This is a genomic window from Haladaptatus sp. QDMS2 (assembly GCF_029338295.1).
Lineage (GTDB): Archaea > Halobacteriota > Halobacteria > Halobacteriales > Halococcaceae > QDMS2.
In genome coordinates, this window is record NZ_CP119791.1 from 57,672 (window position 1) to 113,572 (window position 55,901).

Annotated in this window: 57 protein-coding genes and 1 pseudogene (2 of these 58 cut by a window edge); 40 read left to right on the top strand and 18 right to left on the bottom strand. The window is 62.0% G+C overall.

Features of this window, described 5'->3' with window-relative positions:
- Positions 1–599: the 3' portion of a hypothetical protein gene (locus P1M51_RS00320; RefSeq protein WP_276274727.1), read on the top strand. Its footprint begins 76 nt before the window's first position; only the last 599 of its 675 coding nucleotides appear in the window; its start codon lies off the left edge, out of view; it ends in the stop codon at positions 597–599.
- A 94-nt stretch (positions 600–693) separates the two neighbouring features.
- Entirely contained in the window at positions 694–1,674 is a 981-nt protein-coding gene (locus P1M51_RS00325; RefSeq protein WP_276274728.1) for a mannose-1-phosphate guanylyltransferase, read from the top strand.
- Position 1,675: 1 nt separating this feature from the next.
- Here the strand turns inward: P1M51_RS00325 and P1M51_RS00330 are convergent, their stop codons facing one another.
- The 3 genes from P1M51_RS00330 to P1M51_RS00340 are packed head-to-tail and all read right to left on the bottom strand — an operon-like array spanning position 1,676 to position 3,446.
- A complete protein-coding gene (locus P1M51_RS00330; protein WP_276246193.1) occupies positions 1,676–2,461 on the bottom strand; it encodes an SDR family oxidoreductase in 786 nt (261 codons plus the stop codon).
- A 41-nt stretch (positions 2,462–2,502) separates the two neighbouring features.
- On the bottom strand, positions 2,503–2,970 hold the full coding sequence (locus P1M51_RS00335; RefSeq protein ID WP_276246194.1) for a Tfx family DNA-binding protein: 468 nt from the start codon (positions 2,968–2,970) through the stop codon (positions 2,503–2,505).
- 23 nt (positions 2,971–2,993) lie between these two features.
- A complete protein-coding gene (locus P1M51_RS00340; RefSeq protein ID WP_276246195.1) occupies positions 2,994–3,446 on the bottom strand; it encodes a TRAM domain-containing protein in 453 nt (150 codons plus the stop codon).
- 148 nt (positions 3,447–3,594) lie between these two features.
- Between P1M51_RS00340 and P1M51_RS00345 the strand changes: the two genes are divergently transcribed.
- From P1M51_RS00345 to P1M51_RS00355, 3 genes are all read left to right on the top strand, one after another.
- The gene (locus P1M51_RS00345) at positions 3,595–3,798 is read left to right on the top strand and encodes a hypothetical protein (RefSeq protein ID WP_276246196.1); all 204 of its coding nucleotides are present in this window, start codon (positions 3,595–3,597) and stop codon (positions 3,796–3,798) included.
- Positions 3,799–3,985: 187 nt separating this feature from the next.
- Positions 3,986–5,236 (top strand): transposase, encoded by a 1,251-nt coding sequence (locus P1M51_RS00350; RefSeq protein ID WP_276274987.1) that lies wholly within the window; start codon positions 3,986–3,988, stop codon positions 5,234–5,236.
- Between the two features lie 182 nt (positions 5,237–5,418).
- Positions 5,419–6,348, top strand: coding sequence for a PQQ-binding-like beta-propeller repeat protein (locus tag P1M51_RS00355; protein ID WP_276274729.1), 930 nt, complete (start codon positions 5,419–5,421; stop codon positions 6,346–6,348).
- Positions 6,349–6,487: 139 nt separating this feature from the next.
- Here the strand turns inward: P1M51_RS00355 and P1M51_RS00360 are convergent, their stop codons facing one another.
- Positions 6,488–7,480: a radical SAM protein gene (locus P1M51_RS00360; RefSeq protein ID WP_276246199.1), complete on the bottom strand. Its 993-nt coding sequence runs from the start codon at positions 7,478–7,480 to the stop codon at positions 6,488–6,490.
- An 88-nt stretch (positions 7,481–7,568) separates the two neighbouring features.
- Here P1M51_RS00360 and P1M51_RS00365 point away from each other — a divergent pair, with 88 nt between their 5' ends.
- The 3 genes from P1M51_RS00365 to P1M51_RS00375 are packed head-to-tail and all read left to right on the top strand — an operon-like array spanning position 7,569 to position 10,332.
- Positions 7,569–8,879: an MFS transporter gene (locus P1M51_RS00365; protein WP_276246200.1), complete on the top strand. Its 1,311-nt coding sequence runs from the start codon at positions 7,569–7,571 to the stop codon at positions 8,877–8,879.
- A gap of 43 nt (positions 8,880–8,922) precedes the next feature.
- Positions 8,923–10,008: a DUF373 family protein gene (locus P1M51_RS00370; RefSeq protein WP_276246201.1), complete on the top strand. Its 1,086-nt coding sequence runs from the start codon at positions 8,923–8,925 to the stop codon at positions 10,006–10,008.
- 36 nt (positions 10,009–10,044) lie between these two features.
- Positions 10,045–10,332 carry a hypothetical protein gene (locus P1M51_RS00375; RefSeq protein ID WP_276246202.1) on the top strand — a complete coding sequence of 96 codons (288 nt, stop codon included), beginning with the start codon at positions 10,045–10,047 and terminating at the stop codon, positions 10,330–10,332.
- 49 nt (positions 10,333–10,381) lie between these two features.
- Here P1M51_RS00375 and P1M51_RS00380 read toward each other — a convergent pair whose 3' ends face one another.
- The gene (locus P1M51_RS00380) at positions 10,382–10,903 is read right to left on the bottom strand and encodes a GrpB family protein (RefSeq protein WP_276246203.1); all 522 of its coding nucleotides are present in this window, start codon (positions 10,901–10,903) and stop codon (positions 10,382–10,384) included.
- Positions 10,900–11,742 carry a polyprenyl synthetase family protein gene (locus tag P1M51_RS00385; RefSeq protein ID WP_276246204.1) on the bottom strand — a complete coding sequence of 281 codons (843 nt, stop codon included), beginning with the start codon at positions 11,740–11,742 and terminating at the stop codon, positions 10,900–10,902. The genes P1M51_RS00380 and P1M51_RS00385 overlap by 4 nt, the downstream gene beginning before the upstream one ends.
- A gap of 175 nt (positions 11,743–11,917) precedes the next feature.
- Between P1M51_RS00385 and P1M51_RS00390 the strand changes: the two genes are divergently transcribed.
- A complete protein-coding gene (locus P1M51_RS00390; RefSeq protein ID WP_276274730.1) occupies positions 11,918–13,423 on the top strand; it encodes an amidase in 1,506 nt (501 codons plus the stop codon).
- Positions 13,424–13,494: 71 nt separating this feature from the next.
- On the opposite strand, the gene P1M51_RS00395 is transcribed toward P1M51_RS00390, so the two are convergent.
- From P1M51_RS00395 to P1M51_RS00405, 3 genes are all read right to left on the bottom strand, one after another.
- Positions 13,495–14,448: an electron transfer flavoprotein subunit alpha/FixB family protein gene (locus tag P1M51_RS00395; protein WP_276246206.1), complete on the bottom strand. Its 954-nt coding sequence runs from the start codon at positions 14,446–14,448 to the stop codon at positions 13,495–13,497.
- Positions 14,445–15,239, bottom strand: coding sequence for an electron transfer flavoprotein subunit beta/FixA family protein (locus tag P1M51_RS00400; protein WP_276246207.1), 795 nt, complete (start codon positions 15,237–15,239; stop codon positions 14,445–14,447). The genes P1M51_RS00395 and P1M51_RS00400 overlap by 4 nt, the downstream gene beginning before the upstream one ends.
- 66 nt (positions 15,240–15,305) lie before the next feature.
- Positions 15,306–16,403, bottom strand: a complete 1,098-nt coding sequence (locus P1M51_RS00405) for a hypothetical protein (RefSeq protein ID WP_276246208.1) — start codon at positions 16,401–16,403, stop codon at positions 15,306–15,308.
- Positions 16,404–16,559: 156 nt separating this feature from the next.
- Between P1M51_RS00405 and P1M51_RS00410 the strand changes: the two genes are divergently transcribed.
- Both P1M51_RS00410 and P1M51_RS20070 read left to right on the top strand, forming a co-directional pair.
- Positions 16,560–17,753 (top strand): hypothetical protein, encoded by a 1,194-nt coding sequence (locus P1M51_RS00410; protein WP_276274731.1) that lies wholly within the window; start codon positions 16,560–16,562, stop codon positions 17,751–17,753.
- Positions 17,754–17,808: 55 nt separating this feature from the next.
- A pseudogene (locus P1M51_RS20070) lies at positions 17,809–17,958 on the top strand (type IV pilin); the annotation flags it as partial.
- Positions 17,959–17,999: 41 nt separating this feature from the next.
- On the opposite strand, the gene P1M51_RS00415 reads toward P1M51_RS20070, so the two are convergent.
- Positions 18,000–18,191, bottom strand: a complete 192-nt coding sequence (locus P1M51_RS00415; RefSeq protein ID WP_276246210.1) for a hypothetical protein — start codon at positions 18,189–18,191, stop codon at positions 18,000–18,002.
- A 52-nt stretch (positions 18,192–18,243) separates the two neighbouring features.
- The gene (locus tag P1M51_RS00420; RefSeq protein ID WP_276246211.1) at positions 18,244–18,867 is read right to left on the bottom strand and encodes a methyltransferase domain-containing protein; all 624 of its coding nucleotides are present in this window, start codon (positions 18,865–18,867) and stop codon (positions 18,244–18,246) included.
- A 146-nt stretch (positions 18,868–19,013) separates the two neighbouring features.
- Between P1M51_RS00420 and ahaH the strand changes: the two genes are divergently transcribed.
- From ahaH to P1M51_RS00470, 10 genes are read left to right on the top strand one after another with little or no spacing between them, the layout of a single operon-like run.
- Complete coding sequence (ahaH, locus tag P1M51_RS00425) at positions 19,014–19,346, top strand: ATP synthase archaeal subunit H (RefSeq protein ID WP_276246212.1); 333 nt, start codon at positions 19,014–19,016, stop codon at positions 19,344–19,346.
- Positions 19,333–21,474 (top strand): V-type ATP synthase subunit I, encoded by a 2,142-nt coding sequence (locus P1M51_RS00430; RefSeq protein ID WP_276246213.1) that lies wholly within the window; start codon positions 19,333–19,335, stop codon positions 21,472–21,474. Before ahaH ends, P1M51_RS00430 begins: the two co-directional genes overlap by 14 nt.
- Positions 21,475–21,492: 18 nt before the next feature.
- Positions 21,493–21,756, top strand: a complete 264-nt coding sequence (locus P1M51_RS00435) for a F0F1 ATP synthase subunit C (protein WP_276246214.1) — start codon at positions 21,493–21,495, stop codon at positions 21,754–21,756.
- Between the two features lie 20 nt (positions 21,757–21,776).
- Positions 21,777–22,355: a V-type ATP synthase subunit E gene (locus P1M51_RS00440; RefSeq protein ID WP_276246215.1), complete on the top strand. Its 579-nt coding sequence runs from the start codon at positions 21,777–21,779 to the stop codon at positions 22,353–22,355.
- Positions 22,352–23,413, top strand: coding sequence for a V-type ATP synthase subunit C (locus P1M51_RS00445; protein ID WP_276246216.1), 1,062 nt, complete (start codon positions 22,352–22,354; stop codon positions 23,411–23,413). Before P1M51_RS00440 ends, P1M51_RS00445 begins: the two co-directional genes overlap by 4 nt.
- Positions 23,410–23,733, top strand: coding sequence for a V-type ATP synthase subunit F (locus tag P1M51_RS00450; RefSeq protein ID WP_276246217.1), 324 nt, complete (start codon positions 23,410–23,412; stop codon positions 23,731–23,733). The genes P1M51_RS00445 and P1M51_RS00450 overlap by 4 nt, the downstream gene beginning before the upstream one ends.
- A gap of 3 nt (positions 23,734–23,736) precedes the next feature.
- Entirely contained in the window at positions 23,737–25,497 is a 1,761-nt protein-coding gene (locus P1M51_RS00455; protein ID WP_276246218.1) for an ATP synthase subunit A, read from the top strand.
- On the top strand, positions 25,497–26,903 hold the full coding sequence (locus tag P1M51_RS00460) for an ATP synthase subunit B (protein ID WP_276246219.1): 1,407 nt from the start codon (positions 25,497–25,499) through the stop codon (positions 26,901–26,903). The genes P1M51_RS00455 and P1M51_RS00460 overlap by 1 nt, the downstream gene beginning before the upstream one ends.
- 26 nt (positions 26,904–26,929) lie before the next feature.
- Complete coding sequence (locus P1M51_RS00465) at positions 26,930–27,610, top strand: V-type ATP synthase subunit D (protein WP_276246220.1); 681 nt, start codon at positions 26,930–26,932, stop codon at positions 27,608–27,610.
- A gap of 47 nt (positions 27,611–27,657) precedes the next feature.
- Positions 27,658–28,050, top strand: coding sequence for a DUF6276 family protein (locus P1M51_RS00470; protein ID WP_276246221.1), 393 nt, complete (start codon positions 27,658–27,660; stop codon positions 28,048–28,050).
- Here P1M51_RS00470 and P1M51_RS00475 read toward each other — a convergent pair.
- Both P1M51_RS00475 and prf1 read right to left on the bottom strand, forming a co-directional pair.
- The gene (locus P1M51_RS00475) at positions 28,047–28,805 is read right to left on the bottom strand and encodes a winged helix-turn-helix domain-containing protein (protein WP_276274732.1); all 759 of its coding nucleotides are present in this window, start codon (positions 28,803–28,805) and stop codon (positions 28,047–28,049) included. The genes P1M51_RS00470 and P1M51_RS00475 overlap by 4 nt on opposite strands.
- Before the next feature lie 124 nt (positions 28,806–28,929).
- Positions 28,930–30,174, bottom strand: coding sequence for a peptide chain release factor aRF-1 (prf1, locus tag P1M51_RS00480; RefSeq protein WP_276274733.1), 1,245 nt, complete (start codon positions 30,172–30,174; stop codon positions 28,930–28,932).
- Between the two features lie 121 nt (positions 30,175–30,295).
- Here prf1 and P1M51_RS00485 point away from each other — a divergent pair, with 121 nt between their 5' ends.
- Positions 30,296–31,189, top strand: coding sequence for a MinD/ParA family protein (locus P1M51_RS00485; RefSeq protein WP_276246224.1), 894 nt, complete (start codon positions 30,296–30,298; stop codon positions 31,187–31,189).
- A 158-nt stretch (positions 31,190–31,347) separates the two neighbouring features.
- On the opposite strand, the gene argS is transcribed toward P1M51_RS00485, so the two are convergent.
- The gene (argS, locus tag P1M51_RS00490) at positions 31,348–33,096 is read right to left on the bottom strand and encodes an arginine--tRNA ligase (protein WP_276246225.1); all 1,749 of its coding nucleotides are present in this window, start codon (positions 33,094–33,096) and stop codon (positions 31,348–31,350) included.
- A gap of 39 nt (positions 33,097–33,135) precedes the next feature.
- Complete coding sequence (locus tag P1M51_RS00495; RefSeq protein WP_276246226.1) at positions 33,136–33,579, bottom strand: HTH domain-containing protein; 444 nt, start codon at positions 33,577–33,579, stop codon at positions 33,136–33,138.
- A gap of 383 nt (positions 33,580–33,962) precedes the next feature.
- On the opposite strand from P1M51_RS00495, the gene P1M51_RS00500 reads away from it, so the two are divergent.
- The 16 genes from P1M51_RS00500 to P1M51_RS00575 all read left to right on the top strand — a co-directional run bounded on the left by P1M51_RS00500 (position 33,963) and on the right by P1M51_RS00575 (position 50,464).
- The gene (locus tag P1M51_RS00500) at positions 33,963–35,129 is read left to right on the top strand and encodes a MarR family transcriptional regulator (RefSeq protein WP_276246227.1); all 1,167 of its coding nucleotides are present in this window, start codon (positions 33,963–33,965) and stop codon (positions 35,127–35,129) included.
- 207 nt (positions 35,130–35,336) lie between these two features.
- Positions 35,337–36,740 (top strand): arylsulfotransferase (asst), encoded by a 1,404-nt coding sequence (locus P1M51_RS00505; protein WP_276246228.1) that lies wholly within the window; start codon positions 35,337–35,339, stop codon positions 36,738–36,740.
- A gap of 390 nt (positions 36,741–37,130) precedes the next feature.
- Positions 37,131–39,029, top strand: a complete 1,899-nt coding sequence (locus tag P1M51_RS00510; protein WP_276274734.1) for a glycosyltransferase family 39 protein — start codon at positions 37,131–37,133, stop codon at positions 39,027–39,029.
- Entirely contained in the window at positions 39,016–40,497 is a 1,482-nt protein-coding gene (locus P1M51_RS00515) for a sulfatase (protein ID WP_276246230.1), read from the top strand. Before P1M51_RS00510 ends, P1M51_RS00515 begins: the two co-directional genes overlap by 14 nt.
- A gap of 2 nt (positions 40,498–40,499) precedes the next feature.
- Positions 40,500–41,564, top strand: a complete 1,065-nt coding sequence (locus tag P1M51_RS00520; RefSeq protein WP_276274735.1) for a lysylphosphatidylglycerol synthase transmembrane domain-containing protein — start codon at positions 40,500–40,502, stop codon at positions 41,562–41,564.
- Positions 41,565–41,637: 73 nt separating this feature from the next.
- Positions 41,638–42,159, top strand: coding sequence for a DedA family protein (locus P1M51_RS00525; protein ID WP_276246232.1), 522 nt, complete (start codon positions 41,638–41,640; stop codon positions 42,157–42,159).
- Between the two features lie 18 nt (positions 42,160–42,177).
- Entirely contained in the window at positions 42,178–42,630 is a 453-nt protein-coding gene (locus P1M51_RS00530) for a metal-dependent hydrolase (RefSeq protein WP_276246233.1), read from the top strand.
- Positions 42,631–42,775: 145 nt separating this feature from the next.
- Entirely contained in the window at positions 42,776–44,236 is a 1,461-nt protein-coding gene (locus tag P1M51_RS00535; RefSeq protein ID WP_276246234.1) for a sugar porter family MFS transporter, read from the top strand.
- A 436-nt stretch (positions 44,237–44,672) separates the two neighbouring features.
- Positions 44,673–45,224: a site-specific integrase gene (locus P1M51_RS00540; RefSeq protein ID WP_276274736.1), complete on the top strand. Its 552-nt coding sequence runs from the start codon at positions 44,673–44,675 to the stop codon at positions 45,222–45,224.
- Between the two features lie 73 nt (positions 45,225–45,297).
- Positions 45,298–46,278 (top strand): 4-demethylwyosine synthase TYW1, encoded by a 981-nt coding sequence (gene twy1 / locus P1M51_RS00545; RefSeq protein ID WP_276274737.1) that lies wholly within the window; start codon positions 45,298–45,300, stop codon positions 46,276–46,278.
- A 61-nt stretch (positions 46,279–46,339) separates the two neighbouring features.
- Positions 46,340–47,008 (top strand): nucleotidyltransferase domain-containing protein, encoded by a 669-nt coding sequence (locus P1M51_RS00550; RefSeq protein ID WP_276274738.1) that lies wholly within the window; start codon positions 46,340–46,342, stop codon positions 47,006–47,008.
- The gene (locus P1M51_RS00555; RefSeq protein WP_276274739.1) at positions 46,998–47,483 is read left to right on the top strand and encodes a hypothetical protein; all 486 of its coding nucleotides are present in this window, start codon (positions 46,998–47,000) and stop codon (positions 47,481–47,483) included. The genes P1M51_RS00550 and P1M51_RS00555 overlap by 11 nt, the downstream gene beginning before the upstream one ends.
- A 181-nt stretch (positions 47,484–47,664) precedes the next feature.
- Positions 47,665–48,372, top strand: a complete 708-nt coding sequence (locus tag P1M51_RS00560; RefSeq protein ID WP_276246239.1) for a CTP-dependent riboflavin kinase — start codon at positions 47,665–47,667, stop codon at positions 48,370–48,372.
- Entirely contained in the window at positions 48,372–49,028 is a 657-nt protein-coding gene (ribB, locus tag P1M51_RS00565; protein ID WP_276246240.1) for a 3,4-dihydroxy-2-butanone-4-phosphate synthase, read from the top strand. The genes P1M51_RS00560 and ribB overlap by 1 nt, the downstream gene beginning before the upstream one ends.
- Before the next feature lie 101 nt (positions 49,029–49,129).
- Positions 49,130–50,071 carry a branched-chain amino acid transaminase gene (locus P1M51_RS00570; RefSeq protein ID WP_276246241.1) on the top strand — a complete coding sequence of 314 codons (942 nt, stop codon included), beginning with the start codon at positions 49,130–49,132 and terminating at the stop codon, positions 50,069–50,071.
- 42 nt (positions 50,072–50,113) lie between these two features.
- Entirely contained in the window at positions 50,114–50,464 is a 351-nt protein-coding gene (locus tag P1M51_RS00575) for a nuclear transport factor 2 family protein (protein WP_276246242.1), read from the top strand.
- Between the two features lie 39 nt (positions 50,465–50,503).
- On the opposite strand, the gene P1M51_RS00580 is transcribed toward P1M51_RS00575, so the two are convergent.
- The 3 genes from P1M51_RS00580 to serS form a co-directional block, all read right to left on the bottom strand.
- Positions 50,504–51,259 carry a ferritin-like domain-containing protein gene (locus P1M51_RS00580; RefSeq protein ID WP_276246243.1) on the bottom strand — a complete coding sequence of 252 codons (756 nt, stop codon included), beginning with the start codon at positions 51,257–51,259 and terminating at the stop codon, positions 50,504–50,506.
- 214 nt (positions 51,260–51,473) lie between these two features.
- Positions 51,474–51,662: a hypothetical protein gene (locus P1M51_RS00585; RefSeq protein WP_276246244.1), complete on the bottom strand. Its 189-nt coding sequence runs from the start codon at positions 51,660–51,662 to the stop codon at positions 51,474–51,476.
- A 42-nt stretch (positions 51,663–51,704) separates the two neighbouring features.
- Positions 51,705–53,066 carry a serine--tRNA ligase gene (gene serS, locus P1M51_RS00590; RefSeq protein ID WP_276246245.1) on the bottom strand — a complete coding sequence of 454 codons (1,362 nt, stop codon included), beginning with the start codon at positions 53,064–53,066 and terminating at the stop codon, positions 51,705–51,707.
- An 86-nt stretch (positions 53,067–53,152) separates the two neighbouring features.
- Here serS and P1M51_RS00595 point away from each other — a divergent pair, with 86 nt between their 5' ends.
- Positions 53,153–54,070 (top strand): MBL fold metallo-hydrolase, encoded by a 918-nt coding sequence (locus P1M51_RS00595; RefSeq protein ID WP_276274740.1) that lies wholly within the window; start codon positions 53,153–53,155, stop codon positions 54,068–54,070.
- 37 nt (positions 54,071–54,107) lie between these two features.
- Positions 54,108–55,901: the 5' portion of a long-chain fatty acid--CoA ligase gene (locus P1M51_RS00600; RefSeq protein WP_276246247.1), read on the top strand. The gene runs 141 nt beyond the window's last position; 1,794 of the gene's 1,935 nt are visible here — the first part of the coding sequence; its start codon is at positions 54,108–54,110; its stop codon lies beyond the right edge, outside the window.

A 55,901-nucleotide genomic window follows, 5' to 3' on the forward strand; every position in this document is an offset into this window, starting at 1 on the left:
ACGGGACGTACTACGAAATCTCTGTCACAGAGAACGGAAGGACACCAGTCAAAACGCCGCTACTCGTAGCGACACCCGTAGAAGAACCAGACGGGAATGTCGGTGATTTTGGAACCCTTTCGGACACAGACGTGGAGACGCTTCGGTGTGCCCTCTCAACCGCAAGGGAGGGTGAAAAAACACGTCCATGCCCAATTTTCGGTGGTGAGAGCAGTAGCTTCCTCCCAAAACCTGCATTCGAATTCATCGAACACGGGTCGAGGTATTACCGCCTCTCTGTCGAGACGAAAGAAGTCCCTCTCGAAGCGTACGAGTACGAGTTCACCGCTATCGCGGAAACCCAGACCGAGTTTGCTGAATTCGCCGCTCGTGAACTCATCGCGGTGGATTTCGATGCAATGGACCTCTCGGAAAAGCAGCGAAAAATCCTCCGGACTGGAACCGAAACGGGCGTTTACGAAGAGTCGCCGCCGCCCTATACTGACGCCTTAACTGAACTCGTGGAGGTGTTCGAAGACAGTGCGGATGCTCACCGAGATTACATTCGATTCGAGGGTGGTTATTACCTCATGTGGACAATGTCGGTCCACGACGACTAATCGGTAGCAAACTCGTACACGTTGGGGCGATATGGTTCCGCTTGAAAGCAGCGTCGCCGATACTATTTTTCGCCCCACGCTCCCACATCTACCCATGGACCTGCCCCTCGTCGCTCTCGTCCTCGCCGGCGGCACCGGCACCCGACTCTATCCTGCGAGCCGCAGCCACCGCCCGAAGCAGTTTCTCGACTTCGGCGACGGCTCGCTGCTCGCCCAGACCGTAGACCGCCTCGGCTTCGCAGACGAAATCTACGTCCTCACCCGCGAAGATTTTGCAGACGAAATCCACGACCACGCTCCCGAAGCCGCCGTCCTCACCGAACCCGAACCCAAAGACACCGGCCCCGCGCTCGTCTACGCCGCCGCCCGTATCCGCGAGCAGGTGGGTGACTGCGTCCTCTTTTGCGTCCCGAGCGACCACCACATCACCGGCGACTTCGCGGAGACGGCACAGCGGGCCGCCCGCGTCGCCGTAGAGACGGAGAATCTCGTCACCGTCGGTATCCGCCCGACCCGCCCCGCGACTGGCTACGGCTACATCGAACCCGGTACTGACCACGGCGACTACGCCGACGTGGCTTCTTTCCACGAAAAACCGGACGCCGAAACAGCCTCCGAGTACGTCGAACGGGGATTCCTCTGGAACGCCGGGATGTTCGCGTGGACGCCCGACGCGTTCCTTCGGGAGGCAGGAGAGACGCCCCTCGCACCCCTCGTCGAAAACCCAGACGATTTCGACGCCGTCGAACCGGTGAGCATCGACTACGCCGTCCTCGAACGCACCGGGCGGGCGAGCGTCGTACCCGCGACGTTCGAGTGGGACGACCTCGGCGCGTGGGACGCCCTCGCCCGAATCCTCGACGCTGATGAGGCTGGCAACGCCGTCCTCGGCGACGCTGAACTCGTCGAGACGACGAACTCGCTCGTGGTCACGGACGACGCTCACGTCAGCGTCGTCGGGGTCTCAGACCTCGTGGTGGTCGCCTACGACGACCGCGTGCTCGTCGTGCCCATGGAGAAGGCTCAGCGAGTGCGCGAAATCGTCTCCCGGCTCAAGGCCGACGGCCGGTTCTGAATTAGCTTCGGAGCCGTCCTCCATCGACGGGAAGCGCGACGCCGTTGACAAAGCTTGACCGTTCGCTGGAGAGGAAGGCGACCACATCGCCGAGTTCGCGCGGGTCGCCGATGCGCCCGAGCGGAATGTTTGCCGACCACTCGGCGAGGCCCTCCTCGTAGCTCGCAATCTCGCCGCGGTCGAGCGACTGCTGGATGAGGTCCTGAATCCGACTGGTTTCGTGCGCACCCGGCAACACCGCGTTCACCCGCACGTCGGGGGCGAACTCGCGAGACAGCGTTTTGACGAGGCCGATGACCGCGCTGCGAACCGCATTCGAGAGGACGAGTCCCTCGATGGCCTCGCGGACGCTCGTCGAGGTGATGGCGACGAACGTGCCCGCGCCGCTTTTCGCGAGGTGCGGGTGGGCTTCCTTGGCCGTCCAGACGGCGCTCATCACGAGCAGGTCGTAGGCGGCGTACCAGTCGCGCTCCTGGGTGTCGAGAAACGGGCCGGAGGGTGGACCACCCGCAGACGTCACGACGTGGTCGAGGCCACCGAATTCGTCCACGGTCTGGGCGACGAACGCCGCGACGTGGTCTGGGTCAGTGATGTCTGCCTCCACCGCGAGAACGGTTCCGCGCCCCGCACCGCCGACTCGTTCCTCCGCTTTCGCCAGTCGGTCTGCGTCCCGCCCGCAGATGGCCACGTCGCAGCCTTCCTCGGCGAGCGCAACGGCACTCGCCAGTCCGAGCCCGCTGGTGCTCGCCGTCACTAACGCGCTATCTCCAGCAATTCCAAAGTCCATGACTGGCCCAACGCGGGCCAGCGCTAACGTCGTTTCCCCGCTCAGTGCTCGGTGCGCTCGGCACGGCGCACTCGCACCGCCCCGTCGTGGGTCACGCCAATGAGCAGCGGCTGGACGACCTGTCGTCCGCTCACCGCGCCACCCGCCTCGTCGCCGACGACTTTCATGAGTTCGGGCGCGGTGTGACTGACCTTGACACCTGCTTCGTCACACGCGCCGTACACCTTCGCCGGTACGTCGTAGAGGTCTGCCCCCTCCTCGACGAGTATCTGCACCGGGGCGCGAAGCGTCTCCGCGAACGCCACCGTCTCGCGGGCCTTCTCGATGTTCGTCCGGGCGCTCGACTCGACGCTCGAAACGTTCGCTCGCGACGTGCCGAGCAAGTCCGCGATGTCCGCCTGCGCGATGCCCTTCTCGCGCAGTGCGAGTACCTCGGCCTGTCTTCGGGTGAGAATACTCGCTTCGGGGTCGAAGCCGATGCGGTCGAGCAGCGCGTCCACATCTGGCATCGGGTCGTCGCTCACGGTCGGCGTTAGCTGCCCCAGAAATTGTCGCGGCTACCGAGGCGCTCTGGGCGCTTTGGTTTGCTGTAGCCGTCTTCGCCGTCTTCCTCGTCTCCCTCCGTTTCTGCCTCGTCTTCCGCTTCTGGCTCCATCGGAAGGCGCTCGATTGGGTCTGCGCGAGCGTGATTCGAGCGAACTTTCGTTATCTTGACTCGTGCGCGTGCGTCGGGGAGGACGCCGTCTACGAAAATGATGAAACCGTCCTCGGTCCGGCCCACGCCAGCCCCACTCTCGTGGATGTCGGTGACGTCGACGACGACCTCCTCGCCGGGCTTGACCGGCTGTGACTTCAGGTCGCGGATCGGCTGGTTGTAGTGGTTACACCACTCAGCGCCGCCTTTGTCCCCGTAGTGCTGGCATCCCATCCCCTGGATGTGTTCGCTGAACTTGGGGCAGTCATCCGCGAGTGGACAGGTGGGCATATGGCCTACGTTTAGAGGCCGCCGTCTAAACGCTTGCGTCTCTTCAACTCCCTGACGGCGTGACTGTCTGCGTTCTGCGAATAGCGAGGGGTCTGTGTCCGAAGCCGAACCTGAAAACTTATCGTGTGATGTCAGAAATTGTCCATTATTGTCCCCCGATTCATCCCCGCTCTCCTCGATTCGCCGTCGTGACGTCCTCTCGCTCTCCGCCGGCGCACTGACCACCGCGCTCGCTGGATGTTCGTCTCTCCAGCAGACATTCCGTGAACAACAACTCTCGACACCCGAGCGACGAATTCCAGTCGACTGGAAACCGAACCCTGGGGAGTGGCCGCGAATTGGCTATCTTTAATCGAGGAGAGAATCCCGCCCTTCAGGGCGTTGACGAGACGCAACGCGTCTCGTTCGCACATCAGAACGCTTCGCGTTCTTGAGGACGGGAGTGAATCCAACACTTCCTACGCATCCACCGTCGATGGCAGACCGGATATTCCACGCCAATCCGAATCATTAAGTAATCTAGCTTACATAGGCTATGTATAGCGATTCAGGTCACTCGGACGTACGTTGGTTCCATCCAGAACCACCGACAGGTCTGTAATGGCCTCGATTCGCTCGGAGATTCCGCCTCGAAACTCTGGAACGTCGCACGATGGACAGCCGACCGCGTATGGGACGCAACCGGCGAAATCCCAGACGAGGGCGTTCTGAAGTCGTACATGAAGAACCAAGAGTGCTGGAAAGACTTGAACGCACAATCCAGTCAGAAAGTCATCGAAGAACTTTCCGACGCTTTCCAGTCATGGTTCGACCTGCGACACAAAGACCCGAAAGCGAATCCACCCGGCTACCGCAAACACGGCGACAAACGACCAAAGAGTACGGTCACGTTCAAAGAAGACGGGTTCAAACACGACCCCAAGAACAACCGCGTCCGGCTCAGCAAAGGGTCGAACCTCAAAGCACACTTCTCAGACTTCCTCCTCTGCGAGTACCAGACCCGCCCTGATGTTGACCTCTCGGAAGTCAACTCGGTGCAGAACGTTCGCGCCGTCTGGAACGGCGACGAATGGGAACTACACTTCGTTTGTAAGGTCGAACTCGAAACGAACGACTCAGCAGGCGACGGTGTTGCTGGAATCGACCTTGGCATCAAGAACATCGCCACAGTCGCGTTCCCCGACGAATACGTTCTCTACCCCGGCAACTCGCTCAAGCAAGACAAGCACTACTTCACGCGAGCCGAGTACGACACCGAGGGCGAGAACGGCCCGTCCGAGAAGTCGATGTGGGCGCGTCGGAAACTTGCAGAGCGTGAAACGCACTTCTACCACACGCTGACGGACACCATCATCACCGAGTGTGTCGAGCGTAGTGTTGGAACGCTCGCGGTGAGTTGGCCCGAAGACGTGCGAGAATCCGACTGGGGCAAGACTGGCAACAAGAAGTTGCATACGTGGGCGTTCGACCGCATCTACCAGTACCTCAACTACAAAGGCGAGATTCGCGGTGTTGGGGTACTGAAAGAGAATGAGTGGAACACCTCGAAGACGTGTTCGGCGTGCGGTGACGATACGAAAGGGAACCGCAAGCACCGTGGGTTGTACGTCTGCTCGTCGTGCGGGTTAGTCGGGAACGCAGATTGCAATGGGGCAGAGAACATGCGTCAGAAGATAACTCCGAGTCCTCACGGTGAGGATAGGAGTAACGGCTGTGTGGCACAGCCCTCGGTACACTTGTTCGATTCAGAAAGTGGGGCTTTCGCCCCGCGAGAACAGGTCGTGTCGTAGACCGGCAAATATCCCACCTGCGGTACGGGAAGCCCCGTCGTTCACGACGGGGAGGATGTCACAGTTACGCCGGAACGCGACACAACCCGTCTGCCACCCCGCCCCGCGAGCAACCGGAGGCGGCGTGGTCATTTGTTGATGCTTCTGAGCAAATCAATTCACTCGTCGTCAGTCAGGATGCCGTGTTCGCCCGAACACGGGCCGAACTCGTTGCCATCGACAAGGAAACAGGTCAGGAACGCTGGCGAAAGCAACGAGATGGCTGGGGATACGTCAGCTATATGGAAGGGCGGGTGTACGACGTGTCTCGGGACACTGTCATCGCACTCGATGGAGACGGCGCTGAACAGTGGTCAATCTCCATCGAGAAATTCCATCACGCTCGGCTCATCGAGCGTGAGGGGTGGGTCTACGTGCTTGCGCGAAACCGATTCGCCTGTGTACACGCTGATTCGGGTGAAATCCTGGTCGAAACAGCCCTCGACGATGACGATATGAGCCACTACTTCCCCGTTACCGACGGCCATCGCATCTTCGCGGGCGACTCCAAACTCTTTGGGTACGAGGTTGTTGACAACCGATTCGAGAAGCGATGGGAGTCGCAGATGGCTCCACACCGCCTGTACGGGTTCATGGCTACCGATAACGGCCTCCTCTTTCGAGCTGGCTTCAATACACTCGTGTCGGACGCTGCGCGAGGTCGATTGTCCATTCACGACGTCGAAGACGGCAGTCTGCGGGCCGAACAGACGTTCGAGACGGTCCCGCGTTCCCCTGCTGTCGTTGACGGGATCGTCTTCGTCTCGACGTCAACCGTGAGCAGCGACAATATCGGCGACGATGGCAAACTCGTCGCACTCTCCTCCGAAGGAGAATTGCTCTGGGAGTACACACCGGAAGCCAGTCTGCAACCACCAGTGGTCGCGAACGACACGCTCTACACTGGTCCCTTCGCCAATCGCGAGGCACCACTCATCGCCTTCGACGCCATCTCTGGCGAAGAACTGTGGCGTGAAGACCCAGATACGCTGCAGGGGTCTGTCGAACTTGCAATCGCCGGAGACATGCTCTACGTCGCAGATGGAACACGAGTGCGGGCACTCCGCACATAGCTGCCGCTCGCTTGCAAAAAGCTGGACCAAAAATACAGTCGTTCAAGCGAGAGGAGTCCGTTCGACCACCGTCCCCTCCCACCTTTTTACGGCGCTCGCTGCACTCGCTTGCAAAAAGCTGGACCAAAAATACAGTCGTTCAAGCCAATGGAGTCCGTTCGACCACAGTTCCGTCGACCGTCGGATACTGCTCGATAATCTCGCCTTTCTCCACGTCGCCCTCTTGGACCATCTCCTCTAAGAGCCACCAGGCGATTTCGACGTGGTTCTCTTTGACGGTGTAGAACTCCTCGGGGACGCCGAGAGCTTCGAGTTCCGCGGGTGTAATCCACGTCTTGCCGTAGACGAGCGTGCCGTCGTCGGTCACGTCGTCGAATTCGCGGCGGAGGTTCTTCGCCATGCGCTTTAAGCGGTTTCGATGCTGGGCGGCGTCCTTGAACACGGAGGTACAGAAGTACACCTTCGGGTGGACGGCCATCTCCTCTAAGATGTCGTGGGAGCCTTCGACGGCGCTCATGTGGCCCTCACGGAGTTCGTAGCCCTCGGCCTGCATGCGCTCGTAGTTGCCCTCGCTCATCTCGAACTCGTTGATGTTACAGAAGTCCGCCGCGCCCTCGTCGAGGAAGTCGATGAACTCGCGTTCGGCGCGGATGCCCGGAATCTCGAACGCCGGGGTGAGGCCTTCTTCGCGGGCGATGTAGAGGATTTCCTCCCATTCGGTGCCGTGCATGTCGCCCCAGAGTTCGTACGGCGGGTGGAAGCGAATCTCGTCCAGTCCGGCCTCGGCGAGGCGGCGCATATTTTCGCGCCCGCCGGTGATGCCCGTGTAGAGGTGGGTGTGGTGGTCCTCGCCGAACTCGTCTTTGAGCAGGCGCAGGTAGCGACACGTCTTGTCCATCGCCTCCTGTGGTTCGCCGCCAGTGATGGAGGTGCCGAGGGCGTCCATCCGCTTTGCTTCGGTGATGACGTCTTCGTCGGACTCGACTGCACGCTCGTTTGCGTACACCTGGGTCACGTTCTTGCGGTTCTCCCCAAGCGGACAGTAGAAGCAGTCACGCTGGTCACAGTAGCCGTAGACGAACAGCACCATTTTGCCCCCTTTGGCACACTGTTCGCAGCCCTTCGAAATCATCCGTTATCGCCAGTCTTGCCGGTCGAGCCCTAAAAACTGTGCGACTCGTGCGGACGATTTATCCTCCCTGTTGACGTGCACCACTGTAATGGCCGACAGCTCGCGGCGCACCATCAGCATCGTCTTCACGGTGGTCTTTCTCGACCTGCTCGGCTTCGGCATCATCATCCCTATCCTCCCGTTTTACGTTCGGGCGTTCGGGGCCGACGAACTCGTCATCGGGCTGCTCGCGGCCTCCTACTCGGCGATGCAGTTTCTCTTCGCGCCAGTCCTCGGGAACCTTTCTGACCGTCGGGGACGGCGACCCATCATCCTCATCTCGGTGTTCGGCAGCGCCATCGCGTGGACGCTGTTCGGACTCGCGGAAGGCCTCGCCTTGCTGTTCGTCTCGCGGATGCTCGCCGGCGCGATGGGCGGCAACATCGCCGCCGCGCAGGCCTACGTCGCCGACGTGACGCCGCCCGAGGAGCGCGCGAAGAGTCTCGGTCTGCTCGGCGCGGCGTTCGGGCTTGGCTTTATCTTTGGGCCGGGTATCGGCGCGGTATTCACCTTTCAGGTCGTCGTGGACTTCTTCCAGGGGCTCATCCCGTGGGTCACCATCAATCAGTTCTCGCTGCCGAGTTTCGTCGCGGCGTTTCTCGCGCTCATGAATTTCCTCGTCGCGTATCGGTTCCTCCCCGAATCGCGGGAAATCGCGGACGAGCCGGTCGCCTACGAATCGCAGCTTACGCAGCTCAAAAACGCCATCCTGAACGAGGACCTTCGGGGCCTTCTCGTCGCGTTTTTCCTCATCTCGTTTGCCTTCTCGGGGGTCCAGATCATGTTCATCCCGTACGTCGCCGACATCTACGGCTACAGCGAGTCACAGAGCGCGCTATTGCTCACCTACATCGGCGTCCTCGGCGTCATCGTTCAAGGGGGCCTCATCGGCCGACTTACGAACCGCTATACAGAGAGCAGGCTGACCGTCTTCGGGGCCGCCCTGCTCACCGTCGCGCTGTTCGGGATTCCAAGCGCGCCCCTCCTCGGCGAACTGGTCTTCCCGAGTCTCACCGGTGTCGCCTCGTTCCTCACGAACCAACTGCTCGCGCTGCTCGCCGTCCTCGCCGTCCTCTCGCTCGGCAACGGCATCGTGAACGTCTCGCTCACGACCATCGTCTCCCAGAAGGCGAGTGCGGACCGACAGGGGAGTGCCCTCGGCCTCACGCAGGGGTCGGGGAGTCTCGCACGCACTTTCGGCCCCGTCCTGATGGGCGGCATCTACGCGACCATCGGCTACTGGTCGCCGTTCGTCCTCGGGGGCGTCCTGCTCTTGCCGGTTCTTGCAATCGCGTTACAACTCGCCCGAAATGACGACGCAAAACGGGCGACAGCAACCGAATCTGAACTGACACACTGACGCCAGAAAACAATTATACGGACGCTCACCCTAGCCTCCAGTAATGCTGCTCGTGCTGTGCATCGACCTGGACGACGACCTCGGCCGGAAGACAGGCCTGTCTACGCCCGTCATCGGCCGCGACGCCGTCGAAGCCGCCGCCGTTGCACTCGCCACCGCAGACCCCGAGGACTCCGACGTGAACGTCCTGTTCGAGGGCATCCACATCCTCGACAGCATCGAGGACGAAACCGTCGAAGTCGCCGCGGTCACGGGCCTCGAAGGCAGCGACATCGCCGCGAACCGCAAGGTCGGCGAGGAAGTCGATACGGTCCTCGCGAGTCTCACGACGGGCGAGGACATCCGCGCGCTCGTCGTGACCGACGGGGCACAGGACGAGTCGGTGATTCCGGTCATCCGCTCGCGGGTGCGCATTGACGGGGTTCGCCGAGTCATCGTCCGGCAGGCCCAGGACTTAGAGTCGATGTACTACACCATCAAGCAGGTGCTGAACGACCCCGAAACCCGGGGGACGATTCTCGTTCCGCTCGGCATCCTCCTGCTCATCTACCCCCTCGCCATCATCGCGGACAAACTCGGCCTGCCGGGGGCCGTCTTCGGCATGACCTCCGGCCTGCTCGGCCTCTACGTCCTCTTCAGAGGCCTCGGCTTAGAGGAGACCATCGACCGCTCGATAGACCGCCTGCGCCGGGGGCTCTACGCCGGGCGGGTCACGCTCATCGCCTACGTCGTCGCGGGCACGCTGCTCCTCATCGGCGGGGTCAGCGGGATGGAGATGCTGACCCAGATTCAGGAAGCGACGCCAGGTGGCCAGCCAAACGCCCTCTACGTCATCGCGGCGTTGCTATACGGCTCTGTGCGCTGGTTCGCCGCGGCGGGCATCACGACCAGTCTTGGTCGGGTGACCGACGAATACCTCGCTGCGACGTTCAAGTGGCGCTACCTGAACGCGCCCTTCTACGTCCTCGCCATCGCCATCGTCCTCCACGCCGTGAGCGCCTACTTCCTCGGCATCGTGACGCTGTCGTTCCTCGCGGCGGCCCTTACTGGTGGGACGTTGCTCGCGCTCGCCTCGACGCTCGCCTTCGCGGTGGCGGAAACCCACTTTGCCCGACCGGTCGAAGCCTGAGAGCCTTTTTACAGGCTGGCCGCCTACATCTCCCGCATGAACATGCGCCCGACCGTCTACCAGGTTGATGAGTACGAACCACAGGAGTTCGACTGCGTCCTCGTCCAGGAAGGGGTAGCCGTCTGCCTGCGAAAAGACCCGCGACTCGCCCGCGTGATTCCACTCGACAAGGTGAATCACATCGATGGGGATCCGCGAATGCTGCTCTCGGGGCCAGAAATCCCCGAATCGTTCTATGGCGGCGGAATCTGTGGCTACATCGACACCTCGGAGTACCCGGAAATCGAGGCCCACCTCGCCGACATCGAGCGCGAGGAGTACTGAGTAACAGCTTCCGTCTCGCGATTGACGCCAGCGCCGTCACCGACTACGCCTACCCTGTCTGCGAGTCGAGCACCGACTGGACGAATTCTGCTTTCTCGTTCGTATACGTCTCGCGGTCGTCTGCGTACTGCTCGGCCAGTTCTCGTTTCAGCGCGGCGTACGCTTCGGCCAACTCGGGGTTTGCCAGCAAGGCATCCCGGAATGCGACGTAATCCTCGAATCGCTCTGTCCCTTCTTCGACCACCGCGAGGTGGTGGGTGCGACCCGAGTCCGGACCGCGAGTGAAAAACAGCCGTTTTTCGAGGGGGTCGTCGGCGTCGTACTCGTAGCCGAGGCTCTGCAGTTTGGGAATCAGTTCCTCGGCGCGGGCTACATCCGACACGACGACGAGCACGTCGAGAATCGGTTTCGCGGGGATGCCCGGAATCGCCGTACTTCCGACGTGCTCGATGCGCTCGATTCGGTCACCGATAAGCGACCGCAGTTCGCGGGCAGTAATCGAAAACGCCTCGTGCCACGCCGGGTCGTGCTCGCACAGTTCGACCGTTCCGCTTTGCAGGCCGAGGGTCATCGTTCGCGGACGACGACGAACTCAGCGAGGTCCCGGAGGTAGTCGAGTGCCTGCGAGTCTGCAGCGTCCACCCGGTCGAGGGCGTCAAGGGCGGCGTCGGAGTAGGCGCGAGCGCGGTCGTTCGCCTCCTCGGGCGTAAGGTTCGTAATCTGGACGAGCGACGGGCGGTCCATCTCGGCGTCGATGCCGGTCGGCTTGCCGAGTTCCTCTGCGTCCGCGACGGCGTCCAGCACGTCGTCGCGAATCTGGAAGGCGATCCCCACCTTCTCTGCGTACTCGCCGAACGCATCGACCGTCTCCTCGTCCGCCTCTGCGGCGATGGCTCCGACTTCGGCGGCGGCACGAAACAGCGACCCCGTCTTACGACGGGCGAGCACCATGTACTCGGCTTCGGTTTCGGGTTTCGCCACCAGTTCGGTCGCCTCGCCCTCACCGAGTTCGACCATCGCCTCGGAGACGGCTTCCATGGCCCGGCCGTTCGTCGAAAACAGCGAGAAAGCCTCGCCGAGCAGGCCGTCCGAGGCGATGATAGAGGGGCCGTAGCCGAACTCAGACCACGCGCTCGCGACGCCGCGACGGATGTCCGAGTCGTCGATGATGTCGTCGACCACCAACGAGGCGTTGTGGACGAGTTCGATGCCGACGCCGAAATCGACGGCGTCCTCAGCGCTACCGCCGACGGCCTCACACGAGAGGACGGTCACCATCGGCCGAACGCGCTTGCCCCCTGAGAGGGCGACGTGCTGCATCTGCGCCGCGAGCGCCGGTGGCTCGATCTCGTCGAGCACCGCCTCCAGTCGTGTCTCGACCAGCTCGCGCCGACGCTCCAGATACTCCATTACCGAACTCTGAGGGTGGACGAAAAAAGTACGTGACGGTTCACTCGACAGGTTGCCCACAATTTCGCGTCGCCCGGAACTGTGAGACCAGTCCGTCGACCAAGGTGGACGCCAACACGTGGGTTGTCGCCGAACGAACGGTTAAGCCGCTCCTTCGAGTACTTCCTTCGAGACAATGACTCCCACATTTGACGTCGTCGAGACGACCGTCGAGGACATCCACGCCGCCTACGAGGCGGGAGACCTCACCTGCCGGGACCTCGTCCAGGCCTATCTGGACCGCATCGAGGCCTACGACAGCGCCGGGCCGGAACTCAACTCCATCATCACGGTGAACGACCACGCCCTCGAACAGGCCGACGAACTCGACGCCGCCTTCGAGCAAGACGGCTTCGTCGGCCCGCTGCACGGGATTCCCTTCGTGGTCAAAGACCAGGTGGAAACTGCGGACATCACGACTACGTTCGGCTCCGAAGCCTTCGCCGACTATCAGCCCGAAGCCGACGCGACGCTCGTCACGCGCCTTCGCGACGCGGGAGCCATTATCCTCGCAAAGACGAATCTCCCCGACTGGGCGACGTCGTGGTTCGGCTACTCCTCGGTGACCGGGCGCACGAAGAACCCCTACGATCTCGCTCGCGACCCGGGTGGCTCCTCCAGCGGAACCGGGGCGGCGGTGGCGGCGAACCTCGGAACCGTCGGCATTGGCGAGGACACGGGCGGGTCGATTCGCTTGCCGTCCGCGTACAACAATCTGTTCGGCATCCGCGTGACGCCGGGCCTGCTCCCCCGAACCGGAATGTCGCCACTCGTCGTCTCACAGGACACTCCCGGCCCGATGGCGCGCACCGTGCGGGAACTCGCGCTCGTCCTTGACGTGGGCGTCGGCTACGACGCCGCAGACGAGTACACTGCGGTCACGGAACTCACCGACGACGCGGGGTCCTACGCCGACAGCCTCGACGCCGACGCCCTCTCCGGGGCGCGAATCGGTGTCCTTCGCGATGCATTCGGCGCAGCAGACGACCCCGACAGCGGCCCGGTCACGGCACTCGTAAACGACGCCATCGAGACGATGGAAGAAGCAGGCGCGACGATTGTCGAGCCGGTGAGCGTCCCGAATCTGGACGAACACCTCGATGCGACCTCGCTCTACATCCTCCAGTCCAAACGCGACCTGAACGAGTTCTTCGCCGCCCGCGACGACGCGCAAGTCGATTCGGTCGCCGAACTCTACGAGTCGGGACAGTACCACGAGATTCTCGACCTGTTCATCGGCATCGCGGAAGACGGCCCGGACGACCCGACCGAGGACCCCGACTACTGGAAGAGCGTCGCGGCGCAACTCAAGTTCCAGCGCGACGTGCTGAACGTCTACGCCGAACACGACCTCGACGTGCTGCTCTGTCCCGACGTGCAGGTCGTCCCGCCGACGGCCGAGTCCATCGAAGCGGGCAAACTCGACACCCTGACGTTCCCGACCAACACGATTCTCGCCTCTCAGTCCGGCCTCTGTGCGATTTCGGTTCCCGCCGGCCTGACCGACGACGGCCTCCCCGCAGGCGTCGAACTCATCGGAAAACCGTACGACGAGACGACGCTCCTCTCGCTGGCCTACGCCTTCGAGCAGGTTGCGGACACGCGCGTTCCGCCCGAGACGGCGCCGCCGCTCGACGACTGAGGCGGCGTCCGCTCACTGCTATTTTGGCTTCGAAAAATCAGTAAAATCTGGGCTAAAAAACGGCGACGTGGTTACTTGAACTGCTCGGTCAGCGCAGGGACGACGTCGAACAGGTCGTCGACAATCCCGTAGTCGGCGATGTCGAAGATTGGCGCGTTCGGGTCGGTGTTGATGGCGATGATGGTGTCAGAGCCCTTCATCCCGGCGACGTGTTGGACTGCCCCAGAGATCCCGATGGCGATGTAGACGTCGGGGGTGACGACCTTGCCGGACTGGCCGACCTGGCGGTTCTTCGGCAACCAGCCGTTGTCCACGATTGGCCGCGAGGACGAAAGGGTCGCGCCCAGGGCGTCTGCGAGTTCCTGGACGAGTTCGATGTTCTCCTCTTCTTTGATACCGCGGCCGACGGAAACGAGGATGTCCGCGTCGGTGATGTCGACGTCGCCGCCGCCGACTTCCTCGAAGCCGGTGACGGTCGACTTGACGGCCGACTCGTCGATGGACGCTTCGAAGGAGACGACGTCTGCGTCACCGGTCTCCTCTGCGCCCGGCCACTCGCCGGGGCGGATGGTCAGGGCGACGTGGTCTGCGTCGACTTCCACCGTCGTCTCGACCTTCGAGCCGTACTGCTCGCGGGTCGCTTCGAGCGTCCCGTTATAGGAGAAGTCGATGGCGTCGGTGACCAGTGGCAGGTCGAGGTGGTTGGCGACGGCGGGTGCGTAGTCGAGGCCGTTTACGGAGTTCGGCATGAGCAGGGCACCCGGCTGGAGCTCGTCGTAGAGCTGGGTGATGACCTGCGTGTACACGTCGTGGTTGAACTCTTCGCCTTCGTCGACGGTGTGGATTGTGTCCACGCCTTCGCGGTTCAGTTTGTCCGCGAAGCCGGAGACGTCGCCGGAGATGACGGCGAGGTGGAGGTCGCCGCCGAGTTCGTCTGCGAGCTGGCGGCCAGCCGTGATGAGTTCGTAGCTGACGTCGCGGAGTTCGCCGCGGCGGTGTTCGGTGATTGCGAGTACGTCGCTCATGCCTGACCAACTCCTTTGTCGCGGAGGAATTCAGCAAGTTTCCCGGCGGTCTCGTCGGCGCTGCCCTCCCAGATGGTAGCGTCGCTCTCGGATTCTGGTTCGTACATGGAGGTGAGCGTAATCTCGCTCTCAGTGACCGAGGCGTCGAGCCCGAGGTCCTCGAAGGACTTCGGCGCGATTTCCTTGCTCTGGGCCTGCCGGATGCCGCGCAGCGACGCGTAGCGCGGTTCGTTGATACCCGTCTGGATGGTGAGAACCGCTGGCAGGTCGACGTCGGTGAGTTCCTCGACGCCGCCTTCGAGTTCCCGACGCAGGTGGGCGACGCCACCGTCGACATCGAGGTCGAGGGCGTTCACGACGGCCGCCCACTCGAAGCCGATAGCGTCGGCGAGCGAGACGCCGGTCGCGCCGAAGGCGTCGTCGCCGGCCTGGACGCCCGTCAGAACGAGGTCTGGCTGTTCGTCTTCGACCACGGCGGCGAGGATGTCGGTTTTGGTGGCGACGTCCACGAAGTCAGCACCGTCGAGGGCGTCGTCCCAGACGCGGATGGCGCGGTCTGCGCCTTTCGCGAGGGCCATGCGGATGGTTTCTTCTGACCGTTCGGGGCCGATGGTCACAGTAACGACTTCGACGTCGTCGTTTGCCTCGGCGATTTGGACGCCCTCCTCGACGGCGTAGTCGTCCCATTCGTTCAGGTCGTATTCGAGGTAGCGTTCGTCGATTTTGAGTCCGTCAATCTCGAACTCGTCTTCGACTTCTGCCACCTCCTTTACGGTGACAAGGACTTTCATGCTCATCCTAGGTCAAGCCCTACGCTGGTTAAACGTTTTCCAAACGTCTAACGAGGGACGCCGGGTTTAATTTTCGCCGCCGTGCTCGCGGTCAGGAAGGCTGATGAGGTTCTCACGGCCGATTCTGAGCTTTTCGATGCGGCCGGCCTCGTCCATCGCAGAGAGCAACTGGGAGACTTTCGCGTTCGACCAGCCCGTCTCCTTCACGATGGTCGCTTGCTTCATCCGGCCGCCCTCGGCCCGCAGGAGGCGTTCGACGCGCTCTTCGTCGCTCAACAGGTCGAGGTCCACCTCGGGTTCGTCGTCCGGTTCCGTGTCTTCCGGCTCGGGGTCGGTCTCCTGAGTCGTCGGTGTACTCACTGCTGTCGTTTCGCCGCCGTTCGTGCTCGACGTGGGCGTGGCCGGCGCGTCGTCTCTGTCGTGGCGGATGAACCACATGTACGCGGCGAGGCCGATGACCACGAACGCGAGGATGCCGAGGCCGAGTAGCGGCAAGTCGTTTCCTTCTGGGTCAACGCCGGGCGTCTCCGTGTCCGAGGGTCGGTACGTGACTTCGAGGTCTTCGGTGGTGAACGTGGTTGGGCCCTGCCAGCGCAGCGTCTCGTTGCGGAAGCCAATCGGCGCGCTGCTCACGGCGTAGCCCTCCGGCGGCCGAATAATCAACTGCTGGTCTGCCCGGAGTTGTGGCAGCCACGTCCCGCTCGACGTGTTGAACGCATCACCGACGCGGTATTCCTCTGCGGACACCTCTGCGAAATTCGTCCAGGTAAAAATGAGCGACAGCGTTCCCGTCTCGTTCTCGACGCTGTGGCTGTAGGCGACCCCCTTGATGGCCATTTCACGGCCCGTGTGCTCGCTTGCGAGTTTGCTCGCTCGCTTGAACACGTCGACGGAGAAGCCCACCTCCGATTCGCCATCCTCGAAGGAGGCGGCGAGTTTCTCGAACGCCTGTGTCTCGTTTTCGGTTTCGAGTGCGAACTGCGTCGAGACGGTCCAGCGGGCGTCTCCGTTCGGCTGTAGGTCGACGGTCATGGTCACGCCTTCGTTTGCCGGTTCGTCCTGGAGAGCAGTGGCTGGATGCCCGGGAACGTCGGCTACCACTCCCGGCACCGCAAAACTGAGGATGACGAGGAGGGCACAGCTTGCGGCAATGCGTGACCGCATACCTGTTTCTGCTCAGTACGGGGGCAAAACGCTTTCTATCGAGAATAAAACGTCTCAGGCGTCTTTAAACAGTCTCGGGGCCGCTCAGACGCTCGCTGAACCACTGACGAAGCTTCAACTGCCTTTTTGTACTGGCACTGGTAACAAGAATACTAGATGCGCCGCACGTTCGCTTTCGCTCTCGCGCTGGTCGTCTTGCTCTCCTCCAGCGCGGTGGCCGTCCCCGTCGCCGGGCCGACCTACGCACAGGTCGAACCCGTCGTCCCCGCCGACAATACGACGGCCTACCTCACCATCGCCGAGGGCAACGTCGAACGCACCGGCTACGGCATCGCGTCGCTCGACGTGGCTGCGACGCTCTCTGCGCAAAACGACGGCTTGCACGCGAGGCTGAATTCACTGACGCTCGAAGAGCGACTCGCAACTGCTGGAAGCGAAGAAGAACGACAAATCATTATCCAGAGCGAGGCAGACCAGTTAACCGCGGAAGTAAACGCCCTCGAAAAGCGCAAACTCGACGCGCTCTCCGCGTACAATAGCGGCGACCTCACCTCGGACCAGCTACTCCGCGAACTCGCCACCATCTGGATGGTGGCCACCGCGCTCGAAGACCGGGTCGACACCGTCGAATCTGCGGCCGACGACATCACGCGCTCTCGCATCGCCAAGGAGATTTCCCTCGCCAGAGCGTCACTCCTCGAACTGCAAGGCCCCATCCGCGAACACTCCGCGCTGGTCGTCGAAGGGCGCGCGACGCCACGGACCGTGTACCTCGAAACCTCTGACTCCGCTATCGTCCTCGCGACCATCGCGGGCGACGAGTACGTCCGCGAAGTGTCTGTCCCCTCCGCCCGCAACCCGACGGCTCCAGACCAGTACGACGGCGACCTCGATAAGGTGGAGTCACGCGCAGAGGAACTCCACCCGTGGGCGCTCGAAAACAGTCGAAGCAGAAACTACGGGTCGCCCGAACTCGGCTTCGTCGGCATCTATCCGTTCCAGTTCCCACACAGTCAGGGAATACTCCAGAGTTACCTCGACGGCGGAACCGGCGAAATATTCTACGAGATACAGCACAAGGACCTGGACGAAGTGCCCACGAACGCACCGCAGACCACGACCAACGACAGCCTCACGCTGACCGTCGAGACGACCCACGGGAGCGGCCCGATGAATCTCACGCTCGTCGATGCGGACACGGGCGACCCCGTCGATGGCACGATTTCGATAAACGGCCAGCAGGTAGCAACCACCGGTGAGGACGGCACCGTCTGGGTCATCCAACCGCGCGACCGCGGGACGGTCATCGCCTCGGCCAACGGCCGCTCGGTTCGCGCGTCCGTCGCGTAACTTTTTATCGAAAGCCGAGGCCAGGGGCCTTGTGTCCCGTCGTGGAACCTCGCCCGTGCTCGGCGTCGTCCTCCTGACCCTGCTCACCGTCGTCGGTGCGGGGTTCGTCGGAGCGACGGTCCTGCAGTCCAGTCCGGCCTCGCCTGCGCCGCAAGCGGTCATCGACGTGACCGTGAATCCCGACACGGGCCAGTTCACGTTCGTCCTCCGTGGCGGCGATTCGCTCTCGATCGCCGCGCTCTCGATTCAGATTTCGATAAACGACGAGCCACTCGCCCAGCAGCCACCAGTTCCGTTCTTCGCGGCCACCGGCTTCGAGAGCGGGCCGACCGGTCCGTTCAACGTCGCCTCGGACGACGAGTGGTCGGCGGGCGAGGAGGCGACGGTCGCATTCGCGGCGACGAACCGCCCAGCTGTGGCTCCGGGGGATACTGTCACCGTCCGCATCATCTCGGAAAACAGAACGGTCGCCGTCGCGGAGGTGGTCGTTCTAGTTCTCGGGTGCGCGGGCGACGGTGACGATGGCGATCTCGGGACTGTAGCTCGGCCCCATGAGCGTGTGCTCTACGTCCACGAAGCCGGCCTCGCTGAACATCCGGTCTGCCTCGGCCTCGTCGTAGAACAGCATCATCGCGTCCGCGAGCTTGCCCATGACGAAGTTCCGCGGGTGGTTCGGGCCGACGATGAGTACTTTGTTGCCGGGTTTGACGACGCGGCGAATCTCGCGCAGGGCCGTGACTGGTTCCGGCCAGTATTCGATAGAGCCTGACGACCAGACCTTGTCGAACTGGCCGTCGCGGAAGGGCAGACGCTCTGCGTCGCCCCGGTAGAACTTCACCGTGTCGCGCTTGCCGAGCTTCGCCCACGCCTTTTCGAGCTGGTGGATGCTCTGGTCCAGGCCGTGAACGTCGTCGGTGTACTGGAGGATTCCCTCGGTGGCGAAGCCGGTCCCACAGCCGACGTCGAGGACGCGGTCGCCGTCTTGGATGTCGATCAATTCGAGGGCCTCAGCACGCATCTCCTCGTTCCAGATGTACGGGTTCACCTGGTCGTACACCTTGGAGAGGTACTTGTAGAACAGGCGGGCACGGCCCTTGTGCTCGAGGACTCCCATTGGTCGAGCCTAGGGAAGGGTGCGGCATAACTCTGCGGATATATGACCGCCAGTCCGTGGTGATGTGTCACGATTCCTCCCGTACGTACGCGAACGTATTCGCAACTACCATATAGGCGCTTGTGCAAGTTTCGGCTGATATAAGAATGGCTAGGCCAGAGGTTCTCGACCGAATCAAAGAGGCCGAGCGGGAGGCCGATGAAATTGTAGAACAGGCCGAGACCGCGCGCAAAGAACGGATTGCGGAGGCACGCGAGCGTGCTGAAGCGATTCGCGAAGAGGCCCACGAGGAGGCCCGCGAGCTTGAAGAAGAACGACTTGCCTCGGCAGAGGAAGAGATCGAAGCCGAACGCAAGGAAATTCTCGCAGCAGGTGAAGCGGAACGTGAGGCCCTCGAAGAACGCGCGCAGTCGCGGGTAGACGACGTCGTCTCCTTCGTCGTCGAAACCTTCGAGGAGGCGGTTCATGCTCAGACCTAAGCAAATGAGCCGTGTCTCGGTGACCGGCTCAAAATCCGTCATGGGCGAGGTCATCGAGACTGTCCACGACCTGAACATGGTGCACCTCTCCGAGTACGACGGTGCCTGGGACGGGTTCGCTCCCGGCGACCCAGTCTCCGGTGCCGACGACGCTTCGGAGAAACTCGTCACCGTGCGCTCGATTCAGAGCATCCTCGACGTCGACGCGGAAGATGCGGGACCGACGCGCATCGTCACCGACGACGCCCTCGAAGAGGAACTCGAAGAGATTCGTACCGAAGTAAATCGACTCGACGACCGTCGGGACGAGCTTCGAGACGAGCTCCGCGCGGTCGAAGATCGCATCGACACGATGGAACCGTTCGCCGCACTCGGCATCGACCTCGACTTGCTGTCGGGGTACGACTCGGTGTCCGTCACCGTGGGCGAAGGGAAAGCCGACGTCGTCGAGCGGGCACTGCTCGCAGCAGACGACGTCAAAGCCTTCGAGATGTACACGAGCGACAAGGCAATCGCCGTCGTCGCTCGGCTCGCAGACGACGCGACGCTTGACGACATCCTCGTCGGCAACGCGTTCACGCCGCTCGACATCCCCGATGCAGAGGGGAGTCCTGCGGAGTACATCGAAGAACTCCGCCACCGCGCCCAGCAGCTTCGCTCGAAGCTCAACAGCGTGGAGTCGGAAATCGAGAGTCTGAAACTCGATGCAGCGGGCTTCCTGCTCGCCGCAGAGGAGCGACTCTCCATCGACGTCCAGAAGCGCGAGGCACCACTGACGTTCGCGACGACCGAGAACGCGTTCGTCGCCGAAGGCTGGGTGCCAACCGAGCGCTACTCGACGTTCGCAAGCGCGCTCAAGGACGCCGTCGGTGACCACGTGGAAATCGACGAACTCGAGCGTGCAGACTACGACGAAGAAGGCCACGCACACGCGACAGAACCAGCAAAGTCTGGCGCAGGTGCGGCAGCCACCGACGGTGGCACCACGATGGGCCACGGCAACCCGCCGGTCATCCAGGACAACCCTGCTGGCACGGTCAAGCCGTTCGAAGCCCTCACGGGTGTCATCAACCGGCCGAAGTACTCGGAACTCGACCCAACGGTCATCCTGTTCCTGACCTTCCCGGCCTTCTTCGGCTTCATGATTGGTGACCTCGGGTACGGACTGATTTACATGGGGCTCGGCTACCTCATCTACAGTCGGTTCGAGAACGAAGTCGTCAAGAGTCTCGGCGGAATCGCGATGTGGGCCGGTGGATTCACGGCGCTGTTCGGTATCCTGTACGGCGAAATATTCGGGTTACACCAACTCGGGGAAATCGTCTGGGCAGGACACCCGCCAATCCACAAAGGTCTGCAGCCGGAATACGCTGATTACGCCTCGACGTGGCTCGTCCTGAGCCTGCTGCTCGGGCTTGCTCACATGACCATCGGGTACATCTTCGGCTTCGTCGACTTCCTCTCACACGGTGTCAAAGACGCCGTCCTCGAGAAGGGGTCGTGGGTCGTCCTGATGCTCGGCGTCTGGGGCTGGATTTTCAGCCAACACGCCGCCGACTCGAAGCCCGAATTCATGTTCACCGTGTTCAACGGGCAGCCGTTCGCCCTCGGCTTCGGTGGCTTCTCGGAGGCAACTGGTCTCGCTATGCTCGGTGTCGCGGGTATCGGCCTCGTGATGCTGCTGGCTGGTGAGGGCGCCATTGGCCTCCTCGAGAGCCTGAACGTCGTCGTGAACGTCCTGTCGTACACGCGTATCGCCGCGGTGCTGCTCGCGAAGGCGGGCATGGCATTCGTGGTGAACCTGCTCGTGTTCGGCGCGTACGTCCACGACGGCGCGTTCCACCTGATCTTCTTCAGCGAGAAGTCGTTGGCGGAGATTCCTGCAGAAGAAGTAATGTTCGCCGGGATGCTCAACGGTTCCTCGCCAACTGAGCTGTTACTCGGCGCCATCGCCGGACTTGTCATCCTCGTCATCGGGCACCTGCTCGTGTTGGTGCTCGGTATCACCAGCGCCGGTCTACAGGCCGTGCGTCTGGAGTATGTCGAGTTCTTTGGGAAGTTTTATGAAGGCGGTGGGGAGAAGTACCAACCGTTCGGCTACGAGAGAACGTACACCACTGAGGACTAAGTAAAACCACAAATCACAATGTTCGAAACTATCATGACTCTGATGAGCGTCGTACTGCAAGAAGGAAGCACTGAGGCTGTCGCAGCCATCCCACCAACGGCTGCCGCCGCCCTCGCTGTCGGTCTCGCTGCGTTCGGTGCAGGCTACGCAGAGCGCGGTATTGGCGCCGCTGCAGTCGGCGCAATCGCAGAAGACGACGAGATGTTCGGTCGCGGGCTCATCCTCACGGTCCTTCCTGAGACGCTCGTGATTCTCGCACTCGTTGTCGTGTTCGTGGTCTAAACACCCCTTCTCTTTCACCCATGAGTCTCGAGACAGTTGTTGAGGATATCCGGGAAGAAGCCCGCGCGCGTGCGGAAGAGATACGCGCAGAGGGCGAGGAGCGTGCCGAAGAGCTTGTCTCTGAGGCCGAATCCGACGCCGCGGAGATTCTCGACGAACGAGAGCGGGAAGTAGAGCGCGAAATCACACAGATGCGAGAGCAGCAGCTATCGAGTGCGAAGCTAGAGGCCAAGCAAAAGCGCCTTGAAGCACGCCGCAACGTCCTGGCACAGGTTCGCGAGGACGTCGAAGTGGCAATCGCAAACCTCGAAGGCGACACTCGTGAGGAGCTCACCCGTGAGCTGCTCGATGTCGCAAGCGAGGAGTTCGACGACGGCGACGATGTCACGATCTACGGCCGTGCCGACGACGCTGCACTGCTCGAAACCCTTGCAGACGAGTACGACTACGCCTACGCTGGCGAATACGACTGCCTCGGCGGCGTCGTGCTCGAGAGTGAGAAGTCGCGTATCCGTGTCAACAACACGTTTGACTCGGTACTCGACCGTGTCTGGGAGAACAACCTGAAAGAAACAAGCGAGCGGTTATTCGACCAATGAAGGCACGGGTGACCGACACCAGTTCGAACTACGAGTACGTCACTGCACGTGTTCGGTCGCGCCGGGCAGCGCTGTTCAGCGAAGAGGACTACCGCAAACTCGTCCGGATGGGTCCTGGCGAGATTGCGCGCTTCATGGAGGAGACGGAGTACGAAGAGGAGATGAATGCACTCGGCTCCCGCTACAGCGGCGTCGACCTCATCGAGTTCGCCCTCAACCGGAATCTGGCGAAGCACTTCAACGACCTGCTTCGCTGGGCGGACGGCAAACTCTACGACTACATCGCCCGGTACCTCCGGAAGTTCGACGCCTGGAACGTCAAGACGATTATCCGCGGCATCTACGCGGACTCTGCCCGCGAAGACGTCGAGGCCGACCTCGTGCGTGCAGGCGAATTCGACGACGACTTCCTCGCCCGTCTCACCGAAGCGACGGACATCGAGGACGTCGTGGACATGCTTTCGGGCACGATTTTCGGCAAGCCACTCGCTGCCGCGTACCCCGAATACGAGGAAAAGGGCGTTCTCGTCCCCCTCGAAAACGCCATCGACCGTGCCTTCTACGGCACGCTCGTGAACGCGCTGCCGCCGGAACCGGACCGCGCGACGGGACTCTACGTCGAGTTCCTCCGCGCAGAGATTGACTTCCGTAACGTCCGCAACGCGCTTCGTCTCGCACGAAGTGGTGCGGACATTGACCCGTCTGAATACTTTATCGACGGCGGACGACTCTTCTCTGCGACGGAAATGCGCCAACTCGTCTCCAACACTGACGAGCTGGTCGCACGCATCCGCGACGGACCGTACGGCGACGACCTTTCTGCGGCCCTCGACCAGCTCGAAGCCGCAGACAGCCTCATCGCGTTCGAGCACGCGCTCGACGAGGCCCTGCTCGAATACTCCGACCACCTGAGTCACGCCTTCCCACTGTCGGTGTGCCCGGTGCTCGCGTACATCCTCGCCAAAGAGCGCGAGGTCGAGAACATCCGCGCCATCGCGCGCGGCCTCGAGGCAGGACTCGAAGCAGACGAAATTGAAGACGAACTGGTGATACAATGAGCCAGGAAATTGCCGTGATTGGAAGCCCCGACTTCACGACGGGCTTTCGGCTTGCGGGTGTCCGCAAGTTCGAGAACGTCGCAGAAGAGGACAAAGAGACAGAACTGGACGACGCCGTCCAGCGCATCCTCGACGACGAGAATGTCGGGATTGTCGTCATGCACGACCCCGACCTCGAATACCTCTCACGCAACGTTCGCAATAACGTCGAAACAAGCGTTGAACCGACGCTCGTGACGCTCGGAGGTGGCGCCGGCAGTGGCGGCCTCCGCGACAAGATCAAGCGGGCTATCGGTATCGACCTGATGGAGCAAGACTAAACCATGAGCCAAGCAACCGAATCCGACACCGTACGACAAGATGGTGTCATCGAGAGCGTGAGCGGTCCCGTTGTGACCGCCACGGACCTCGAAGCCCGAATGAACGACGTCGTGTACGTCGGCCACGAAGGTCTGATGGGCGAGGTCATCGAAATCGAAGGTAACCTGACGACGATTCAGGTCTACGAGGAAACGTCCAACGTCGCACCCGGCGAACCGGTCGAGAGTACCGGCGAACCGCTCACCGTCGACCTCGGACCGGGGATGCTGTACTCCATCTACGATGGTGTCCAGCGCCCACTCGACGTCCTTGAAGAGAAGATGGGTGCCTTCCTCGACCGTGGTGTCGACGCCCCTGGTGTCGACCTTGAAAAGACGTGGGAATTCACTCCTACCGTCGACGCAGGCGACGAAGTCGCACCGGGCGACATCGTTGGCACGGTCCCAGAGACCGAGAGTATCGAGCACAAAGTGATGGTCCCGCCAGACTTCGAAGGCGGCGTCGTTGCCTCCACCGAATCGGGCAACTTCAACGTCGAAGAGCCGGTCGTCGAACTCGAAAACGGCGAGGAAATCACGATGCGACAGGAATGGCCAGTGCGTAAGGCACGCCCAACGGTCAGCAAGAAGACCCCACGCGAACCACTCGTCACGGGTCAGCGTATCCAGGACGGCCTGTTCCCAATCGCGAAAGGTGGGACGGCCGCAATCCCAGGCCCATTCGGGTCCGGGAAGACGGTTACCCAGCAGCAGCTTGCCAAGTGGTCCGACGCAGACATCGTTGTCTACATCGGCTGTGGTGAGCGCGGTAACGAGATGACCGAGGTTATCGACGACTTCCCGAACCTGGAGGACCCAAAGACCGGGAAGCCGCTCATGAGCCGTACCTGCCTCATCGCAAACACGTCCAACATGCCCGTCGCAGCGCGTGAGTCCTGTGTGTACACGGGAATCACTATCGCTGAATTCTACCGCGACATGGGATACGACGTTGCACTGATGGCAGACTCCACGTCTCGCTGGGCAGAGGCAATGCGTGAAATCTCCTCGCGTCTCGAAGAGATGCCCGGTGAAGAAGGGTACCCAGCGTACCTTTCGGCACGTCTTTCCCAGTTCTACGAGCGTGCAGGAATGTTCGAGAACATGAACGGCACGGAAGGGTCGATTTCCGTTGTGGGTGCAGTCAGCCCACCAGGCGGTGACTTCTCCGAACCAGTTACGCAGAACACTCTGCGTATCGTCAAAACGTTCTGGGCACTCGACGCAGACTTAGCAGAGCGTCGTCACTTCCCATCCATCAATTGGAACGAGTCCTACTCGCTCTACCGTGAGCAGCTCGACCCATGGTTCGTCGAGAATGTCGCCGAAGACTGGCCAGAAACGCGCCAGTGGGCGGTCGACGTGCTCGACGAGGAAACGGAACTCCGAGAGATTGTCCAGCTCGTCGGTAAGGACGCCCTCCCAGCAGACCAGCAGCTGACCCTCGAAGTCGCTCGCTACCTACGTGAGGCATTCCTCCAGCAGAACGCATTCCACGACGTGGATACGTTCTGCCCACCGGAGAAAACCTACCGCATCATTCTGGCAATCAAGACGTTCAACGATGAGGCGTTCAAGGCACTCGAAGCCGGTCTCCCAGTCGAGGAGATTACGGCTATCAGTGCAGCGCCACGTCTGAACCGTATCGGAACGGCTGAGGACTACAACGAGTTCATCGACGACCTCGAAGCCGAAATCACCGAACAACTCCGGGAGCTCTACTAATGAAAGAGTACCAGACAATCACCGAAATCAGTGGCCCGCTGGTGTTCGTCGAAGTCGACGAACCAATTGGGTACGACGAAATCGTCGAAATCGAGACGCCTGAAGGCGAGATCAAGCGTGGTCAGGTGCTCGAATCGAGTACTGGTCTCGTGGCCATTCAGGTCTTCGAAGGTACAACCGGTCTCAACCGCAAGGCATCCGTCCGCTTCCTTGGCGAGACGATGAAGATGCCAGTGACCGAGGACCTTCTCGGGCGCGTCATGGACGGGTCGGGCAAGCCAATCGACGGCGGCCCTGACATCGTCCCAGAAGAGCGCCGCGACATCGTGGGTGAAGCAATTAACCCGTACTCGCGTGAGTACCCAGAGGAGTTCATCCAGACGGGTGTCTCCTCCATCGACGGCATGAACACCCTCGTGCGCGGCCAGAAACTGCCGATTTTCTCGGCATCTGGTCTGCCACACAACGACCTCGCACTCCAGATTGCTCGTCAGGCGACCGTGCCTGAGGAAGCAGGCGACGAAGGCGAGGGCACCGAGTTCGCCGTGATTTTCGGTGCGATGGGTATCACCGCAGAAGAGGCAAACGAGTTCATGGAAGACTTCGAGCGCACGGGCGCACTCGAACGCTCTGTGGTCTTCATGAACCTGGCAGACGACCCCGCAGTCGAGCGGACGGTCACGCCGCGCCTCGCACTCACCACCGCAGAGTACCTGGCCTTCGAGAAGGGCTACCACGTGCTCGTCATCCTGACGGACATGACCAACTACTGTGAGGCACTCCGTGAAATCGGTGCCGCACGTGAGGAGGTTCCTGGTCGACGTGGGTACCCAGGTTACATGTACACTGACCTTGCTACGCTCTACGAGCGTGCAGGCCGCATCAAGGGTCGTGAGGGGACGGTTACGCAGATTCCGATTCTCACGATGCCTGGTGACGACGACACGCACCCAATCCCTGACCTGACCGGCTACATTACGGAAGGGCAGATTGTGATGGACCGTGACCTGAACAGTCAGGGTCTCGAGCCACCAGTGAACGTGCTCCCATCTCTCTCCCGTCTCATGGACGACGGTATCGGCGAAGGTCTCACCCGTGACGACCACGCCGACGTCTCTGACCAGATGTACGCCGCGTACGCAGAGGGTGAGGACCTTCGTGACCTCGTGAACATTGTCGGTCGCGAGGCACTCAGCGAGCGTGACAACAAGTACCTCGACTTCGCAGAGCGCTTCGAAAATGAGTTCGTCCAGCAGGGTACACACACGAACCGTTCGATTGAGGAAACCCTCAACATCGGCTGGAACCTGCTCTCGATGCTGCCAAAAGAAGAGCTCAACCGCATCGACGAAGAGCTCATCGAGAAGTACTACGAGGAAGCAGACGCTATCGAGGCGGAGGCATAAGGGCATCCCGCCCGTAGGAGTCTACCATGGCCACTGACGTCAAACCAACTCGGAAAAACCTGATGGCGATCGAAGATCGCATCGACCTCTCCGAGCGAGGCCACGGCACGCTTGAGAAGAAGCGTGACGGCCTCATCATGGAGTTCATGGACATCCTCGACCAGGCCCGGGACGTCCGCGCCGGTGTCGAGGAGAACTATCAGCGCGCCCAGCGGACCATCAACATGGCCCGCGCGATGGAAGGCGACGTCGCCGTTCGTGGTGCCGCCGCCGCCCTCAAGGAACACCCAGAGATTACGACCCAATCGAAAAACATCATGGGCGTCGTCGTGCCACAAATCGAGTCGTCGCGCGTCAAAAAGACGCTCGACCAGCGTGGCTACGGCGTGCTCGGAACCAGCGCTCGCATCGACGAAACCGCAGACGCCTACGAGGAATTGCTCGACAGCATCATCCTCGCGGCCGAGGTGGAGACGGCGATGAAGAAGATGCTCGACGAAATCGAGACGACCAAGCGTCGTGTCAACGCACTCGAGTTCAAGCTGCTGCCCGAACTGTACGAGGGCCAAGAGTTCATCGAGCAGAAACTCGAAGAGCAAGAGCGCGAAGAGATCTTCCGACTGAAGAAGATCAAAGCGAAGAAAGAGGAAGAGGAGAAAGCAGCCCGCGAGGCCGACGAGGCCCAGCCGGTGCCTGCTGACGACTGACTTCGCAAACCACCATTCTCATTGTTTCACGGCGAGAAGCCGTGGCTATGGACTGTCCGAACTGCGGGTCGCCCGTCGTCGCGTTCGAGGTGCCCGAGGACTTGCGTGACACCGTCGCCGGCGAAGAACCAGTCGTCGCGCTGTGTACGCGCTGTCTCACGCTCTCGCCGGCGACCACGCCCGACGCAGACCCCGACTTCTCGCGGGTGAGTCGGGAGTTCCCGACGCTTCGTGGCGCGAGCGTCCCGATGGCGCTGTTGCTCGGGTTGCTCTCATCGCTCGCAGTGAATCGGGCAGAAATCGAGCGCCTCGTCGAGCGTGTCGAGCGGACGGGTACGGACCCCCTGCTCGTGTTAGACCGTCTTGCACGCGACCCAGACATCGAGGCGGCAACGGACCTCCGGGGCAGACAGACGCAACTCGAACAGTTTCTCGACTAGCGGAACTCGTCGGTGATGTCGAACGCCTCCTCGCGGAGTGATTCGTAGTAGTTCTCAGCCCACTCGACGGCGGCGGGGGTGTCGTTCGTGATGACGCCTTCCATTCGGCCGTCGTTGTAGATGATGACGCTCACGAGGGTTGGGCCGTCTTCGTGGGTGGTGAGCGCGAACCCGAAGGGAACCGTATCGGTCTGGAGAACGCGAAAGTTGCCGGTCTCGACCATCTTCTCCATGGCTTCTCGGTTGTCTTCTGCGAAGTAGTTGAGCAGTGACTCCTGATGGATTTTCTCTGCGTCGAGGCCGTCCTGGATGCAGTCTAAAAACCAGTTCAGCGTGTTCGCCTGCGAGATGGTGTGCGTGACGCCTCGGTGGGTCGTTGCAGACCGCAACTGCGCTTCGAGGTGGTTTACGGGTTCGTGGGCCGCCGGCGGGGTCGATTCGTAGACGGTACATCCAGAGAGCAGGTCGGTCGTGATGGGGGCGTCCGCCGAGAGGTGCGAGAGGAGCTCTTTGGCTTCGTTCACGGTGGCCGATTCGTCGATGAACTCGTAGTAGACTTCAACGGCGAGGCGCCCGCTCAGCGTCGCCTGATACCCCTCGGTGCCGCGTTCGGCGAAGCCGTGGGTCATGAGTTCGCGCAGGCCGCGGTCCACGGTCGACCGCGAAACGCCGAGGCGGTCTACCAGTGCCGGCTTCTGTGCCGGCTCGTCGATGATGGCCTCCAGCAGCTCGCCGCGCCGGGTCAGTACTGACACCAATGCTTCTGGGGGTTCTGTCGAGGCCATCTGTTCCTGACCGGTCTTGCGAGTGGACAGGTAATAATTTTCTGGTACTTATGTTAGAGAACAGCAATACCGTGGGTGGGCAGAGAGAGTGTGGTTAGACGCCTGTTGCGTAGCGGAGGATGCCCGCAATGCCGCCGAAGGCGTGGAGCAGTTGGTCGCCTTCTTCGAAGTCGGTCGAGATGAACTTCGTCTCCGTCCCGCGCTCTTCTGCGATGGACATGAGGTGCTCGATGGCGTCTTCGCGCTCTTTGACCTCGGCTTCGCTGCCGTCCTCGCACGTGTGCGTCGGCGTGTTCTTGCGGCGGTCTAGGAGTTCGTACTCCTCGGTGCCGTCTGCACACTCGTAGGTCACGACGTCCTTACGGAGGTCTTCGCTGATGAGGAGTCGGTCGACAGAGCCCATGATGAGGTTGCGTCGGGTGGCGTCGAACCCGTAGGTCGCGAGGTCGCCCTCGTTGAGTTCCTTGAAGAACTCGTCCATCTGGGTCTTGTCCTTCATCACCTCGTGGTCTGCGAGGGCGTCCTGTGCGGCGTCGACCAGTTCGCGCAGGCCACTTTCGTCGGTGTAGGCGACGTCGAACTTGTCGATGACGATTTGCTGAATCTCGTGGTGGAGGTAGTCGCCGTCTAAGAACTCGTCTTTCGTGGGGGAGGGGCCGCCGACGAGGACGCCGTCCATGTCGTGACGGTAGGGGACGAACAGGTCGTTTGCCATCTCCGCGACTTCCTGATAGAAGTTGTCGATGGCTTCGAGACGCAGGCGAGCGAAACGCTGGGCGGACTGGCCACCTTTGCGCTGCTTGCCGGGGACGAGCGACGAGGCGGACTTGATTGCCTCGATGCGCTTGCCTTTCAGCCACCCGACGGTCGCTTCGCGGCGGTCTAAGACCACGAGACCGATGAGGCCCTTGTCCACGAGCATGTCGGCGAGCGGGTCGGTGAGGAACGCGGAGTCACAGTGATAGCGGAACGATTCGACGGGTTCTGGCGGACTCTCTAAGACCTTCGTGACCATGTCGGTTTGGCCGCCGCCGGTGTCGATGGCCCCCGAGAACAGGACGAGCCCGTTTTCGGGTGGGTAGACGTCGTAGTAGCGAAGGCGGTCTTTGATGCTGGTGAGCGCGTCCTGCACCGCGGTTCGCGTCTGCTTCGATTTGATGTTGGACGCCTCGCTGTGCTCCTGGGTGACGTGCGCGACGACGTCGCTTATCTGCTTGTCTTCTGGAACGTAGATGGTGACGAGTTGCGTCCCGGAGCCGGAGTATTGCTCCAGTTCCTCGATGACCTTCTGGAACTCGTATTTCCGCCGGTCATCCATCTCTTCTCCCTGCCTACTCATTACCTAGGGTAAACCTGTGGCCGCGTAAGTAACCTTTGACCCGCTACGAACGCGCTCAGGGCGGCGTTCATCACCCGATTCTTTATAGTGACCTTTGCCGTGTGTATGGATGACACGCGCAATGGCTGGGGAACTCTACGCGGTGGCAGGCGGCAAAGGCGGCGTTGGAAAGACGACGACGGCGGCGTGCTGTGCCCTCCTCGCTCACGAGGCCGGACACGAGGTGGTCGTCGTGGACGCCGACCTCGACATGCCGAACCTCGCCGCGCTCTGTGGCGTTTCGGTGGCCGGGCCGACGCTTCACGACGTCCTCGCAGACGAGGCGGCCCTCGCCGATGCCATCGTTTCCGGTCCGACCGGCCTCGCGCTCGTTCCCGGTGACCGTCGTCTCACTAAGTACGCGGACGTTGACCCGGCGGGCCTCGGGGCTGTTCTCTCGGAACTCGCAGCCGACTACGAATACGTGTTCGTCGATACCGGCGCGGGAATCACCCACGAAGGGGCGATTCCGCTGACCGTCGCGAGTGGGGTTCTGCTGGTCACGACGCCGGTTCCGGTCGCCGTGGACGACGCCGCCCGGACGGCGGCGCTCACAGAACGCCTCGGCGGCACGGTCAGCGGCGTGGTGGTCACGCGGGCCGGCGACCACGGCCTTTCGACCGAGGAAATCAACGCCCGCATCGGGTACGACGTGCTCACGACCGTTCCGACGGACCCCGCAATCGAAGCGGCCCTCGCCGAGGAACGCCCGCTCTCGTCGGCCGACGGGCCGGCGATGACGGCCTATCGTGACCTGGTCGCTCGGCTGGTCGGCGACGACAGCGCGCCCGAGGCGGATGCGTCCACGGAAGCCGCACCGACGACGCCGAGCGAGGAGACGGCCCCGGAACCACAGGCGCGTTCGACCGACGAGCCAGACCCGCTCGACGAGGAAGCCGCGCCCACAGCGTCCACAGAGCCGTCGAAAACAGAGTCCCGCGGCCTCCTCTCTCGACTGGCCGGGCTGTTCGGCTGAAAGAAAACATCTAAGCAACCCCTGGCCTCACAGACGCGTATGGAGAAAAATGAGTCCGTTCGACTGAGTTGGATACTGTTGTTCCTGCTGCTCGCCATCGGCTTCGGGGCGATGGTCCTGCTCGGTGCGGGTGGCAGCCTTACGGCGTAACCCGATTTTCACATCGACGTCGGCGCGGCAATCCCGAGCACGGAGAGAGCGTTCGCGATGGTCGTCCGGGAGGCGGCGACGAGCGCGAGACGCGCCGACCGCACCGTTTCGTCCTCCTCTGAGAGCACTGGGCACTCGCGGTAGAAGCGGTTGAACGCCTCTGCGAACTCGCGGGTGTAGGTCGCCACGATGTGTGGGCGCAGTTCCTCGGCGGCTTCTTCGATGACGGCGGGGAACCGGGCAATCTGCCGGATGAGTGCGCGTTCCGGTTCGGTCGAGAGCACACTGGCATCGATTTCTGTCGGCACGTCGGCCTCGTCTAAGATGCCACACGCGCGAGCGTGGACGTACTGGACGTACGGCGCACTCTGGGCTTCGAAGTCGAGGGCCTGTTCCCACTCGAACGTGATGCCCTTCGTTGGCTGTTTCGAGACGATGTCGTAGCGAACCGCGCCGATGCCGACCTGTTCTGCGATGCGCTGGATGTCTTCTTCGGTGAGTTCGTCGTCGCGCAGGCGGGTGTCGAGGCGGGATTCGACCTCGTCGCGGGCGCGAGCGATGGCCTCGTCTAACAGGTCGTCTAAGTCGATGCCCGTCCCGCGGCGGGTGCTCATGCCGCCTTCGGGGAGGTTGACCCACGAGTAGTGAATCGACTGGAGTTTGCTCGTGTCGTTGCCGAGGATGTCGAGGGCATACTTGAGCTGGTCTGCCTGCAGTTTGTGATCTTCACCCAGGAGCGTCACGGCGCGGTCGAAGTTCTCGAACTTCCACTCGTGGTGGGCGAGGTCGCGCGTCGTGTACAGCGAAGTGCCGTCAGAGCGCAGGAAGACGAGGTTCTTCTCGATGCCGAACTCGTCGAGTTCGAGTTGCCACGCGTCGTCTTCGAAGACGGCGTATTCTGACTCCTTCAGGCGGGTGACCACGTCGTCGCAGGAGCCATCGCGCATGAAGGTAGTCTCCTTGACGAAGCGGTCGAACTCGGCCGGCAGCCGCTCCAGCGTGTTCTTCATGCCGCCGAGGACGGTGTCGACGACGTACTGGACGCGCTCGTAGGTGTCCTCGTCGCCCTCCTCGATACCTTGCAGGATGGCCGCGATTTCGGCTTCTGCTTCCTCGACTGCCTCCGGGTCTGCCCCCTCTAAGAAGGCGTTGCCCTTGCGGTAGTAGCGCACGAGGTCGTATTCGGGGCTGTCGCGTTCTGGTTCCTCATCCAGGTCCTCCTCGTCGAACGTCTCGTAGGCCCACGTGAACACGGCCATCTGGCGGCCCGCGTCGTTTACGTAGTAGTGGGTCTCCACGTCGTTACCGGCGAAGTCGAGGACGCGACTGAGTGCGTCTCCGATGATGGGATTGCGGGCGCGGCCGACGTGAATCGGTCCCGACGGATTGGCGCTCGTGTGCTCGACGACGACAGAGTCGCCGGTCGGTTCGAGGCGGCCGTAGTCGTCGCCCTGGGCGGCGTCGAGGGTTCCCTCGTAGTACTTCTCGGTCGGGAGGAAGTTCAGGTACGGGCCAAGTGTCTCCACCGATGCGAGGTACTCGTAGGGGTCGGTGTCGATGGCGTCGGCGATGTCCTGGGCGATTTTCGGCGGTGGTGCGCCCGCTTCGCTCGCGAGGCGAAACGAGGCGCTCGACGCCAGCACGGCGTCTACGTCTTCGGGTGGCTCTTCGATTCCCAGGTCCTCCGCCGGAAGCGAAAGCTGGGTGAGCGCGTCGGACAGGGCCGCTTGCACGTCTGCCCGAAATGAGAGGAACATACCTGCAGTTTACCAGCAGGCGGTATAAGAAAACGGGTTTCAGCCGAGATTCTCGAGTGGCTGTTCGGCCGCGAGTTTCTCGAGCAGGTCGGGCACGCTCTCGGTGCCGTCGGGTTTCGAACACGGGTAGACGCCGCGAATCTCACCCTGGTCGCGCACCAACACGCACATGATGGGCAGGGTGAGTTTCTCCTGCTCGTGGCTCCGACCGGGACGCGTCTTGAAGAACGGTTCCATCGAGCATTCTGCGTCACAGAGCGCCCGCTCGATCTCCGCGACGGTCCGGAGCGTCTGCTCTTCGGTGTCGTCACCGACGCCGACGCGACTGCTCCACAGGTTGACAGATACGTCCGCGAGCGTGTCACCGTCTGCGTATTCACGCAGTGTTTCGACCATTTCACGCTGGCGTTGCTGTGCTTCCCACGGCACGAACGCCCGCATGTACACCTCCACCTCCAGTTCCCTCGTGAGCGCGAGACTCATTGTGGACTGTACTATGTGAACCACCCATATTAATGTTTTCTCGCAAATAGTTTGGTTGAAATAATATTCCTTTAGGGGACATTAATCGCTCCGCCTTCCGGTGATTTCGAACTGGGCGTCAGACACATGGCAGGCTGTGGGACACTCTCTAGCACGCCCGCCGGTTGGCGATGTTGACTCTTCCGACACGGGTCACTTGTCGCGGGGGATACATCGAGTTGCGCTTGCAGATTCCTGCCAGCACAATTGATTGTACGAGTGTTAGAAATATTCGCATTTATTGCACAAAATATCTAGAAAACACCCTCGAAAGTATACGAATTTCAACACAATGGCCATAACATATAATTGTTCTACTATTCGATTCACAATCAATTTGCCCCATGCCTCACTCCAACGCGTTCAAATACCTCCCCCTGTTGGCGGCGCTACTCGTTGCCATCGCGTTTTTTCCGATGGTGGCAGTCGCAGACCAACAGATTCCGAAATCCGTCGCGCTCTCCGGTAGCGACGGGCCACCTGGCACGACTGACGCCGCGCTCGAATTCGCCGTCCCGACGCCGATGGACGCCGACGTTGACGGCGACGGCGTAAACCAGGCGACTGAGACTCGCCTCGGAACGGACTCCACCGCGAGTGACACCGATGGCGACGGACTCGAAGATGGCGCCGAACGACGCCACGGTACCGACCCGACGCAAGCGGACACGGACGGTGATGGCGTCGACGACGGAACCGAGATTCACCAGTCGCTCGACGCGCTGGCAGCCGATACGGACGGCGATGGGCTCACCGACCGCGAGGAACTGGACGGACCGACGGACCCGACGGCCGTCGATACCGACGGTGACGGCCTCAGCGACGGCGAAGAGCGAAAACAGGGAACGGTTGCGACCCAACCCGACACCGACGGCGATGGGCTGACTGACAGTGCCGAGGTGAAACGTACCGGGTCGAATCCGCTGGTCACCGACTCGGACGGTGACTTCCTGAGCGACCAGAGCGAACTGAGCCTCGGCGGCGACCCGACCAATTGGCTGTCCCCGATTACGGTTCCCGGCACCTTCGCTGGCTTCCTCTTCGGCGTGGTGCTTTCGGTCGGCATCTCGAATCGCCGGCTCCGGCCCGGTCGGCTCCTCGACGGAGCGGTTGCCCTCCACTCGCGAATCGAGCGCGGAGACGACGCCGCACAGGCCACAACGCACAGCGCCGAACCGGTTACCGAGCCTTCGGCGGACGAACCGTCCACCGACAAGCCAGCGGACACCATCTACTCCGACGAAGCCTTCATCGAACACCTCCTCTCCGCGAGCGACGGCCGACTAAACCAGGCGGCTATCGTCTCGCAAACCGACTGGTCCAAGTCGAAGGTTAGCCGCCTGTTATCGGCGATGGCAGACGACGGGGACGTGGTCAAAATCCAACTCGGCCGCGAGAACCTCATCTGTCTCCCGGGCGCGGAACCGGCCATCGTGAGATCCACTGGCCGAGACGACCGACGCGATTCGGCCCCGCCCACCTCGTTTGGCAACGCGGCTAACTCGGAGTAGGTCCGTCTCCGCTCCGGACGTGAGTTCGTGAGTGGCAACAATGTTTCACGCACCCACAGCTCACATCGGGAGGTGAGCGAGCGGGATAGCCGGCGGAAATTCCACGTTATCGCGGGACGCAACGGATGAAACAATCTCCCATTTATATAGCAGCACTCGCCATCTCATCGCATAACCTCCTCCATGCGCTCAAAGCGAACCTTCCGAATGGTATTCTCCGTCCTGCTCGCAGTGTCGGTTCTCACTGTTGGATACGGAGCCGCAACGGCGTCGAACAACGGGTCGTTCGAAAACCACCTCAACGAGTCTGGCGCACCCGATATGGATGCGCAGATTGCCCCCGAGTCAGACGGCATCACCGTCGTCGCAGCGGACTCGAATCAGTGGGAGGGCAATCCCACCGAGGGCCACCGGGCAACTTCCGAACTGGTCGCGTTCAACCCCGACGGTACGACGCTGTACTTCAACGGTACCCACGACCGATACTGGGACGTAGACCCGGTTCCCGGCACCGAAGCGACAGTCGAGTACGCCTTCTCCCACCACTACGAAAACGGTGGCTGTCCGACCGAGTGGGACGCAGCGTCCTACGGCGTCGACCAGGAGACGTGGGACCACTACGAGCGCGTCCACGGAACCGAGGCGTGCACGCTGAACGGTGTCGAGCGGGTGAACCTCAAAACGGGCGAGGTGACCACCGTCTGGACGCAGTTCACGCCGGGCAAGGAGGCGTCGCGCTACCACGACGTCGACCGTCTCGACGAGAATCGACTCGTCGTCGCCGACATCTACCTAGACCGCGTGTTCGTTGTGAACACCGAGACCAACGAGACGGAGTGGACGTGGAACGCCACCGAGGTCCACGAGACGAGCTCCGGCGGTCCGTATCCGAAAGACTGGACCCACATCAACGATGTCGAAATCCTCGACGACGGCCGCATCATGGTCGACATGCGCAATCACGACGAAATCATCTTCCTGAACGACGCGGGCGCAATCGAGGACATGACGCTCGGTGCCGACGACAACCACGACATCCTCTACGAGCAACACAATCCCGACTACATCCCGCCGAATCGGGGCGGCCCTGCGGTAATCGTCGCCGACTCTGAGAACAACCGCGTCGTCGAGTATCAGCGCGAGAACGGCGAGTGGAAGCAGACGTGGCTGTGGCAGGACGCGCGGATGCAGTGGCCCCGCGACGCAGACCGCCTCCCGAACGGCAACACGCTGATTACTGACTCGAACGCGGACCGCGTCTTCGAAGTGGACCAGCGCGGGAACATCGTCTGGAGCGTAAACATCGCCTTCCCGTACGAGGCAGAACGCCTCGGAACCGGTGACGAGAGCGCGGGTGGGGAGAGCGCCAGCGCGCTCGGCCTCGAATCGCACTCCTCGTCGATGACCGGCAAGGCACTCATCGGCCTCAAGAGCCTGATTCCCGGCAAGTACCTCAACGGACTCATCTACATCACGCCGGTGTGGATGGGCTTCGTCGAAATCCTTGGCCTCCTCGTCGGCGTGCTCGCTGGCCTCGCGTGGGCGGGCGCGGAGGTCCGTTGGGCGATCCGTGACCGTCGAACTGAGCGCGGCCACCTTTCCTCCGAATAACGGTCTCGTTTTCACCAACCGTTCACCTTTCCACAGCCTCGAACCTTCCTCCGCCATGGTCGGTGTGCGTTGGCTCTCATCCGCTCGTGACTGGCTGGGCGGAGACCGGCGGTTCACCCGCGATTCGTGGGTGATTTGCAGACATTACGTCCGGAGTAATGTCCTATTTCATGCACTGGTTCGCTCCTGACTCCCGCTACTTCGATAATTCGGGCGTTTCTCGCATCGTTCACGTCTCGAATATTGTCTCTCTCGCTGATTCGTTTCGGCCGAACCGTCCGTTGCAACTCATGCAACAATCGTACCGGGTAATCTGCATACCCACTGTTCCTCCTCGTACGGTCCCTGCTCCAGTGGCAGACCGGCCCCCTGAAGACTCTCTCCAAACCAATGGCCACCGACAAACGGACGTTCGAGATCGCACGCCCAGACTCCCTCGACGCGGACGGATACGTCTGGCTCCTACCAGCCGTACTCGCGGGGAGTCTCGTCCACCTCATCTACCTCGGAACCCACCCCTACCCGGCGTTCGGTGCTGGCCTGTTCTTGCTGATGGCAGAACAGGTGAGCCACCACGGCTACGCGCTGCCGTCAGCCATCCCTCACTACGCGAGTTCGATTCCGTTCGCGTATCCCCCGCTGATGTTCTACGTCGTCGCGGCGCTGCGAGACCTAACCGGGGCGGATCCGCTGTTCATCAGCCGCGTTCTCCCCGGCCTCGTCACGACCACCGCGCTCGTGCCCTGTTACCTGTTCGTCAGAGAACTCCTCGACTCCGGGCGCAAGGCCGGTCTCGCGACGTTCGTCGTCGCCGTCTCGCCGCCCATTCTCCAGTGGCACATCTCGGCCGGCGGTATCGTCCGGGCACCGGCGTTCTTGTTCCTCGTTTCCGGGCTGTACACCGGTCTGATGCTGTTCAAAACCCGTCGCCCGAAGTGGCTCGTGGCTTCGCTCGGCCTCTTTTCGCTCACGATTCTGACCCACCCCACCTACACGATATTCTTCGTTCTGAGCTATCTCTGTCTGTTCGCTGGATTCTCCCGGACCATCTCCGGGCTTCGGGACGGCGCCATCGTCGGCGTCGGCGGCCTCGTCCTCACCGTCCCGTGGTGGGGACAGGTACTAGCGACCCACGGCACGGCGGTGTTCTCGGGCGCCGCAGGTACCCACGGCGGCCTCGCCCAAAAAGTCCCGGCTGTGCTGAGTGACGTCGTCTCGACGCTGGTACCGGGCGGGCCCGCAATCTCGCGTGGCACCCACTCGGCGGAACTGGTCAGCATCCAGCCGTGGTTCGGCGACCTGAGCGTCGTTGGATTCCTGCAACTCGTCGGCGGCGTCGTCCTCTTCGTCGGCGCGGCCGCGTCACTCGTCATCGCCGACGAGGACACACAGTCGAAACTCGCCGCCTTCGTCTCCGCGCAAGTCGCCGCCACTCGCGGCGAATTTGCCAACCTTCCCGTCTTCGGTGACGGGTCCCATCCACGGGTGACCGCGTTCCTCCTCGGATGGCTTTTCCTGACCGTCACCGTCGTCTCGCAACACCGGTTTGCCTATCTGATTCACTCGATACTCGTTGCGATTCTCGTCTACGAGTACCTCCTTCCGACGCTCGACGACATCGCACCGCGACCCACGCGACAGCAGGTCGAATTCGGCGTCCTGCTCGTCCTCGCCGTCTCCTGTCTGAGCGTTGGCGGCCTCTACGCCGCGAGCCAACTCGATAGCCACGGAGGGAGTGCGTCGCTCCCCGAGTTTATCGACGACAGCGACGCGGCGGCGATGTCATGGGCGGCGGAGAACACGGACCCGTCGGCCCGATTCCTCGTGATGGGTGACGCAGCAGAGTGGTTCCCCCAATCCACCGACCGCGCCATCACGACCGGGCCGTGGGGCATCGAGTGGAAGGGTTCTGGCGCGTACAGCACGCAACTCGCCCAGTTCATCGACGTCTCGACGTGCGCCGACGCGGCGTGCGTGAGCCAGCAGGTCGAACGGGCGGGTGTCCACCCCGACTACGTCTACGTGCCGACTGACGGCTACACCGTCCGCGGCATGGAAACCGACCCAGCCCCCGGTCTGTACGCCTCGCTCGTCGCTGCTGAAGACTACACGCTGGTCTTCGAGAACGACGGCGTGGCGATTTTCCGGGTGACAGACGCCGCCAGCGCCGATTCGCTGGCCGCAACGCAGTCGCCACCGTTGCTCGGTCCCAGCGGTGGCGCTGCAATCGACCACCACGGGACCGAGAGAGAGACAGCAACTGTCAGAGCACCTTATGACCGCAACTAAGCACAAAAACATCGTCATCGTCGTGATGGACACCGTCCGGAAGGACGCCCTGTCCGTGTACAACGCCAACCGTTCGACCTCACCGAACCTCGAACAGTTCGCAGCAAACGCCGTCGTCTTCGACCAGGCCGTCTCGCCTGCGCCGTGGACGCTTCCGGTCCACGCCTCGCTGTTTACGGGCGAGTATCCGAGTCAGCACGGGGCGAGTCAGGAAACGCCGTACCTCGCGGATTCGATAACGCTCGCGGACACGCTCTCGAACGAGGGCTACTCGACCGCGTGTTTCACGTCGAACGCGTGGATTACGCCGTACACCGGTCTCACCAGCGGGTTCGCCGTCCAGGACAACTTCTTCGAAGTGCTCCCGGGCGACTTCATTTCGGGACCGCTCGCGAAGTGCTGGCAGGTCTTCAACGACAACTCGACGCTGCGCTCTGTCACCAATCGCCTCGTCGAACTCGGAAACGACATTCACGAACACCTCGCGCAGGGCGATGGCGCGGACTCGAAGACGCCGGCCGTCGTGGACAAAGCCATCGACTTCATCGACCGGACGGAAGGCCCCTCCTTTACGTTCGTGAACCTGATGGACGCCCACCTGCCGTACTACCCGCCCGAGGAGTACCGGGAACTGTACGCCCCTGACGTCGACCCGACCGAGGTGTGTCAGAACTCGAAGGAGTACAACTCCGGAGCGCGAGACATCGACGACGACGAGTGGGAGGCGATTCGCGGCCTCTACGCCGCGGAAATCCGCCACCTCGACGCCGAACTCGGTCGCCTGCTCGATTGGCTTCGCGAGAACGACGAGGAGGACACGCTCGTCGCTGTCTGCGCGGACCACGGCGAACTTCACGGCGAACACGGCCTCTACGGCCACGAGTTCGGAATTTACGACCCGCTCGTGAACGTCCCGCTCATGGTCTCCCACCCCGACCTCGAGGCCGGGGAACGTGACGACCAGGTCGAACTGCTCGACCTCTACCACACGGTACTCGACCACGCCGGCGTCTCGCCGCGCGAACCGGCGGTTCCGCTCGACCGTCGCCGGTCGCTTCTCTCGGCCGACTACCGCGATTTCGCCGGTGGCGAGTACGCCTTCATCGAGTACGACCAGCCGGTCATCGAACTGTCGCAACTCGAAACCAAGGCGTCGAACGTGGGCATCACGCTCGACGAGAACTCTCGGTACTACTCGCGGATGCGCGGGGTGCGTCGCGCTGACGCGAAGTTCATACAGAACGAAGGGCTTCCGGACGAACTGTACTTCATCGACGACGACCCCGAAGAACTGCACGACCGTGCGGGCCGAGACCGCACGGCGGAACGCGAACTCGAGTCGGCGCTCTCCGATTTCGAAGCGACGACCGGGTCGAACTGGACGGCCCAGACCGATTCGGACGGGTCGATAGACGAGATGAGCGTCGAGGCGAAATCTCGCCTTCGGGAACTCGGCTACCTCGAATAATCGTGCCCTCACCACCAGACACACAGGCGGCCGGCGGCGACCCCACAGCGCAACCGCCGTCGACGCTCGCGTTCGACCGGAAGACCATTCTCAAAATCGGGATCGGTTTTCTCGTCGCCGTCGCGGCGCTCTACCTCGTCGGGAAGGCGTCGGGGCTCCGGGCCGTCGAAGAGTCGCTGATTTACGGCGACCACCAGTGGCTCGTCGTGGCTTGTCTCTCGACGTTCCTCGGACTCGTCGCCTGGAGCAAGGTCTGGCAAATCGTTCTCTCCATCGTCGGCATCGAAGCGAGTCTGCCCCGCGTCACCTCGACGTTCTTCGCGGGCACGTTCGCGAACTACATCACCCCGCTCGGACAGGTGGGCGGCGAGCCGCTTATCGCCTACGTCATCTCGACAGAGATGGATACGAACTACGAGAACAGTCTGACGAGCGTGGTCACCGCAGACCTGTTGAACCTCGTCCCATTTTTCGTCTTCTCGGTGGTCGGCATGGGCGTCCTCCTCGTCAGGGCGGAACTCCCGCCGGTCGTCCAGACGTCGGCCTACGGGCTCGTTGCGCTCGTCGTGGCCGTGCCGGTGACGAGTTACATCGGGTGGAATCACCGGACCGGGGTCAAGCGGGCGGTTGCAGCCGTCGTACGCCCCGTCGCACGCTTCACAGACCGCATGCAGGTGGACAGCCTTCTCGCCCGCGTCGACCGCTTTTACGAGACGCTCGACGTCATCGCGACGGCACCGCGCCGTCTCGCCTACGCCCTCGTCTTCTCGTTCGTCGGCTGGGTGTTCTTCGTCCTGCCGCTCTACTTCTCCGGGCTGGTCCTCGGCGTCTCGCTCGACCTGTGGCTCGTCCTCTTTATCGTCCCGGCGAGCACACTCGCCGGATTCGTTCCGACCCCCGGGGGCCTCGGCGGCGTGGAAGTCGCACTCGTTGCGCTCCTCGTCGGCATCGTCGCCCTCCCCGCGAGCCAAGCGTTCGCGCTCGCAGTCCTCTATCGCGTCGCGAGTTACTGGTTTACCCTCGCCGTCGCCATCGTCCCGACCTTCTACGCAATCGCGAGAGCATAAGTTATGACACGTTCACTCCACACATACCGTTCGACCGTGACCATCCCGCCGTCGGCAATTCGGGTGACTGCCCGTGTTTGAGCTTTCGCTCATTCCGCCAGAACTGGGGACGCTCGGCCTCGAAATCATCCAGAAGTACGGGATGGTCGCGCTGTTCGTCCTGTTCATCCTCGAAGGCGCGATGTTGCTGTTTATCGCGCCGAGCGAGAGCCTCGTCCCCGTCGCCATCGCCTCGATGTCCACGACCGAGGAGTACGCACTCGTCATCGTTCTCTCGGTGGCTGGAGCGACCATCGGACAGTACGCCTTGTTCACGCTCGCAAAGCGTCGCGGAAAGGAGTATCTCGTCGAAAACCGGTGGTTCCGGGTCGACGAAGCGCGCATCGACACGTACGAAAACTGGTTCGGGCGCTGGGGCCCGGGCATCGTCCTGCTCAGCAACACGCTCCCGTTCGTGCGCGGCCTGTTCACCGTCCCCGCGGGTGTCGCGGAACTGAGCGACCGAGAGTTCGTGGCCTATTCGGCGCTCGGAACGCTGTGTTTCGAGACCATCCTCGCGTTCGCCACCCTCGGCGTACTCAGCCACTTCGGCTAATCTGGCTCCATCGCATCCATGCTGGACCACACGCTCTATCTCGTCTTCGCCATCGCGACTCACGGACTCGTCGGCTACGTGCTGGTTCGCACCCTGACCACCGCCCCGCCCGCAGCGGGTTTTCTGTTCGCTGTCGCTCCTGACGTGGACCTATTTTTTCACCACCTCTGGACGTTTCCGCTCGTCCATCGTGGCCTCCTCCACACTCCTGTATTCCTCGGAATACTGGCCGTCTCGTTCCTGCTGGTCGGCGCGTCCAGACGGCTGCTCTTCGCACTCTGTGTCGCCTTCGGGTCCCATCTCGTCATCGACTCGTTCACCAATGCGGGCATCCTGTGGCTGTACCCATTGACCGTCGAACACTACGCCTACGACGTCGATATTCACAGCGTTGCTGGCAACCTCGCCGTCTGGACCGTCTCGCTCGTCGTCCTGGTACTGGATGGTCACGTCCTCTCACGTCGAAGCTAATTCTCGCCGTAAACCCGGTTCAAACTGCCGAAACCTCGCTCGCTCACACTGCGGAGACGTGCCGGTTCGAATCGATAATGGTCGTTCGAAAAAAATTAATCGAAACCTTAGTAAATATTCATACAGTCGGCCCATACACCTACCTATGTCAACGGAACACGGGGGCCAGTCGACTTCGGGGCCGAACCGCCGGTTCGTCTTCGTGGCTGCTGGACTCGCGGCACTCAACGGACTACTGTTCGGCTTCGACACAGGGGTCATCTCGGGGGCGTTCCTCTACATCAAAGACGCGTTCGTCATGTCCTCGTTCGTAGAGAGCGTGGTCGTGAGCGGCGCACTCGTCGGCGCGGTCATCGGTGCGGCCGTCGGTGGTCGCCTCGCAGACCGCATCGGTCGCCGGTTGCTCATCATCGTCGGGGCGGTGGTGTTCTTCCTCGGGTCGTTCATCATGGCCGTCGCGCCGACCGTCGAAATCCTCATCGCCGGGCGCATCATCGACGGCATCGCGATTGGCTTCGCGTCGATGGTCGGCCCGCTCTACATCGCCGAAATCTCCCCGCCGAAGATTCGCGGGTCGCTCGTCTCGCTCAACCAACTCGCCATCACGACCGGGATTCTCGTCTCGTACTTCGTGAACTACGCCTTCACCGACGGCCCGATTCTCGCGCTCGCCCAGGACGTCCTCGGTGCGGCGGGCTGGCGCTGGATGCTCGGGGCCGGGATGGTCCCCGCTGTGGTCCTCGGCGTCGCCATGATGTGGATGCCGGAGAGTCCGCGGTGGCTCGTAGAGGAGGGCCGCGAACGCGAAGCGAAATCCGTCCTTGCGCGGACCCGCGGCGACGAAAACGTCGAGGCGGAACTCGAACAGATTCAGGAGACGGCGCGAAAACAGGCCAGCACCGGCCTCTCGGACCTCGTGGAGCCGTGGATTCGCCCGGCGCTCGTCGTCGGCATCGGTCTCGCCGCTTTCCAGCAGGTGACCGGCATCAACACGGTCATCTACTACGCGCCGACCATCCTCGAATCGACCGGCTTCGACAGTTCCGCGTCCATCCTCGCGACGGTCGGCATCGGCGTCGTGAACGTCGTGATGACCATCGTGGCGGTCCTGCTGATGGACCGCGCGGGTCGTCGGCCGCTCCTCCTCGTGGGCCTCGGCGGGATGACGCTCACGCTCGCCGGCCTCGGCCTCGCCTTCTTCTTGCCGGGGCTGTCCGGCGTCATCGGCTGGGTCGCCGTCGCCAGCCTGATGCTGTACGTAGCCTTCTTCGCCATCGGTCTCGGGCCGGTGTTCTGGCTGCTCATCTCCGAAATATACCCGCTTCGCGTGCGCGGGACGGCGATGGGCGTCGTCACCGTGGTCAACTGGGCGGCGAACCTGCTCGTCGCGCTCACGTTCCTCCAGCTCATCGACGTCGCCGGTCGTCCCGGCACGTTCTGGCTGTACGCCGCACTGAGCATCGCCGCCCTCGTGTTCACCTACTATCTCGTTCCCGAGACGAAGGGGCGTTCGCTCGAAGAAATCGAGGCCGATCTTCGCGGAAACGCCTTCGGTGACGCCTCCACGGGCGGCGCGGCGAGCGGGTCCGCGTCGCGAGACGACTGATTCACAGCTGAGTGGTTTTTGAATCAGTTTCCACACTGAGAGACTGGTTTCTCATCCCCCCTCGAATTTTCCACAATCGGGTGAAATCCCCGGAAGAAACAGGGATATTGGAAAATAAATCTGATTGTGGAAATCTAGTACGTCATCTGAGACGTTGACTATACGTTACTGATGGCGCGAATATCGCTACCTGAGGCTGTCAGAAGGCCGAATTTGAATACTGGGGATATTCAAGTAGTGCTGCTGGTCGGGCTACACCGTGGTTCTCAGACTCCACAATCGGTTGCAGTCTGTCGATTCCAGATTTTCATCTCAGAATGAGTGGATATGGCGGTCCGTTTTCACTCTATTCCCAATTTCCAATTTGCCAAAATTGTGGTGATAGAGGTGTTCTACGTAGGAAAGTCACTTCTTAAAATGTGCCCTCTCGTCCACTTTGGCGGAGTTCCACACTCAGATTAAATCTGGCCTTACAGCCTCCCTTGCGGGGACTGAAGCCGATTGTGGAGATTTCACATTTGCACCCTATCTCGCAGCTTGGTTAGCGGACCATCCACGTTCTGACAACCCTGAAGCCTACGTGTTCGTTGGCGACCCAGACCACTTCCAGACGAGTCTTGACGAACCCTTGTGTCAAGGAACGATACGTCGCATGCTCCAAACAACTGCTGAGCATGCAGACGTAGAAAAGCCGGTGAATCCACACAACTTCCGTCACTACTGGACGACGATAATGAAACAGGAATACGGACTCAATGACGAGGAACTCAAATTCCTCCTCGAGCATCAACGGTCGGGAAATGGAATGAACGAGGTCTACAATCACTCCGTGGATTCAAAGCTGCGAAGGAATATCGCCGAAAAACGCGACGGAACTATTTCATCGCAGCCAAAGCCCTTGACTCCAGCCCACTGTGCTGAATGCAATGAACAACTAGCCGACCACTGGGTTTTCTGTCCCTACTGTGGGACAGCATACGGTCCATAATCGTCGATTGGAGTAGCTCACCTCCTGTGCGGGTGGAAAGAGTGTTGTAGATCGCGCGTACACACTCATAGCAATGAGTAACTCGGATGGACCAAGCCAGGTGGGGACTCCGAACTACCACCACGAGAACCACACTGCCGCTCAAACATGTGGTTGGACCGCGAACGCCCTGCGTGGCGAGGGTCGCTGTTATAAGCAAATATTTTATGGAATCGAGTCACACCGCTGCATTCAGATGACGCCAGTGGTCAAATGCAACGAGCGCTGTGTCTTCTGCTGGCGCGACCACCGCGGGCACGCCTACGAACTGGACGACGTCCAGTGGGACGACCCGGCGGCCGTCGTGGAGGCGAGCATCAAGCTCCAGCGAAAACTCCTTTCGGGATTCGGCGGCAACGACAACGTCCCCCGCGAACTGTTCGACCAGGCGATGGAACCGCGCCACGTCGCCATCTCGCTGGACGGCGAACCGTCCCTCTACCCGTATCTCCCCGAACTCATCGACGAGTTTCACGCCCACGACATCACGACGTTCCTCGTCTCCAATGGGACCCGTCCCGGCGTCATCGAACGTTGTGACCCGACGCAACTCTACATCAGCGTGGACGCCGCAGACCGCAAGACGTTCGACCACACGGTTCGCTCCGTCGAGGAGGACTCGTGGGACCGCCTCATCGACACGATGGACGTACTCGCGGAGAAGAAAGACACCCGCACCGTCCTCCGGACAACGCTCGTCAAGGGCGTGAACATGGCAAATCCCGACTGGTACGCTGCCCTTTTCGACCGCGCGGACCCGGATTTTGTCGAACTCAAGGCGTACATGCACGTCGGCCACTCGCGGGGCCGACTGAACCGCGACTCGATGCCGAGCCACGAGGAGGTCGTCGAGTTCACAGAACAGGTTCAGGCGTTCATGCCCGAACACACCGAGTTGAAAGACGTCCCTGCTTCCCGCGTCACGCTGCTCGCGAAAGACAGCGATACGTGGGTGCCGAAACTGAAGAAGGACAGCGACTTCTGGGCGCGTGACCCGATTACGGGGCAGTCCTGACCCTCCTCTGACCCCTCTGTCACCCGTACAGTTTTACCATGGTATTCCTAATAGGAATTGTATGCCTAATGGGAATACATCTACTGAAATCGCTCTCACGTATCCGTTTCCAGCGGAGCGGGTATTCCGCTATCAGGCGATGCAGGAGGTACTCTCAGTCCTCATCGAACAACCGTACGACGAGTTCACGATATCTGAACTCGCGACGCTCATCGAGGGAAATCAGGCAACAGTCTCCAAAGCGGTCAAATTACTCGCCGCGGTCGGGGTCGTCGAAACACACAGAGAGGGTCGAAAGCAGTACGTGAGCATCAATCGAGCGCGGCTCACCAAACCTGACCCGTTCCTGTCGATTCCACAGGTGGAATTTCAGAAACCAGTTCGGGCGTTCGTCAATCGGATTCGGGAGGAAGTCGATGAACTGGTGGGGGTAGTGCTCTTCGGGAGTGTCGCTCGTGGTGAGGCCGATAGAGTCAGCGACATAGACCTCCTCATCATCGTGGCGGGAGATAAAACGGCGGGGCGACGAGCTGCTCAATCGATTATTCGTGATCTTCAACAGACGAAATTCGACGGAAATCGGTATTCGTTCCAGCCCCTCGTCGAATCAACAGCCAGTGCTCGGAGAATTGGTGAGCGGTTGCGCCCACAGTTTCGCGACGGAATCACGCTTGTCGATTCTGATGCACTTGCTGCGCTTCGTCTCGAGGTGCTCTCAGATGGTGAATGACGACATTCGAGAGAGACTCGTGGCTGCCGAACGTCGATTCGAGGAGTCACCGGTAACTATCGAACACGGTCTCAACGTTTCTGACCCCGAGTTAGTGCAACTTCGAAGAGCTTGTCGATTGCTCGCGGCTGGATTGCAACTTCTCGATCGTGGCTACTACACCGTGGTTATCGAGTCGTCGTTCGTCGCAATCGAGCGAACGATACAGTTTCGGTTAATTCACGATGGGGCGATGGCGCCAGAAGAAATGATTAGCAACCATCGTCGGCTATACCAACGCGGGGCGGAAATCGGCCTCTACGATGAACCGTTCTCCGAGAAGCTCGCTGACTTGTGGACGCAAAATCGTACAAAAACGTACTACCGGCTCGGAATCGCCACGAAAGAGCAGGCAGCGGCGATGCAACAACTCGCTATCGACTTTCACCAACACTACGTCTCGACCAGTCAGTGTAAACACGAATGTCTCTGTTAGTCGCGACCCGATTACGGGGCAGCCCTGACCCCCTGACCAATTTCGCTGCGACCGGAGCGTATAGATAGCTCCCCGTCGTCCGTTCAGGTAGTTCAACTCCTTCCAACGGGCTTTGCGTTCCATTTTTGGAATGCTTCTCACTTCCGTTACGCTTATCCTTCGTGCGATAGAATCCTCAGGTATGACTGGAATCGCGCGGCTCGAAATCGGGCACGACGCCCTCGCGACGCTCAAACTCCTCGCCCTCGACGGCGCGTTAGAGGGCGACGTCAAGGCGTCGTGTGCCAACCTCGCGGCCCGACTCGACGCCTCGAACCAGACCGCCTCCCGTCGCCTCCAGCGATTAGACGAGGCGGACTTCATCGAACGCGAAATCGTGAGCGACGGCCAGTGGATTTCTATCACCGACGAGGGCGAACGCGCCCTACGCCGCGAGTTCGCAGACTACCGGCGCATCTTCGAGCGCGACACGCGAATCGACCTCTCGGGGACCGTCACCGGCGGGATGGGCGAGGGTCGCCACTACATCTCCCTGCCCGGCTACCACGAGCAGTTCGTCGAGCGCCTCGGCTACGAACCGTTCCCGGGGACGCTCAACGTGAATCTCACCGCAGAGAGCGTCCGCGCTCGCTCCGGCCTGCACGCGCTCGACCCCATCCCAATCGACGGCTGGGAGGACGACGAGCGCACCTACGGCCCAGCGGTGTGCTACCCCGCGAAAGTCGAGACGGCAGACGGGAAGACGTACGAACCCGCCCACGTCGTGGCGCCAGAGCGCACCCACCACGACGAAGACCAGCTCGAACTCATCGCGTCGGTGAAGCTCCGTGACGAACTCGACCTCGCTGATGGCGACCACGTCACGGTCCACGTCGTGGAGGTGAACTAATGGCTCAGACCGCCACGGAACTGGCTCGCGTCATCGCGGCGTTCAAAGCCGGCGGCCCGGTGCTCGTCCACGACGCCGCAGACCGCGAGGGTGAGACTGACCTCATCTACCCCGCGACGAGCGTCACGCCGAGTGACGTCGCCCGAATGCGAAACGACGCTGGCGGCCTCGTCTGCGTCGCCCTCTCGGATGCGGTTGCAAGCGAATTCGACCTCCCGTTCATCCAGGACGTCCTCGACCACCCCGCGGCCGAGGCCCACGACCTGCGCTACGACGAGCGGTCGTCGTTCTCGCTCACGGTGAACCACCGCGACACCTTCACGGGCATCACCGACGAGGACCGGGCGGTCACGATTTCGGAACTCGGACGCGCTGCCGCGGATGCTGCGGCCGTCGATTTCGCCGCCGAGTTCCGCGCTCCCGGCCACGTCCACCTGCTTCGGGCGGCCCCCGGCCTGCTCGCGGAGCGAAAGGGCCACACCGAACTCGGCATCGCGCTGGCCGAGGCGGCGGGTGTCGAACCCGCCGTGGTCGTCTGTGAGATGCTGGACGACGAGACGGGCAAGGCACTTTCGCCCGCCGATGCGCGGGCCTACGCAGAGCGCCAGGGCTTCCCGTACATCGAGGGGTCGCGGCTGGTCGCAGAACTTTCCTGACGGCGGGCAATTTTTCGACGTACTGTCACCCTGCTCTGCGTCCGAGAAACGATGATGATGGTTTCTGAGTCTTTATTGCGGTGGCGTCCATTTCTCGGGGTATGAGTGGCTTTGCAGACATGGACGTTGACACTATCTGGATGAACGGCGAGTTCGTCGACTGGGACGACGCGAAGATTCACGTGATGTCCCACGGACTCCACTACGGGACGGGCGTGTTCGAGGGCGTTCGCTCCTACGACACCGAACGCGGCCCCGCAATCTTCCGCTGGGAGGAGCACTTAGAGCGCCTCTACAACTCGACGAAGCCGTACAACATGGAAATCGACCACTCGCCCGAGGAACTCACCGAAGCGACGATCGAACTCCTCAAGCGCCAGAACCTCAAATCGTGTTACATCCGGCCCATCGCCTTCTACGGCTACCACGCCCTCGGCGTGAGCCCCGGCGACTGCCCGACCGACGTGGCCATCGGCGCGTGGCCGTGGGGCACCTACCTCGGCGACGACGCGCTCGAAAACGGCGTGGACGTCATGGTCTCCTCGTGGCGCAAGCACTCCTCCAGCCAGATTCCGACCAACGCGAAAACCACGGGCCTCTACGTCAACAGCCTCCTTGCCGGTGAAGAGGCCCGCCGCAATGGCTACGCAGAAGCCATCGTCCTCAACAAGGAGGGCAACGTCGCAGAGGGTCCCGGCGAGAACATCTTCCTCGTCCGCGACGGCGAAATCTTCACGCCCGGCCTCGCAGAGAGCATCCTTGACGGCATCACCCGCAACACGGTCATCACGCTCGCTCGCGAACAGGGCTACACCGTCCACGACAACGCGACCATTTCGCGGGGCGAACTGAACACCGCAGACGAACTGTTCTTCACCGGCAGCGCCGCCGAAGTCACCCCGATTCGCAAGGTGGACAACGTCGTCATCGGCAACGGGTCGCGCGGCCCGGTCACCGAGGACCTCCAGAGCGCCTTCTTCGACCTCGTCGAACGGCGCACCGATTCACACGACGACTGGTTCCTCTACGTCGACGAGCAGTAGTTCGCCCCCACATTCTTTTGCCGTCGCCACCGATTGACCACCATGCATGAGGCCGCCGCCCGCGAGTTCTACGCCGCCATCGACGAGGGGGACTACGACCGCCTCGCCACCCTGCTCACGCCCGCGTTCGTCCACGAACGCCCGGACCGAACGCTCTCGGGACGCGATACCTTCGTCTCCTTCATGCGCGACGACCGCCCGCTCACCGAGACGAGCCACGAGATTTCGGCGGTGTACGCGGGCGAGTCCGAGGTGGCCGTCCGTGGCACCCTCCGAAGTGCGACTGGGGAGTCGTTGTTGAAGTTCGTTGACGTCCACGAACTGTCAGACGACCGTATCGAGCGAATTACGACCTACACCACGCAGACAGCGGCACAACTGACGGAGTCGTAGCGTCCACAAAAATCCACTTCGGTAGCACAGTGATGCGAATTACGACGACGATCCGTTGGTCGAATCCACCACGAACTGGCTGACGGCGTCGAGCACGTCCGCCTGCGAGGCCGCGGCGTCGAAGGCGTCCGGAAACGGCGATTCGCCGTTCAGCGCGTTGAACATGGCGGCGTGACGCGCCTCCACGCTGTGAATCGAGAGCGCCGCGCCGAGCAGATCGGGGCTCTGGACGAACGGAGCGGCCCCTCTGTAGGCCGCGACGCCGGTGTTTTCGAGCACCTGCGCGAGCGCGAAGAAGTCGGCGACGGTTTCGACGCCGAAGTCGTAGGTTCCTTCCGAGGCCGGCGTTCCACCGAGCAGTTCGACGGCCTGCGTCAACACGTCGACGTGGGTCGCTTCGTGGTCCGCGACTTCGCCGATGAAGCCGTACACCATCGCGAGGTCCTCGTCGCTCGCGTCCGCGAGCACGTCTGCGTCTGCTAAGTCCGCCGCCGTGAACTGCTCCAGTGCTTCGCGGTAGAACACATTCTCTACGTGTTCGAGCGAGAGGGCGTAGTTGAGCACGTCTACGTCGGTGCCGAGAACGTCGTCGAACAGCTGGGTCGGCGTCGTCTCGTCGTCTTCCTGTGCGAGGGCGAAGCCGGTGGCGCCACCGAGGGCCAGCAACGTGCCCCCAATCAGCGCCGACCGGCTCATAAAGCGTCGGCGTGAGCTGTTTGACTGGTCCAGTTGTTCCTGTACAGAGCGGGCGATTTGCTCTGCAATCTCTTGTGTGGTGGTGTCCGATTCGGGCATGATTGATGTCGGGTACGTTTCGACACTGAGTCACACGCGCAGATACTGGATTGTTATCCGCCGAATCTGCCAATTTAACTGTCAGCTACATCTGATGGTGCGAAAATCCCCTCTCTCGGCGAATACTGACTTCGTGCCATCGCAGACTGAGTTACTCGCGCGTACGTCTGGAATCGCGGAACGTAAATTCGGCAGCTGACTCCCGTCACCCGAATTAGAACATATCGCTCGCGTAGTTTGCGAACAGTCCGACCACCACGAACGCGAGTGCAAGGAAGAGTGTCAGGCGTCCCAACAGCACGAATTCGCCGGTCTCGTAGCTGACGTAGCTCACGAGCCCCAGGAGGGAGAAGAGGCCGAGGCTCAGAAACTTCAGTTCGAGGAGGTCACCGACGAGTGTCATCGTCGACACTCACGGACCGACCAGCAAAGAAGTCAGGGGGCGTTACTCGCGCTTGCCCGCGCCGAGTGCCGACTCACCGACCGGTTCGTGGCCCTCGATTTGCTCCTGGCCGCCCATGTACGGACGGAGGGCTTCGGGGACGGTGACGGTGCCGTCTGGGTTCTGGTAGTATTCGAGGATGGCGACCAGTACGCGCGGGAGGGCGAGGCCGGAGGCGTTCAGCGTGTGGAGGTATTCAGCAGAGCCGTGGCGCTCTGGCCGGTAGCGCAGGCCGGCGCGGCGGGCCTGGAAGTCCTCGAAGTTGGAGGCCGATGAGACTTCGAGCCAGCGGCCACCTTCGTCGGGGCCGGCTTCCATGTCGTCGCCGGGGGCCCAGACTTCGATGTCGTAGGTCTTCGCGGAGGCGAAGGTGAGGTCGCCGGTACACAGCGAGAGGATACGGTAGGGCAGTTCGAGGCGCTTTAGCACCTCTTCAGCCTCGTCGAGCAGGCTTTCTAAGCGGTCGTAGCTCTCTTCGGGCCGGACGAAGTTCACGAGTTCGACCTTGTTGAACTGGTGGACGCGGACGATGCCGCGGGTTTCCGTGCCGTGTTCGCCCGCCTCACGCCGGAAGTTCGGCGTAACGGCCTGATGCTTGAGCGGGAGGTCCTCGTCTAAGAGAATCTCGTCGCGGTACATGTTCGTGACTGGCACCTCTGCGGTTGGACAGAGCCAGAGGTCTTCGCTTTCGAGTTTGTACATGTCCTCCTCGAACTTCGGGAGCTGGGACGTGCCGACCATTGCGTCCGTGTTGACCGGAATCGGTGGCTGGACGTCGACGTAGCCCTGCTCGCGGTGGATGTCGAGCATGAACTGGATGAGGGCGTGTTCTAAGCGTGCGCCGTCGCCTTTGAGGAAGAAAAAGCCGGAGCCAGCGACCTTCGCGCCGCGGGCCTCGTCGATGATTTCTAACTCCTCGCCGAGTTCGTAGTGTGGCTTCACCGAGGCGGGCAGGATGCGCCGGTCGTCGAAGCCCCAGCGGCGCTCTTCGACGTTGTCGGATTCGTCTGCGCCGACGGGGACGCTCTCGTGGGGGACGTTCGGGAACTCGAGCAGTTCCTGTTCGAGCTGGGCTTCGAGTTCGTCGGCCTTCGACTCGATGCTCTCTAACTGCTCTTTGAGCTGGCTGGAGCGGTCGATGCACTCCTGGGCGGCCTTCTCTTGGCCCTCGCGTTTGAGCTGCCCAATCTGGCTGGACACCTCGTTGCGTTCGTGTCGCAGGTCGTCGCCGCGGCTCTTCAGGTCACGCCACTGCTCGTCTATGTCGAGCACGTAGTCGAGGTCCACGTCCCCGGCCATGCCACGGGCCTCCAGGGCGGTTTCGACCTCCTTTGCGTGCTCGCGAAGGTATCGCCTCCCAAGCATTCTTGCGCGAGGCTTCACGACGCCGGGGCAAAACCGTGTCGCTTGTCGCCCCGAGAGCTTTTTCCTACCCAGCGCGTGGGTGGCGTATGGGAATCGGAGACGTTTACGAAGTCACGACCGGTGACTGTTCTGACCTCTACTACGTCGATACTGGAATGTACGACGTTCCACAGTACGGCGCTGTGTACATCTTAGACGCAGACCGTCCGGCAATCGTCGATACCGGCATCGGGACGCGCTACGAGAACATCCTCGACGCACTGGACGAGTTGGACATCGCCCGCGAAGACGTCGAATACATCCTGCCGACGCACATCCACTTGGACCACGCCGGGGGTGCGGGCTATCTGGCCGAGGAACTGCCGAACGCTACCGTCGGCGTCCACGAAATCGGCGCACCACACCTCGTGGACCCGACCCGTCTCGTCGAGGGAACCAAACAGGCCGTCGGCGACGCCTGGGAGTTCTACGCAGAGCCGAAGCCCGTCCCCGAAGACCGCATTCGCGAACTGACAGATAGCGACGTGATTGACCTCGGGAACCACACGATCGGCGTCCACCACGCGCCTGGTCACGCACCCCACCAGGTAATCTTCCACGACCCGCGCAACGACGCCGTGTTCACGGCGGACGCCGCAGGCATCTACCACCAGGACGCAGACCGCGTGCTCATCACGTCGCCACCGCCGAACTTCGACTTAGAGCAGTGTATCGCCGACGTGAAACTCATCGACGCGCTCCAGCCCTCGACGCTGCTCTACGCCCACTACGGGCCAGCGGAGGCTGACACCCGCCTCGAAGACTACGCAAAACTGCTCAACGAGTGGGTCGAACAAATCGCCCTCGCGAAGGACGAACTCGGCGACGACGAGGCGGTCATCGCCCACTTCCTCGACGCGACCGACTTGGACGAACTCTGGGGCGAGCGCAAGGCGAGAGACGAGGTTTCGATGAACGTAAACGGCGTGTTGCTGGCCCTCTCGCGGCGAGAATCGGCAAAATAAGCGCGAAAGTTTTCTTCGGTGCGCGCCTTTTTGGGCCATGGACTGGCGGTCGGTCGAACGTGAGTATTCAGACGAGGTTATCGGTGAGACGACGCTCCCCGTGCTGTTCGAGGAGAGTGCGACCCAGAACGCAGACCGGCCCGCACAACTGTTCAAAGGCGCGACAGCAGACAGTTCGCTGTTCGACACGGTGATAGCGGACGCCCCTACCGGCGAGTACGGGTCGCTCACCTATCGCCAGCTGCAGACAATCGTCCACCACCTCGCCGCCGGATTTTACGACCTCGGAGTTCGGAAGGGCGACCGCGTCGGCATCTTCGCCCACACCCGGATGGAGTGGGCCCAGTGCGATTTCGCCATTCTCGCGGTCGGCGGCGTCGTCACCACCATCTACCCTGACTCGACTCCCCGCCAGTTGACCTACCTGCTCGAGGATTCGGGTGCGACGGGCGTCGTGGTGGAAAACGCCGCCCTGCTCGAAGCGGTCCTCGAAACCGAGGCTGCCCTCGACTTTATCGTCGTCATGGACCGGTTCTCGGGGTACAGCCACCGTGACGATATCCTGTCGCTCGCCGACCTCCACGAGCGCGGAGCCCAGACCTACGACCCGGCGGCGTACCAGTCGTGGCTCGACGCCGGGTCGCTTTCCGACCTCGCGAGCATCGTCTACACCTCCGGGACGACTGGGACGCCGAAAGGTGTCCCGCTCACCCACGGCAACTTCCGGGCGAACATCAATCAGGTCAGACGCCGGTTCGGCCCCCGCCCGGACAAGGGCGATCTGCCGGCCATCTCGGCTGACTCTCGCTCCCTCTCGTTCCTGCCACTCGCCCACGTCTTCGAGCGCCTCGGCGGTCACTTCTTCATGTTCGCCTCGGGCGTCGCCGTCGCCTACGCGGAGAGTACCGAAACGCTGCGCGAGGATTTCGGGCTGGTTCGACCGACCGTCGCCACGAGCGTCCCGCGGATCTACGAACGCTTCTACGATGCCGTCTGGTCGCAGGCCGCAGAATCGGCCGTGCGCCTCCGTATCTTCGAGTGGGCGAGCGACGTGGCCCGTCGATGGGCGACGACCGCCGACCCCGACCTCTCGTTGCGCTTGAGCCACGCGCTCGCAGACCGCCTCGTCTACCGCCGGGTACGCGCCGGCCTCGGCGGGGACGTCGAAATTCTCATCTCCGGCGGCGGCAGTCTCTCGACGGACCTCGCAGAACTGTTCTTCGGCATGGGACTTCCCATCTACGAGGGCTACGGCCTCACGGAGACGGCACCCGTCCTGTCCACGAACCTCGTCGAAAACCCGCAGTTTGGCACCCTGGGACTCCCCGTCACCGACGTCGAGGTGCGTATCGACACCGCAATCGACGCAGACGGCCTCGTTCCGGAGTCCGGCGGCGAACTCGGCGAACTCCTCGTGACGGGGCCGAACGTGTTCGACGGCTACTGGAATCGCCCCGAGGAGTCCGCACAGGTGTTCACCGACGACGGCTGGTTCCGCACCGGCGACATCGTCGAACGACGGCCCGACGACTACCTGGTCTTCCGTGGCCGGGTGAAGGAACTGCTCGTCCTCTCGACGGGCAAGAACGTCTCGCCCGGCCCCATCGAGGACGCCTTCGCGACCAGTTCGCGGGTCGAACAGGCGATGGTGCTCGGCGACGACGAGAAGTTCGTCTCCGCGCTCATCGTCCCGAACATGGCGGTACTCCGCGAGTGGGCCACAGACGAGGGTATCGCGCTCCCGGCCGACCCGTGGGAGGCGTGTGCTGACCCGCGCGTCGTAGCCTGGATTCAACGAGACGTAGAACGCGTCAACCGGTCGCTCGAAGCC

What these genes read in the sequence shown, in the direction of transcription:
- P1M51_RS00360 (WP_276246199.1), bottom strand. Translation starts at nt 7,480, where the DNA reads ATGATTTCGAAGGGCTGCGAACAGTGTGCCAAAGGGGGCAAAATGGTG.
- P1M51_RS00535 (WP_276246234.1), top strand. Translation starts at nt 42,776, where the DNA reads ATGTCAACGGAACACGGGGGCCAGTCGACTTCGGGGCCGAACCGCCGG.
- P1M51_RS00550 (WP_276274738.1), top strand. Translation starts at nt 46,340, where the DNA reads ATGCCTAATGGGAATACATCTACTGAAATCGCTCTCACGTATCCGTTT.
- P1M51_RS00460 (WP_276246219.1), top strand. Translation starts at nt 25,497, where the DNA reads ATGAAAGAGTACCAGACAATCACCGAAATCAGTGGCCCGCTGGTGTTC.
- P1M51_RS00335 (WP_276246194.1), bottom strand. Translation starts at nt 2,970, where the DNA reads ATGCCAGATGTGGACGCGCTGCTCGACCGCATCGGCTTCGACCCCGAA.
- P1M51_RS00440 (WP_276246215.1), top strand. Translation starts at nt 21,777, where the DNA reads ATGAGTCTCGAGACAGTTGTTGAGGATATCCGGGAAGAAGCCCGCGCG.
- P1M51_RS00385 (WP_276246204.1), bottom strand. Translation starts at nt 11,742, where the DNA reads ATGGAGTATCTGGAGCGTCGGCGCGAGCTGGTCGAGACACGACTGGAG.
- P1M51_RS00530 (WP_276246233.1), top strand. Translation starts at nt 42,178, where the DNA reads ATGCTGGACCACACGCTCTATCTCGTCTTCGCCATCGCGACTCACGGA.
- serS (WP_276246245.1), bottom strand. Translation starts at nt 53,066, where the DNA reads ATGCTTGGGAGGCGATACCTTCGCGAGCACGCAAAGGAGGTCGAAACC.
- P1M51_RS00435 (WP_276246214.1), top strand. Translation starts at nt 21,493, where the DNA reads ATGTTCGAAACTATCATGACTCTGATGAGCGTCGTACTGCAAGAAGGA.
- P1M51_RS00450 (WP_276246217.1), top strand. Translation starts at nt 23,410, where the DNA reads ATGAGCCAGGAAATTGCCGTGATTGGAAGCCCCGACTTCACGACGGGC.
- P1M51_RS00340 (WP_276246195.1), bottom strand. Translation starts at nt 3,446, where the DNA reads ATGCCCACCTGTCCACTCGCGGATGACTGCCCCAAGTTCAGCGAACAC.
- P1M51_RS00420 (WP_276246211.1), bottom strand. Translation starts at nt 18,867, where the DNA reads ATGGGAGTCCTCGAGCACAAGGGCCGTGCCCGCCTGTTCTACAAGTAC.
- P1M51_RS00465 (WP_276246220.1), top strand. Translation starts at nt 26,930, where the DNA reads ATGGCCACTGACGTCAAACCAACTCGGAAAAACCTGATGGCGATCGAA.
- P1M51_RS00580 (WP_276246243.1), bottom strand. Translation starts at nt 51,259, where the DNA reads ATGCCCGAATCGGACACCACCACACAAGAGATTGCAGAGCAAATCGCC.
- P1M51_RS00575 (WP_276246242.1), top strand. Translation starts at nt 50,114, where the DNA reads ATGCATGAGGCCGCCGCCCGCGAGTTCTACGCCGCCATCGACGAGGGG.
- P1M51_RS00370 (WP_276246201.1), top strand. Translation starts at nt 8,923, where the DNA reads ATGCTGCTCGTGCTGTGCATCGACCTGGACGACGACCTCGGCCGGAAG.
- prf1 (WP_276274733.1), bottom strand. Translation starts at nt 30,174, where the DNA reads ATGAGTAGGCAGGGAGAAGAGATGGATGACCGGCGGAAATACGAGTTC.
- P1M51_RS00365 (WP_276246200.1), top strand. Translation starts at nt 7,569, where the DNA reads ATGGCCGACAGCTCGCGGCGCACCATCAGCATCGTCTTCACGGTGGTC.
- P1M51_RS00375 (WP_276246202.1), top strand. Translation starts at nt 10,045, where the DNA reads ATGAACATGCGCCCGACCGTCTACCAGGTTGATGAGTACGAACCACAG.
- P1M51_RS00595 (WP_276274740.1), top strand. Translation starts at nt 53,153, where the DNA reads ATGGGAATCGGAGACGTTTACGAAGTCACGACCGGTGACTGTTCTGAC.
- P1M51_RS00560 (WP_276246239.1), top strand. Translation starts at nt 47,665, where the DNA reads ATGACTGGAATCGCGCGGCTCGAAATCGGGCACGACGCCCTCGCGACG.
- P1M51_RS00410 (WP_276274731.1), top strand. Translation starts at nt 16,560, where the DNA reads ATGCGCCGCACGTTCGCTTTCGCTCTCGCGCTGGTCGTCTTGCTCTCC.
- P1M51_RS00395 (WP_276246206.1), bottom strand. Translation starts at nt 14,448, where the DNA reads ATGAGCGACGTACTCGCAATCACCGAACACCGCCGCGGCGAACTCCGC.
- ahaH (WP_276246212.1), top strand. Translation starts at nt 19,014, where the DNA reads ATGGCTAGGCCAGAGGTTCTCGACCGAATCAAAGAGGCCGAGCGGGAG.
- P1M51_RS00380 (WP_276246203.1), bottom strand. Translation starts at nt 10,903, where the DNA reads ATGACCCTCGGCCTGCAAAGCGGAACGGTCGAACTGTGCGAGCACGAC.
- ribB (WP_276246240.1), top strand. Translation starts at nt 48,372, where the DNA reads ATGGCTCAGACCGCCACGGAACTGGCTCGCGTCATCGCGGCGTTCAAA.
- P1M51_RS00455 (WP_276246218.1), top strand. Translation starts at nt 23,737, where the DNA reads ATGAGCCAAGCAACCGAATCCGACACCGTACGACAAGATGGTGTCATC.
- P1M51_RS00325 (WP_276274728.1), top strand. Translation starts at nt 694, where the DNA reads ATGGACCTGCCCCTCGTCGCTCTCGTCCTCGCCGGCGGCACCGGCACC.
- P1M51_RS00445 (WP_276246216.1), top strand. Translation starts at nt 22,352, where the DNA reads ATGAAGGCACGGGTGACCGACACCAGTTCGAACTACGAGTACGTCACT.
- P1M51_RS00430 (WP_276246213.1), top strand. Translation starts at nt 19,333, where the DNA reads ATGCTCAGACCTAAGCAAATGAGCCGTGTCTCGGTGACCGGCTCAAAA.
- argS (WP_276246225.1), bottom strand. Translation starts at nt 33,096, where the DNA reads ATGTTCCTCTCATTTCGGGCAGACGTGCAAGCGGCCCTGTCCGACGCG.
- P1M51_RS00505 (WP_276246228.1), top strand. Translation starts at nt 35,337, where the DNA reads ATGGTATTCTCCGTCCTGCTCGCAGTGTCGGTTCTCACTGTTGGATAC.
- twy1 (WP_276274737.1), top strand. Translation starts at nt 45,298, where the DNA reads ATGAGTAACTCGGATGGACCAAGCCAGGTGGGGACTCCGAACTACCAC.
- P1M51_RS00390 (WP_276274730.1), top strand. Translation starts at nt 11,918, where the DNA reads ATGACTCCCACATTTGACGTCGTCGAGACGACCGTCGAGGACATCCAC.
- P1M51_RS00570 (WP_276246241.1), top strand. Translation starts at nt 49,130, where the DNA reads ATGAGTGGCTTTGCAGACATGGACGTTGACACTATCTGGATGAACGGC.
- P1M51_RS00555 (WP_276274739.1), top strand. Translation starts at nt 46,998, where the DNA reads ATGGTGAATGACGACATTCGAGAGAGACTCGTGGCTGCCGAACGTCGA.
- P1M51_RS00510 (WP_276274734.1), top strand. Translation starts at nt 37,131, where the DNA reads ATGGCCACCGACAAACGGACGTTCGAGATCGCACGCCCAGACTCCCTC.
- P1M51_RS00585 (WP_276246244.1), bottom strand. Translation starts at nt 51,662, where the DNA reads ATGACACTCGTCGGTGACCTCCTCGAACTGAAGTTTCTGAGCCTCGGC.
- P1M51_RS00405 (WP_276246208.1), bottom strand. Translation starts at nt 16,403, where the DNA reads ATGCGGTCACGCATTGCCGCAAGCTGTGCCCTCCTCGTCATCCTCAGT.
- P1M51_RS00485 (WP_276246224.1), top strand. Translation starts at nt 30,296, where the DNA reads ATGGCTGGGGAACTCTACGCGGTGGCAGGCGGCAAAGGCGGCGTTGGA.
- P1M51_RS00330 (WP_276246193.1), bottom strand. Translation starts at nt 2,461, where the DNA reads ATGGACTTTGGAATTGCTGGAGATAGCGCGTTAGTGACGGCGAGCACC.
- P1M51_RS00400 (WP_276246207.1), bottom strand. Translation starts at nt 15,239, where the DNA reads ATGAAAGTCCTTGTCACCGTAAAGGAGGTGGCAGAAGTCGAAGACGAG.
- P1M51_RS00495 (WP_276246226.1), bottom strand. Translation starts at nt 33,579, where the DNA reads ATGAGTCTCGCGCTCACGAGGGAACTGGAGGTGGAGGTGTACATGCGG.
- P1M51_RS00470 (WP_276246221.1), top strand. Translation starts at nt 27,658, where the DNA reads ATGGACTGTCCGAACTGCGGGTCGCCCGTCGTCGCGTTCGAGGTGCCC.
- P1M51_RS00500 (WP_276246227.1), top strand. Translation starts at nt 33,963, where the DNA reads ATGCCTCACTCCAACGCGTTCAAATACCTCCCCCTGTTGGCGGCGCTA.
- P1M51_RS00515 (WP_276246230.1), top strand. Translation starts at nt 39,016, where the DNA reads ATGACCGCAACTAAGCACAAAAACATCGTCATCGTCGTGATGGACACC.